58 protein-coding genes, 1 tRNA gene and 4 pseudogenes (1 of these 63 cut by a window edge) are annotated in these 53,668 nt (G+C 66.0%); 39 read left to right on the top strand and 24 right to left on the bottom strand.

Going from position 1 to position 53,668, the window contains the following annotated elements:
- The 3 genes from CLG96_RS17570 to CLG96_RS17560 all read left to right on the top strand — a co-directional run.
- Positions 1-35: the 3' portion of a tRNA (cytidine(34)-2'-O)-methyltransferase gene (locus CLG96_RS17570; protein ID WP_107970006.1), read on the top strand. It extends 415 nt beyond the left edge of the window; only the last 35 of its 450 coding nucleotides appear in the window; its start codon lies off the left edge, out of view; the stop codon is at positions 33-35.
- Positions 32-892, top strand: coding sequence for an oxygen-dependent coproporphyrinogen oxidase (gene hemF / locus CLG96_RS17565; protein WP_207796746.1), 861 nt, complete (start codon positions 32-34; stop codon positions 890-892). Before CLG96_RS17570 ends, hemF begins: the two co-directional genes overlap by 4 nt.
- 67 nt (positions 893-959) lie before the next feature.
- Positions 960-1,553: a GNAT family N-acetyltransferase gene (locus tag CLG96_RS17560; protein WP_107970004.1), complete on the top strand. Its 594-nt coding sequence runs from the start codon at positions 960-962 to the stop codon at positions 1,551-1,553.
- Here the strand turns inward: CLG96_RS17560 and CLG96_RS17555 are convergent.
- Positions 1,523-2,320: a hypothetical protein gene (locus tag CLG96_RS17555; protein WP_133175419.1), complete on the bottom strand. Its 798-nt coding sequence runs from the start codon at positions 2,318-2,320 to the stop codon at positions 1,523-1,525. The genes CLG96_RS17560 and CLG96_RS17555 overlap by 31 nt on opposite strands.
- 98 nt (positions 2,321-2,418) lie before the next feature.
- Between CLG96_RS17555 and lipB the strand changes: the two genes are divergently transcribed.
- From lipB to CLG96_RS17540, 3 genes are all read left to right on the top strand, one after another.
- Positions 2,419-3,072 carry a lipoyl(octanoyl) transferase LipB gene (gene lipB / locus CLG96_RS17550; protein WP_107970000.1) on the top strand — a complete coding sequence of 218 codons (654 nt, stop codon included), beginning with the start codon at positions 2,419-2,421 and terminating at the stop codon, positions 3,070-3,072.
- A 95-nt stretch (positions 3,073-3,167) separates the two neighbouring features.
- Positions 3,168-3,392: a hypothetical protein gene (locus tag CLG96_RS17545; protein ID WP_107969998.1), complete on the top strand. Its 225-nt coding sequence runs from the start codon at positions 3,168-3,170 to the stop codon at positions 3,390-3,392.
- Between the two features lie 215 nt (positions 3,393-3,607).
- Positions 3,608-4,273 carry a hypothetical protein gene (locus CLG96_RS17540; RefSeq protein WP_107969996.1) on the top strand — a complete coding sequence of 222 codons (666 nt, stop codon included), beginning with the start codon at positions 3,608-3,610 and terminating at the stop codon, positions 4,271-4,273.
- A 36-nt stretch (positions 4,274-4,309) separates the two neighbouring features.
- Here the strand turns inward: CLG96_RS17540 and queE are convergent, their stop codons facing one another.
- From queE to CLG96_RS17510, 6 genes are all read right to left on the bottom strand, one after another.
- Positions 4,310-4,957, bottom strand: a complete 648-nt coding sequence (queE, locus tag CLG96_RS17535) for a 7-carboxy-7-deazaguanine synthase (protein WP_107969994.1) — start codon at positions 4,955-4,957, stop codon at positions 4,310-4,312.
- Entirely contained in the window at positions 4,957-5,664 is a 708-nt protein-coding gene (queC, locus tag CLG96_RS17530; protein ID WP_107969992.1) for a 7-cyano-7-deazaguanine synthase QueC, read from the bottom strand. The genes queE and queC overlap by 1 nt, the downstream gene beginning before the upstream one ends.
- A gap of 232 nt (positions 5,665-5,896) precedes the next feature.
- Positions 5,897-6,811, bottom strand: a complete 915-nt coding sequence (gene hslO / locus CLG96_RS17525; RefSeq protein WP_107969990.1) for an Hsp33 family molecular chaperone HslO — start codon at positions 6,809-6,811, stop codon at positions 5,897-5,899.
- A 106-nt stretch (positions 6,812-6,917) separates the two neighbouring features.
- A complete protein-coding gene (argF, locus tag CLG96_RS17520) occupies positions 6,918-7,847 on the bottom strand; it encodes an ornithine carbamoyltransferase (protein ID WP_107970291.1) in 930 nt (309 codons plus the stop codon).
- Positions 7,847-9,034 (bottom strand): aspartate aminotransferase family protein, encoded by a 1,188-nt coding sequence (locus CLG96_RS17515; RefSeq protein WP_107969988.1) that lies wholly within the window; start codon positions 9,032-9,034, stop codon positions 7,847-7,849. The genes argF and CLG96_RS17515 overlap by 1 nt, the downstream gene beginning before the upstream one ends.
- Before the next feature lie 131 nt (positions 9,035-9,165).
- Positions 9,166-9,993, bottom strand: a complete 828-nt coding sequence (locus CLG96_RS17510; RefSeq protein ID WP_107969986.1) for an ABC transporter permease — start codon at positions 9,991-9,993, stop codon at positions 9,166-9,168.
- 71 nt (positions 9,994-10,064) lie between these two features.
- Here CLG96_RS17510 and CLG96_RS17505 point away from each other — a divergent pair, with 71 nt between their 5' ends.
- From CLG96_RS17505 to CLG96_RS18870, 11 genes are all read left to right on the top strand, one after another.
- Entirely contained in the window at positions 10,065-10,730 is a 666-nt protein-coding gene (locus tag CLG96_RS17505; RefSeq protein WP_107969984.1) for a GcrA family cell cycle regulator, read from the top strand.
- Between the two features lie 108 nt (positions 10,731-10,838).
- Positions 10,839-12,815 carry a DNA topoisomerase IV subunit B gene (parE, locus tag CLG96_RS17500; protein WP_107969982.1) on the top strand — a complete coding sequence of 659 codons (1,977 nt, stop codon included), beginning with the start codon at positions 10,839-10,841 and terminating at the stop codon, positions 12,813-12,815.
- A gap of 108 nt (positions 12,816-12,923) precedes the next feature.
- Complete coding sequence (locus tag CLG96_RS17495) at positions 12,924-13,865, top strand: GGDEF domain-containing protein (protein WP_165799696.1); 942 nt, start codon at positions 12,924-12,926, stop codon at positions 13,863-13,865.
- Positions 13,862-14,371, top strand: coding sequence for a GAF domain-containing protein (locus CLG96_RS17490; RefSeq protein WP_107969978.1), 510 nt, complete (start codon positions 13,862-13,864; stop codon positions 14,369-14,371). The genes CLG96_RS17495 and CLG96_RS17490 overlap by 4 nt, the downstream gene beginning before the upstream one ends.
- A gap of 55 nt (positions 14,372-14,426) precedes the next feature.
- Positions 14,427-15,068, top strand: coding sequence for a phosphoribosylanthranilate isomerase (locus CLG96_RS17485; RefSeq protein ID WP_107969976.1), 642 nt, complete (start codon positions 14,427-14,429; stop codon positions 15,066-15,068).
- Entirely contained in the window at positions 15,065-16,318 is a 1,254-nt protein-coding gene (trpB, locus tag CLG96_RS17480; protein WP_107969974.1) for a tryptophan synthase subunit beta, read from the top strand. The genes CLG96_RS17485 and trpB overlap by 4 nt, the downstream gene beginning before the upstream one ends.
- Entirely contained in the window at positions 16,315-17,139 is an 825-nt protein-coding gene (gene trpA / locus CLG96_RS17475; RefSeq protein ID WP_107969972.1) for a tryptophan synthase subunit alpha, read from the top strand. The genes trpB and trpA overlap by 4 nt, the downstream gene beginning before the upstream one ends.
- A complete protein-coding gene (gene accD, locus CLG96_RS17470) occupies positions 17,136-17,990 on the top strand; it encodes an acetyl-CoA carboxylase, carboxyltransferase subunit beta (protein WP_107969970.1) in 855 nt (284 codons plus the stop codon). Before trpA ends, accD begins: the two co-directional genes overlap by 4 nt.
- 70 nt (positions 17,991-18,060) lie before the next feature.
- On the top strand, positions 18,061-19,389 hold the full coding sequence (locus tag CLG96_RS17465) for a bifunctional folylpolyglutamate synthase/dihydrofolate synthase (RefSeq protein ID WP_107969968.1): 1,329 nt from the start codon (positions 18,061-18,063) through the stop codon (positions 19,387-19,389).
- Positions 19,390-19,457: 68 nt separating this feature from the next.
- Positions 19,458-19,853 (top strand): DUF6628 family protein, encoded by a 396-nt coding sequence (locus tag CLG96_RS17460; protein WP_107969966.1) that lies wholly within the window; start codon positions 19,458-19,460, stop codon positions 19,851-19,853.
- Positions 19,854-19,928: 75 nt separating this feature from the next.
- Entirely contained in the window at positions 19,929-20,069 is a 141-nt protein-coding gene (locus CLG96_RS18870) for a hypothetical protein (RefSeq protein WP_165799695.1), read from the top strand.
- A gap of 151 nt (positions 20,070-20,220) precedes the next feature.
- Here CLG96_RS18870 and dnaJ read toward each other — a convergent pair whose 3' ends face one another.
- The gene (dnaJ, locus tag CLG96_RS17455; protein WP_107969964.1) at positions 20,221-21,342 is read right to left on the bottom strand and encodes a molecular chaperone DnaJ; all 1,122 of its coding nucleotides are present in this window, start codon (positions 21,340-21,342) and stop codon (positions 20,221-20,223) included.
- Positions 21,343-21,507: 165 nt separating this feature from the next.
- Positions 21,508-23,406 carry a molecular chaperone DnaK gene (gene dnaK, locus CLG96_RS17450; protein WP_107969962.1) on the bottom strand — a complete coding sequence of 633 codons (1,899 nt, stop codon included), beginning with the start codon at positions 23,404-23,406 and terminating at the stop codon, positions 21,508-21,510.
- 165 nt (positions 23,407-23,571) lie between these two features.
- Between dnaK and CLG96_RS17445 the strand changes: the two genes are divergently transcribed.
- The 3 genes from CLG96_RS17445 (at position 23,572) to CLG96_RS17435 (ending at position 24,927) form a co-directional block, all read left to right on the top strand.
- Complete coding sequence (locus tag CLG96_RS17445; RefSeq protein ID WP_107969960.1) at positions 23,572-24,045, top strand: copper chaperone PCu(A)C; 474 nt, start codon at positions 23,572-23,574, stop codon at positions 24,043-24,045.
- Positions 24,032-24,502, top strand: coding sequence for a vgr related protein (locus tag CLG96_RS17440; protein WP_107969958.1), 471 nt, complete (start codon positions 24,032-24,034; stop codon positions 24,500-24,502). Before CLG96_RS17445 ends, CLG96_RS17440 begins: the two co-directional genes overlap by 14 nt.
- A 128-nt stretch (positions 24,503-24,630) precedes the next feature.
- On the top strand, positions 24,631-24,927 hold the full coding sequence (locus CLG96_RS17435) for a hypothetical protein (RefSeq protein ID WP_107969956.1): 297 nt from the start codon (positions 24,631-24,633) through the stop codon (positions 24,925-24,927).
- Between the two features lie 83 nt (positions 24,928-25,010).
- Here CLG96_RS17435 and grpE read toward each other — a convergent pair whose 3' ends face one another.
- Both grpE and hrcA read right to left on the bottom strand, forming a co-directional pair.
- Positions 25,011-25,580 carry a nucleotide exchange factor GrpE gene (gene grpE / locus CLG96_RS17430; protein ID WP_107969954.1) on the bottom strand — a complete coding sequence of 190 codons (570 nt, stop codon included), beginning with the start codon at positions 25,578-25,580 and terminating at the stop codon, positions 25,011-25,013.
- Positions 25,577-26,620, bottom strand: a complete 1,044-nt coding sequence (gene hrcA, locus CLG96_RS17425) for a heat-inducible transcriptional repressor HrcA (protein ID WP_107969952.1) — start codon at positions 26,618-26,620, stop codon at positions 25,577-25,579. The genes grpE and hrcA overlap by 4 nt, the downstream gene beginning before the upstream one ends.
- Before the next feature lie 230 nt (positions 26,621-26,850).
- On the opposite strand from hrcA, the gene rph reads away from it, so the two are divergent.
- Genes rph through hemW form a run of 3 tightly spaced genes read left to right on the top strand, consistent with a single transcriptional unit; the run spans position 26,851 to position 29,407 of the window.
- The gene (gene rph / locus CLG96_RS17420) at positions 26,851-27,567 is read left to right on the top strand and encodes a ribonuclease PH (RefSeq protein WP_107969950.1); all 717 of its coding nucleotides are present in this window, start codon (positions 26,851-26,853) and stop codon (positions 27,565-27,567) included.
- A gap of 2 nt (positions 27,568-27,569) precedes the next feature.
- Positions 27,570-28,202, top strand: coding sequence for an RdgB/HAM1 family non-canonical purine NTP pyrophosphatase (gene rdgB / locus CLG96_RS17415; protein WP_107970289.1), 633 nt, complete (start codon positions 27,570-27,572; stop codon positions 28,200-28,202).
- 23 nt (positions 28,203-28,225) lie between these two features.
- Complete coding sequence (gene hemW, locus CLG96_RS17410; protein ID WP_243395853.1) at positions 28,226-29,407, top strand: radical SAM family heme chaperone HemW; 1,182 nt, start codon at positions 28,226-28,228, stop codon at positions 29,405-29,407.
- A gap of 75 nt (positions 29,408-29,482) precedes the next feature.
- Here the strand turns inward: hemW and CLG96_RS17405 are convergent, their stop codons facing one another.
- On the bottom strand, positions 29,483-30,664 hold the full coding sequence (locus CLG96_RS17405; RefSeq protein WP_107969948.1) for a penicillin-binding protein activator: 1,182 nt from the start codon (positions 30,662-30,664) through the stop codon (positions 29,483-29,485).
- 12 nt (positions 30,665-30,676) lie between these two features.
- Here CLG96_RS17405 and rsmI point away from each other — a divergent pair, with 12 nt between their 5' ends.
- The 4 genes from rsmI to CLG96_RS17385 are packed head-to-tail and all read left to right on the top strand — an operon-like array spanning position 30,677 to position 33,510.
- Positions 30,677-31,540, top strand: coding sequence for a 16S rRNA (cytidine(1402)-2'-O)-methyltransferase (gene rsmI / locus CLG96_RS17400; protein ID WP_107969946.1), 864 nt, complete (start codon positions 30,677-30,679; stop codon positions 31,538-31,540).
- Complete coding sequence (locus tag CLG96_RS17395; protein ID WP_107969944.1) at positions 31,537-31,905, top strand: YraN family protein; 369 nt, start codon at positions 31,537-31,539, stop codon at positions 31,903-31,905. Before rsmI ends, CLG96_RS17395 begins: the two co-directional genes overlap by 4 nt.
- A gap of 59 nt (positions 31,906-31,964) precedes the next feature.
- Positions 31,965-32,918, top strand: a complete 954-nt coding sequence (gshB, locus tag CLG96_RS17390; RefSeq protein WP_107969942.1) for a glutathione synthase — start codon at positions 31,965-31,967, stop codon at positions 32,916-32,918.
- On the top strand, positions 32,911-33,510 hold the full coding sequence (locus CLG96_RS17385) for a DedA family protein (protein ID WP_107969940.1): 600 nt from the start codon (positions 32,911-32,913) through the stop codon (positions 33,508-33,510). Before gshB ends, CLG96_RS17385 begins: the two co-directional genes overlap by 8 nt.
- 158 nt (positions 33,511-33,668) lie before the next feature.
- Here CLG96_RS17385 and hisI read toward each other — a convergent pair whose 3' ends face one another.
- Positions 33,669-34,028 carry a phosphoribosyl-AMP cyclohydrolase gene (gene hisI / locus CLG96_RS17380; protein ID WP_107969938.1) on the bottom strand — a complete coding sequence of 120 codons (360 nt, stop codon included), beginning with the start codon at positions 34,026-34,028 and terminating at the stop codon, positions 33,669-33,671.
- A 103-nt stretch (positions 34,029-34,131) separates the two neighbouring features.
- Between hisI and CLG96_RS17375 the strand changes: the two genes are divergently transcribed.
- From CLG96_RS17375 to CLG96_RS17365, 3 genes are all read left to right on the top strand, one after another.
- Positions 34,132-34,761, top strand: coding sequence for a LysE family translocator (locus CLG96_RS17375; RefSeq protein ID WP_107969936.1), 630 nt, complete (start codon positions 34,132-34,134; stop codon positions 34,759-34,761).
- Positions 34,762-34,901: 140 nt separating this feature from the next.
- Positions 34,902-36,368 (top strand): amidophosphoribosyltransferase, encoded by a 1,467-nt coding sequence (purF, locus tag CLG96_RS17370; protein WP_107970285.1) that lies wholly within the window; start codon positions 34,902-34,904, stop codon positions 36,366-36,368.
- 23 nt (positions 36,369-36,391) lie between these two features.
- The gene (locus CLG96_RS17365; RefSeq protein ID WP_107969934.1) at positions 36,392-37,102 is read left to right on the top strand and encodes an SDR family NAD(P)-dependent oxidoreductase; all 711 of its coding nucleotides are present in this window, start codon (positions 36,392-36,394) and stop codon (positions 37,100-37,102) included.
- Between the two features lie 3 nt (positions 37,103-37,105).
- Here CLG96_RS17365 and CLG96_RS17360 read toward each other — a convergent pair whose 3' ends face one another.
- The 3 genes from CLG96_RS17360 to pgi all read right to left on the bottom strand — a co-directional run bounded on the left by CLG96_RS17360 (position 37,106) and on the right by pgi (position 41,428).
- Entirely contained in the window at positions 37,106-38,377 is a 1,272-nt protein-coding gene (locus tag CLG96_RS17360) for an SAM-dependent methyltransferase (RefSeq protein WP_107969932.1), read from the bottom strand.
- 66 nt (positions 38,378-38,443) lie between these two features.
- Positions 38,444-39,790, bottom strand: a complete 1,347-nt coding sequence (gorA, locus tag CLG96_RS17355; RefSeq protein ID WP_107969929.1) for a glutathione-disulfide reductase — start codon at positions 39,788-39,790, stop codon at positions 38,444-38,446.
- Between the two features lie 135 nt (positions 39,791-39,925).
- Positions 39,926-41,428 carry a glucose-6-phosphate isomerase gene (gene pgi, locus CLG96_RS17350; protein ID WP_107969927.1) on the bottom strand — a complete coding sequence of 501 codons (1,503 nt, stop codon included), beginning with the start codon at positions 41,426-41,428 and terminating at the stop codon, positions 39,926-39,928.
- 304 nt (positions 41,429-41,732) lie between these two features.
- Here pgi and lepB point away from each other — a divergent pair, with 304 nt between their 5' ends.
- The 3 genes from lepB (at position 41,733) to era (ending at position 44,311) form a co-directional block, all read left to right on the top strand.
- On the top strand, positions 41,733-42,467 hold the full coding sequence (gene lepB, locus CLG96_RS17345) for a signal peptidase I (protein ID WP_243395866.1): 735 nt from the start codon (positions 41,733-41,735) through the stop codon (positions 42,465-42,467).
- A 282-nt stretch (positions 42,468-42,749) separates the two neighbouring features.
- The gene (rnc, locus tag CLG96_RS17340) at positions 42,750-43,421 is read left to right on the top strand and encodes a ribonuclease III (protein ID WP_107969923.1); all 672 of its coding nucleotides are present in this window, start codon (positions 42,750-42,752) and stop codon (positions 43,419-43,421) included.
- On the top strand, positions 43,418-44,311 hold the full coding sequence (gene era / locus CLG96_RS17335) for a GTPase Era (RefSeq protein WP_107969921.1): 894 nt from the start codon (positions 43,418-43,420) through the stop codon (positions 44,309-44,311). The genes rnc and era overlap by 4 nt, the downstream gene beginning before the upstream one ends.
- On the opposite strand, the gene CLG96_RS17330 is transcribed toward era, so the two are convergent.
- Positions 44,278-45,009 (bottom strand): NAD-dependent deacylase, encoded by a 732-nt coding sequence (locus CLG96_RS17330; protein ID WP_107970283.1) that lies wholly within the window; start codon positions 45,007-45,009, stop codon positions 44,278-44,280. The two genes, era and CLG96_RS17330, sit on opposite strands and share 34 nt — an antisense overlap.
- 41 nt (positions 45,010-45,050) lie before the next feature.
- On the opposite strand from CLG96_RS17330, the gene dapB reads away from it, so the two are divergent.
- The 5 genes from dapB to CLG96_RS17305 all read left to right on the top strand — a co-directional run bounded on the left by dapB (position 45,051) and on the right by CLG96_RS17305 (position 47,993).
- Positions 45,051-45,782: a 4-hydroxy-tetrahydrodipicolinate reductase gene (gene dapB / locus CLG96_RS17325; protein ID WP_107969919.1), complete on the top strand. Its 732-nt coding sequence runs from the start codon at positions 45,051-45,053 to the stop codon at positions 45,780-45,782.
- Positions 45,779-46,459, top strand: a complete 681-nt coding sequence (gene nth, locus CLG96_RS17320) for an endonuclease III (protein ID WP_107969917.1) — start codon at positions 45,779-45,781, stop codon at positions 46,457-46,459. Before dapB ends, nth begins: the two co-directional genes overlap by 4 nt.
- 23 nt (positions 46,460-46,482) lie before the next feature.
- Positions 46,483-46,887, top strand: a complete 405-nt coding sequence (locus tag CLG96_RS17315; protein WP_107969914.1) for a hypothetical protein — start codon at positions 46,483-46,485, stop codon at positions 46,885-46,887.
- Positions 46,888-46,949: 62 nt separating this feature from the next.
- Positions 46,950-47,026: transfer RNA gene (locus tag CLG96_RS17310), tRNA-Arg, on the top strand.
- 463 nt (positions 47,027-47,489) lie between these two features.
- Positions 47,490-47,993, top strand: a complete 504-nt coding sequence (locus CLG96_RS17305) for a DUF4262 domain-containing protein (RefSeq protein WP_107969912.1) — start codon at positions 47,490-47,492, stop codon at positions 47,991-47,993.
- A gap of 27 nt (positions 47,994-48,020) precedes the next feature.
- Here CLG96_RS17305 and CLG96_RS17300 read toward each other — a convergent pair.
- Positions 48,021-48,227, bottom strand: a pseudogene (locus tag CLG96_RS17300) (transposase domain-containing protein); the annotation flags it as partial.
- A gap of 80 nt (positions 48,228-48,307) precedes the next feature.
- Between CLG96_RS17300 and CLG96_RS17295 the strand changes: the two are divergent.
- Positions 48,308-49,186 carry an IS110 family transposase gene (locus CLG96_RS17295; protein WP_107970281.1) on the top strand — a complete coding sequence of 293 codons (879 nt, stop codon included), beginning with the start codon at positions 48,308-48,310 and terminating at the stop codon, positions 49,184-49,186.
- Between the two features lie 7 nt (positions 49,187-49,193).
- Here the strand turns inward: CLG96_RS17295 and CLG96_RS19275 are convergent.
- From CLG96_RS19275 to CLG96_RS18530, 6 genes and pseudogenes are all read right to left on the bottom strand, one after another.
- Positions 49,194-49,523: pseudogene (locus CLG96_RS19275) on the bottom strand (IS110 family transposase); the annotation flags it as partial.
- 188 nt (positions 49,524-49,711) lie between these two features.
- Positions 49,712-49,831, bottom strand: a pseudogene (locus CLG96_RS17285) (IS5/IS1182 family transposase); the annotation flags it as partial.
- 70 nt (positions 49,832-49,901) lie between these two features.
- Positions 49,902-50,762, bottom strand: coding sequence for an IS21-like element helper ATPase IstB (gene istB / locus CLG96_RS17280; RefSeq protein ID WP_107969910.1), 861 nt, complete (start codon positions 50,760-50,762; stop codon positions 49,902-49,904).
- Complete coding sequence (istA, locus tag CLG96_RS17275; protein WP_107969908.1) at positions 50,759-52,018, bottom strand: IS21 family transposase; 1,260 nt, start codon at positions 52,016-52,018, stop codon at positions 50,759-50,761. The genes istB and istA overlap by 4 nt, the downstream gene beginning before the upstream one ends.
- A gap of 151 nt (positions 52,019-52,169) precedes the next feature.
- Positions 52,170-52,816, bottom strand: a pseudogene (locus CLG96_RS19270) (IS5 family transposase); the annotation flags it as partial.
- Between the two features lie 80 nt (positions 52,817-52,896).
- On the bottom strand, positions 52,897-53,445 hold the full coding sequence (locus CLG96_RS18530) for a hypothetical protein (RefSeq protein ID WP_133175418.1): 549 nt from the start codon (positions 53,443-53,445) through the stop codon (positions 52,897-52,899).
- Positions 53,446-53,668 lie beyond the last annotated feature (223 nt).

Below are 53,668 nucleotides of genomic sequence, written 5' to 3'. Positions count from 1 at the left end.
AAGCGACACGGCAGACGGAAGGATGGCCGACATGAGCTCGACCATATTTGAGCTGGACGAGGAACAGCAGGCGGCACGGACATGGTTCGAATCGCTGCGCACGCGCATCTGCGCCGCCTTCGAGGCGATCGAGCATGATGCCGGCAGCGATGCGCGGTTCGACTATGTCGCCTGGGACCGCGAGGACCATAATGGCGCGGCCGAAGGCGGCGGCGGGGGCGTGCGCGCCGTGATGAAGGGGCGCGTGTTCGAAAAAGTGGGCGTCAACGTCTCCACCGTCCATGGCGCCTTCTCGCCCGATTTCGCCCGCACCATCCATGGCGCGGAAAGCGATCCCAATTTCTTCGCGACCGGCATCAGCCTTGTCGCGCACATGGCCAATCCGCATGTTCCCGCCGTCCATATGAACACGCGCTTCCTGGTGACGACGAAGCGCTGGTTCGGCGGCGGGGCGGATCTCAACCCGCCCATTCCCGATGATCGCGACACGGCCGATTTCCATGCCGCGCTGAAGGCCGCCTGCGACGCGCACGATCCCGAACATTATCCGCGCTTCAAGGCCTGGGCGGACGATTATTTCTACATTCCCCACCGCAAGGTGCATCGCGGCGTGGGCGGCATATTCTACGATCATCTGGAGGGCGATTTCGCCGCCAATTTCGCCTTCACCCGCGCGGTCGGCGAGGCGTTCCTGGATATTTTCCCGAAGATCGTGCGCCGCCGGATGAACGATCATGCGACCGAGGCGGATCGGGCGCGGATGCTCGCCTGGCGCGGCCGCTATGCCGAATTCAACCTCGTCTATGATCGCGGCACGCTGTTCGGGCTCAAGACCGGCGGCAATGTCGATGCGATATTGATGAGCCTGCCTCCGGTGGCGACATGGGAATGAAAGCCCCGTCGCCAATCGCCGCACCGACCTTCACCCACTGCCTCGTTTGAACGGTAACAGCCAGATCATGCCCCTTCAGCCCGTAGCCGCCGGCGAGATCGCCACGATCGTCACTTCGCTCGAAATGACGAGCCCGCCGCGCCCGCGCGCCCTGCCCGCCTCGCCGCTCAGCCTCGTGCGCTGGCTCGCGCCGAAGCTCGATCGCTATCGCGCATTGTTCCGCCGGGTCGGCGCGCCCTGGCTGTGGTTTTCGCGGCTGGCGATGGATGACGCCACCCTGTCCGCCATTCTCGACGATCCGGCGGTCGAGCTTTCGGTGGTGGTAGACCGGCAGGGAATCGAGCTCGGCATGCTGGAGCTGGACTTTCGCCAGCCAGGCCTGTGCGAGCTTGCCTATTTCGGGCTGGTGCCGGAACTGGCCGGCCAGGGCCATGGCCGCTGGCTGATGGGCCATGCGCTGGCACAGGCCTGGCGCAAGGGCATAGAGCGCGTCTGGGTGCATACCTGCACGCTCGATCATCCGTCCGCGCTCAACTTCTATCGCGCGCAGGGCTTCACCCCTTATGATCGGGCGATCGAGACCTTCCCCGATCCGCGCCTGATCGGCCTGCTGCCGCGCGACACCGCGCCTCAGATCCCGCTGCTCGATCCGGCGAGCTGACGGTAGACCGCCGCGAGGATGATGTAGAAGGCCGCGCTGATCACGGCATTGAGCAGTGCGGACGAAAGGGCGACGATCGCCATGCCGAGTTGGCCGGCCCCGAGGCCCCGGCCAAGCAGGAAGGCGATCAGCCCCGTCACCGACTGCACCGCGAACAGCAGCAGGATGGCCACAATCATCATCAGCAGCAGCATTCCCAGCAGCCGCCAGAAATGCCCCTTGGCGAGCATGAAGCTTTCGCGCAGCGCCGCGAGCGGGCCCAGCGGCCGATCCACCACCAGCGGCGTGAGCAGCACCAGGCGCACCACGATATAGCTGAGCCCGCCGAACATCAGCAGCGTGACCAGCGGCGACAATGCCGTCGGGGCCGCACCGAAGATCAGCGCCAGAAAGGCCGCCAGCAGCGAGGCGAGGCTGATCGCCACGATCGCGACGAAGCCCGCCAGCAGCGTCGCCGCCAGCACCACCCATAGCCGCGCGGCGGCGATGCGCAGCGCCTCGGCCACGCTGATATTGGGAATCAGCGCCATCGCGCTGATCGCAAGGCCACCTATGATGTTGATCAGCATCACCGGCAGGATCCAGAGCATCCAGGGCCGGAATGCCATTGCGGCACCAGGCTGCATCGCCTCGGCCGGCATGCTGAGCTGGAAAACCATGGCGGGCAGGCCGATGAACGCCAGCGCGACGGGCAGCACCAGCCGCCATTCGCGCTTCGCGAACGCCTGCGACCATTGCATTGCGTCTCCGATCGAAAGCCTTACCACTCACCGTCTCCTGTCGAGGCGGCTTATTGCCCGTGGCGGCGCCGGGACGCAACGCCCCCATCTTGCAACCGCCTGCGCTCCGCCGCACATCGCGCTTCATGTCCGCAGACGAAATCGAATGGCGCGTCTCGCCCGCCCCCGTCCCCTATCCCGAAGCGCTGGCCGCGATGGAGGCGCGCGCGCTTGCCATCCGCGAGGAAGGCGCGCCGGAGCTGGTTTGGCTGCTCGAACATCCGCCGCTCTACACCGCCGGCACCAGCGCCGCGGCTGAGGAGCTGCTGCTGCCCGATCGTTTCCCGGTCTATCCCACGGGGCGCGGCGGGCGGTACACCTATCATGGCCCCGGCCAGCGCGTCGGCTATCTGCTGCTCGATCTCGATCGGCGGGGGCGCGACGTGCGCCGTTTCGTCGCCTCGCTGGAACAATGGCTGATCGATACGCTCGCCGATCTCGGCGTGTCCGCGCGCCAGGCACCGGGCCGGATCGGCATTTGGGTGGACGAGGCCGATGGCCGCGAGGCCAAGATCGGGGCGATCGGCGTGCGCGTGCGAAAATGGGTGACGCTCCACGGCTTCGCGCTCAACGTCGATCCCGATCTGAGCCATTTTTCGGGAATTATACCCTGTGGCCTTTCTCAATATCCGGTCACCAGCCTCGCCCGGCTCGGCCGGACGCAAGACATGGCCGCCGTGGATTCTGTTCTATATCAACATTTTAACGCGTTTCTGGACGCTCTTTGTGCAGTGCGGTGAACTCTTGAGGCATTGGAGCTTTCTGCTAAGTTCCATGGTGATTTGGGAAATAAGGGCCACAACCCGGTCCAAATCGATATCTAGGGAGTCTGGACATGCGTGACCTTTTCAAGAAGCTGACGGCTGTTTCTCTGGTCGCCGGCGCGGCGCTGATGGTTTCGGCGTGCGGCGGCACCCCCGAAACCGCGAACACCACGGACAATACGGCGATGACCGACATGAACGCGATGGCGCCGATGGAAGGCTCCATGAACGACATGACCGCCGTCGACATGGGCAATGACATGGACGAAATGGACAACGCCTCCAACGCCATGTGATTTTCCGCGGGGAAAAACACCCCACACAGGAAGGGCCGTCCGGGCGACCGGACGGCCCTTTTCCATTCCGTCGGAAGCCCTCCGCCCGATCCGCCGCTCCTTGCGGCGAATGTCCTGCCCGGGCCACCGCATCCTGCTAGGATATCAGGGTTTTTTCTCTTTGTCTTCGGCACGTCGGGAGACTATTCGGTAGGACAATATGGGGAGGTACGTTGATGGCGTTTCGATCGCATCGCCTGCTGGGTTTGATTGCGCTGGCCGGGGTTGCGACCGCTGGTTTCGCGGAGCAGGCGTCAGCCTATCTCTTCTGGTCCCGGCCCAATTTCGCCGGCGCGCCCGTACGGGGCGACGAGCCGGGAATAGCGCTCCCCATGCCGGGCGCGACGCCCAAGGAGGTGCAGGCGGGGCTGCTGTGGAATCTGCGCGCCGGGCTCAATGTCGCGGCGCTCCAATGCCAGTTCGCGCCCGCGCTGATGACGGTGCGCAATTATAATAATCTGCTCAGCCAGCATGCGCGCGAGCTGAACGACGCCTATGGGGCGATCACCGGCTATTTCAAGCGCACCACGCCCAAGGGCTGGCAGGTGGCGCTCGATCAATACACCACCAAGACCTATAACAGCTTCTCGACGCTCCATGCCCAGCGCGGCTTCTGCGAAGTGGCGGGCGAGCTCGGCCGCGACGGCCTGTCCCGGCCGAAGGGCAAGTTCCACGAGACGGCCATCACCCGCATGCGCGAGTTCCGCAACAGCCTGGTCCCCCGGCGCGACCTGTTCTTCGTCGATCGCGAGCTTGCCGCCCGGACCAACCTGCTGCCGCTCGACCCCACATGCTGGGACAAGAAGAACCGGCTGGTGAAGCGCTGCCGGCCGGCCGCCTGAGGCTCCGGCCCACAACCCCAAGGGCTGGGCCAGCCTTCAGCGCACGCCGATCAGCTTATGGCTCTGGATCGAGAGCCGCCAGCGCGGATGGCGCAGGACGAAATCGATGCACGCCTCCTGCGTGGCTTGAAGCGCAGGGCCGTCCATCGGCTGGACGAGGAAATGGTCGAAATTCCATGCTTCCATCGCCCTGAAATCGAGCCCCGGCTGCGGCCAGACCATCTTCAGCTCATTGCCGCTGCGCTGGACGATCTCCGTGCCCCTTTTGGGGCTGACGCAGATCCAGTCGATCCCCTCGGGCGCCGCGATGGTGCCGTTGGTCTCGATCGCGATGCGAAAGCCGCGCGCCTTCAGCGCATCGATCAGCGGCGCATCGAGCTGGAGCAGCGGCTCGCCCCCCGTCAGCACGATCAGCGCATGACCCGCCTCGTCCTCCAGCCGCTCGCCCCACAGCGCGGCGGCCTTCTTCGCCAGCGCAGCGGCGTCGGGATAGCGGCCGCCATTGTCGCCGTCCGTGCCGACGAAATCCGTGTCGCAGAAGGTGCATTGCGCCGTCGCCCGGTCCTGCTCGCGGCCGGACCAGAGATTGCAGCCGGCGAATCGCAGGAAGACGGCGCGCCGCCCGATCTGCAATCCTTCGCCCTGCAACGTCAGGAACATTTCCTTGACGGCATAGCCGGCCATCAGGCCGCCTCCTCCGGCCGCACCGCATAGCGCGTCGGATCGGGAAGCCCAGCCTCCTTATAGCCCCGCGAACGCAGCCGGCAGCTATCGCAGCGCCCGCAATGGAGCCCGTCCGCCGGATCATAGCAGGACCAGCTCATCCCCGCATCCAGCCCCAGCCGGTCCGCCTCGCGCGCGATATCCGCCTTGCTCATATATTGGAGCGGCGTGTGAACGGTGAAGCCATTGCCCTCCACCCCCGCCTTGGTGGCGAGATCGGCCATGGCCTGGAAAGCGGCGATGAATTCGGGCCGGCAATCGGGATAGCCCGAATAATCGAGCGCATTGACGCCGATGAACAGATCGCGCGCGCCGCTCGCCTCGGCGAAGCCCAAAGTGAGCGAGAGGAAGATGGTGTTGCGCGCAGGCACATAGGTGGTCGGGATGCCGGGGGTCAGGCCCTCCTTGGGGACCGCCATGTCGGACGTCAGCGCCGATCCGCCGAACAGAGTGAGGTCGAGCGGCAGCACGATGTGCCGCTCCACCCCCAGCGCCTCGGCAATGCGCGCGGCGGACGCCAGCTCGACGGCATGGCGCTGATTATAGTTGATCGTGAGCGCGAGCAGGCCATAGCCCGCCTCGCGCGCGAGGCCGGCCGCGACCATCGAATCGAGCCCGCCCGACAGCAGCACGACCGCCTTCCGGCCGTTGGTGACGATATGAGACATTGCGCCTGCGCGCCTATGCCATTTCGGCCCGAATTGAAAGCGGGAGGCGAAGAAGGCGCAGGCGAGCCCCTAAGAACGGGCCGCCCATAAGGCGGCAAGCCTCCTAAAAACGGGGCCGCCCATAAGGCGGCCCAGTGCGGCCGATACCGGCCCTGATCTAGGGAGGAAAGCGTGCCAAGCTGGGCACGCATACTGGCTAGCACAACCATGCTAAACCGGCGCTTAACAAAGATCAGGCGGCAAGCTCCGCAATCGCGATCGAGTAGCGCCGCGAGCAGAATTCGCAATCGACATGGATCAGCCCGTCCTCATCCGCCATCTCGGCCTGCTCCTCCGCCGGGAAGCGCGCGATCACGTTGCGGACATGCTCGGCATTGCAGCGGCAGCCCTTGGCGAGGCGCGATTTGGGCAGCACGCGCACCTCGCTCTCCTCGTTGAACAGCCGCCAGACGACCTGTTCCAGCGGCAGCTCCGGATCGGTGATCTCATCGAGCGTCAGCGTCTGGCCGAGTATCGCCACATGCTCCCATTCGGGATGGTCGAGCCTGGTATGCAGCCGCTCGCGCCCCTCCTCGCCCTCGGGCAGATGCTGGATCATGATCCCGCCAGCGACATGGCCGGCATCGCCATTGTCGACGACGGCGACACGCACCAGGCTGGGTATCTGCTCGGACTGCGCGAAATAGCTTTGCGCCGCCTCGGCGAGCGATGAGCCCTCCAACGGCACGATCCCCTGATAGCGCTCGCCCGACACTGCCTGGTCGAAGGTGATCGCCAGATAGCCCTTGCCGAACAGCGCGAAGAGCGAGGGATCGACCGGCGCCTCGGCCAGCCGCTCCGGATCGTGACGCACATAGCCGCGCATCTGCCCGCCCTTATAATCGCAGACCAGGAGGTCGATCACGCCGCCCTCGGTCTGCGCCTGGAGCGTCAGCTGACCGTTCGCATCCTTCAGCAGCGTGCCGAACAGCGCGGTCAGCACCAGCGCCTCGGCGAGCACCTTCTCGATCGCGGGCGGATAGCCATGCGAGGACAGGATCGCGTCCAGCGCCGGCCCCATACGTACCAGCCGGCCGCGCGCATGCCGGCCCGGAATGGTGAAGCCGAGCGCCACGTCCACGGCGTCATTATGTTCCAGATCGCTCATTCGATATCCTTCGGCAGTCCGGCGAGGGCCGGACTCTCCCCGCCCATGTCGGAACGACAGCGGGGAGAGTCCAGCCTTTACCGAAACGACCTGCCGCGCCCCGCCTTCAGCCGATCAGCCCGAAGCACCAGAGAAGCACGGATTTCTGGGCGTGAAGGCGGTTTTCCGCCTCATCCCAGATGGCGGATTGCGGCCCGTCGATCACGGCCTCCACCACTTCCTCGCCACGATGCGCGGGCAGGCAGTGGAGGAAGGTCGCGTCCGGCGCGGCGGCGGCCATGATCTCCGGCGTCACCTGATAGGGCATCATCGCCGCGAGCTTCTCCTCGGCATGCTCCTGCCCCATCGAGATCCAGGTGTCGGTGACGACCACGTCCGCGTCCGCCGCCGCATGCGCCGCGTCGCGCACGATCGTCACGCTCGCGCCGCGCTTCAGCGCCGCCTCCATCACCTCCATCGAGGGATCATAGCCCGCAGGACAGCCGATCGCGACCTCGAAGCCGAGCAGGCTGCCCGCCTCGATGATCGAATGGAGCACATTATTGCCGTCGCCGAGCCATGCCCAGCGCGATCCGGGCAGCGCCTTGCCCCGCTCGATCACGGTCAGCAGATCCGCCATGATCTGGCAGGGATGGCTGCGGTCGGTCAGCCCGTTGATCACCGGCACGGTCGCATGGCGCGCCATTTCGATGATCTTCGCATGATCGTCGGTGCGGATCATGATCGCATCGACGAAGCGGGACAGGACGCGCGCCGTATCGGCCACCGTCTCGCCGCGGCCGAGCTGCATCGATCCCGCATCCATCACGATGGTGGTGCCGCCGAGCTGGCGCATCGCCATGTCGAAGGAGACGCGGGTGCGCGTCGAATTCTTCTCGAAGATCATCGCCAGCGTGCGGCCGGCGAGCGGCGCGTCCGCATCCGCCCGGCCCTTCGGCCAATCCTTCCGCGCCGCCTTGCGGTCGAGCGCGTCGTTCAGCATCGCCGCCATCGCATCCCCGCCGGCATCGGCGAGGTCCAGGAAATGCCGCACCATCATGCCGCCGCCGGGCTATAGTCCCGGGCCCCTGCGGAAAGCTTCTCGATAAATTCGGCGATATGGCTCTCTTCGATGTTGAGCGGCGGCAGGACGCGCACGACATTGTCGCCCGCCGCCACCGTCAGCAGGCCATGCTTGTCGCGCAGATGCGCCACGAAGGCGCGGCTGTCGCTCTTGAGCTTGACGCCGAGCATCAGGCCCATGCCCCGCACGCTTTCGAACAGATGGTCATGATTGGGGAGGAGCTGTTCGAGCGCCTGGCGCAGCCGTTCGCCCGTCTGCCGGACATTGGCGAGGAATTCGTCGTTCGCCACCACGTCCAGCACCGCATTGGCCGCCGCCATGGCGAGCGGATTGCCGCCATAGGTGGAGCCATGCGTGCCGATCACCATGCCCTTGGCCGCTTCCTCGGTGGCGAGGCAGGCGCCGAGCGGGAAGCCGCCGCCAATGCCCTTGGCCACCGCCATGATATCCGGCGTGATGCCATATTGCTCATAGGCGAAGAAGGTGCCGGTGCGCGCATAGCCGCACTGCACCTCGTCGAGGATCAGCAGCATGCCATGCTCGTCCGCCAGCTTGCGCAGGCCCGTCAGAAACTCCGGCGTCGCGGGCAGGATGCCGCCCTCGCCCTGGATCGGCTCGATCAGGAAGCCCGCCGCGTCCGGCCCGATCGCCGCTTCCGCCGCCGCCAGATCGTTGAACGGCACCACGTCGAAACCCGGCAACAGCGGCTCGAAGCCGTCGCGCATCTTGGGCTGGTTGGTGGCCGAGATGGTGCCCAGCGTCCGCCCGTGGAAGGCGTTGGCGAAGCTGATGATCCGGTGCCGCTCGGGCTGACCGTTGACATAATGGTAGCGCCGCGCGGTCTTGATCGCGCATTCCACCGCTTCCGCGCCCGAATTGGTGAAGAAGACGGTATCGGCGAAGGTCAGGTCGACCAGCCGCTTCGCCACCTTCTCGCCCTGCGGGCTGCCATAAAGGTTGGAAACATGCATCAAGGTCGCGGCCTGCTCCGCGATCGCCTTCACCAGCACGGGATGGCCGTGGCCGAGCAGATTGACCGCGATGCCGCTGGCGAAATCGAGATAGCGTTCCCCGCGCTCGCCGATCAGATAGGCCCCCTCGCCTCGCACCGGACGCACGTCACACCGCGGGTAGACGGGCATGAGCGGCGTTATGGTCATCGAAACGGCTCCCTTCTCGAACGCTAGGTAGAAACAACTCCGGAAACGCAAAAAGGCGGCCATCCCGGCCGCCTGTCGGAGCGCGCATATAGGGGGTCCGGCCGGACCGCGTCAATCAGGCGCGACGCCTGTCAGTTCTTGAGCTTCCAGCCCTTGGCCAGCAGCTGATAGCAAGCCGTGCCGAGCAGGATGTTCACCACCAGCAGCGCGACGGCGCCCACGCCAAGCGGCGAGTCGCTCGTGCCGAGAAAGCCGTAGCGAAAGCCCGATATGACGTAGAAGAAGGGGTTCAGATGGCTGAGATCGCGGAACACGCCGTGCAGGCTCTCGATCGAATAGAAGGTGCCGGAGAGCAATGACAGCGGCTGCACCACGAAATTGGTGACGGCGGCGGCATGATCGAACTTGTCCGCCCAGATCGAGGTGAGCAGCCCCAGAAAGGAGAGCATCGCCGCCCCCATCAAGCCGAACCAGAGGACCGCCCAGAAATGGCGCGGCAGCACGTCCACGCCCGGCCAGAAGCTCATCGCCACCCACAGCGCCAGCCCCACCAGAACGGCGCGCGTCATCGCGGCCCCCACCAGCCCCACCAGCAGCTCGCCGGTCGACAGCGGCGGCATCAGATAATCGACGATCGTGCCCTGCATCTTGCCGACCAGCAGCGAGAAGCTCGCATTGGCGAAGGCATTCTGCATCATGCCCATCACGATCAGGCCCGGCGCCACGAAATTGGCGAACTGATGGCCCATGATCGTCCGCCCGCCGCCGCCCAGCGCCACCGAAAAGATCAGCAGGAACAGCAATGTCGTCAGCGCCGGCGCCCATATGGTCTGCAGTTGCACCTTGAAGAAACGGCGCACCTCCTTCACATAGAGGGCTCGCATCCCCCCCCAGTTGACGAACGGGATCACCGGCTCGCCGGGGGCGGTACGCACGAATTGATGTGGCTGGTCGGTCATGGGTTGTCGCCTATCGGCTGCCGCCCCGGCCCGCAAGCCGCAACGACGAGAAGGCAAGGACTGAGACAGGAATGGCCTGGACGGACGAACGGATCGAGCAACTGAAGAAGCTCTGGGAGGCGGGCAATACCGCGAGCCAGATCGCCGAGGAACTGGGCGGGGTGAGCCGCAACGCCGTGATCGGCAAGGCGCACCGGCTGGGCCTGCAGTCGCGCCCCTCCCCGGTGCGCTCGGGCGAGGCGGCGCCGGCCGCTCCCGCCGAGCCGGCCGCGCCGCCACCCCCTGCGCCCACGCCTGCGCCCGTTCAGGCGGAACGGCCTGCCCCGCCAGCGCCCAGGCCCGCGCCGGAGCCTGCTCCGCGCCCCGTGCCCGTCGCGGCGGCACCCGCCGAACCAGCGCAACCCGCAGTCCGCTCGATCGGTCCGGGCGGCTTCCAGCGCCAGAATCCGGGCGAGCAGCAGCTCCCCATCCCGCCCGCGCCGCCGCGCCGCCTCGTCCCCGCCAAGCCGTCCGCCGACATGGCCGGCAAGACGACGCTGCTCGAACTTTCGGACCGCATCTGCAAATGGCCGATCGGCCATCCGGGCGAGCCCGATTTCCATTTCTGCGGCGATCCGATCAATCCCGGCTTCCCTTATTGCCTGGAACATTGCTCGGTCGCCTATCAGGCGCAGCTTCCCCGGCGCGATCGCCGTCCGCCGCCGCCGCTGCCCTTCGGCGGCCCGCGCGTCCGCTGATCCGCTCCGCCTCATGAGCCTGCCGGCCGGGCGCGTCTCCGCACGCGTCCGGCCTTGTTGCATCTCCGCCCCTCCCCTTTCCCGTCCGCGCCGTTATAACCGATCGTCATGAGCGATCTTTTTTCCGCGCCCACGCCCGACAGCAGCAATTACGACGCCTCCTCGATCGAGGTGCTCGAAGGGCTCGAGCCGGTTCGCCGCCGGCCGGGCATGTATATTGGCGGCACGGACGAGCGCGCCTTCCACCATCTCGCCGCCGAAGTGCTGGACAATGCGATGGACGAGGCGGTGGCCGGCCATGCCAGCCGGATCGAGGTCGCGCTCGGGCCGGGCAACCGCCTGACCATCACCGACAATGGCCGCGGCATCCCGATCGACGCCCATCCCAAATTTCCGGGCAAGTCCGCGCTGGAGGTGATCCTCACCACGCTCCATTCGGGCGGCAAGTTCAGCGACAAGGCCTATGCCACCTCGGGCGGCCTCCATGGCGTCGGCATCAGCGTGGTCAATGCGCTCTCCTCCGACACGATCGTGGAAGTGGCGCGTAACCGCGAGCTATATCGACAGACTTTTGCCAAAGGCCATCCCACCTCGAAGCTTGAAAAGCTGGGTGCCGCACCCAATCGGCGTGGCACCAGCGTTGCCTTCACCCCCGATCCGGAGATTTTCGGCGAGGCGATGCGCTTCCGCCCGGCACGGCTCCACCGCCTCGCCCGGTCCAAGGCCTATCTCTATGCCGGCGTCGAAATCCGCTGGCGCTGCGACCCCGCGCTCATCAGCGACGACACGCCCGCCGAGGCGAGCTTCCAGTTTCCCGGCGGCCTATCCGATCATCTGCGCGAGCAGCTTGCCGCGCGCGAGTGCGCCACCGCCGAATTCTTCTCCGGCCGGCAGGAATTTCCCGGCACCGCGGGCTCGGTCGAATGGGCGGTCGCCTGGCCGCTCTGGTCGGAAGGGTCTTACAGCTATTATTGCAACACCATCCCCACGCCCGATGGCGGCACGCATGAACAGGGCCTGCGCGCCGCGCTGGTGAAGGGCATCCGCGCCTTCGCCGATCTGGTCGGGCAAAAGAAGGCGAAGGACATAGCGCCCGAGGATGTGATGACGGGATCCGAGCTGATGCTCTCCCTCTTCATCCGCGATCCGCAGTTTCAGAGCCAGACCAAGGATCGGCTGACCAGCCCCGAGGCCGCGCGCCTCGTCGAAAATGCGGTGCGCGACCATTTCGATCATTTCCTGTCGGACAATATGGATCGCGGCCGCGCGCTGCTCGGTTTCGTGCTCGACCGGATGGACGAGCGGCTGCGCCGCAAGGCCGAGCGCGATGTCAAGCGCAAGACCGCGACCAGCGCGCGCAAGCTGCGCCTGCCCGGCAAGCTCACCGACTGCGCGAACGACGATGCGGCCGGCACCGAGCTTTTCATCGTCGAAGGCGACAGCGCCGGCGGATCGGCCAAGCAGGCGCGCGACCGCAAGACGCAGGCGATCCTCCCGATCCGCGGCAAGATCCTCAACGTCGCCTCAGCGAACAGCGCCAAGATATTGGCGAACCAGGAAATCGCCGATCTGATCCAGGCACTCGGCTGCGGCACGCGCGAACGCTGCGACGCCTCCCAGCTCCGCTATGACCGTATCGTCATCATGACCGATGCGGACGTCGACGGCGCGCATATCGCGACGCTGCTGATGACCTTCTTCTTCCAGGAGATGCCCGATATCGTCCGGCGCGGGCATCTCTATCTCGCCCAGCCGCCGCTCTACCGGCTGACCGCGAACAACAAGAGCGTCTATGCGCGCGACGACGCGCATCGCGCCGAGATCGAGCGTACCATCCTCAAGGGCAAGAAGGTCGAGGTCGCCCGCTTCAAGGGGCTCGGCGAGATGAACCCGCAGCAATTGCGCGAGACCACCATGGATCCCAACACGCGCACGATGATCCGCATCACGCTTCCCACCGAATATGAGGAACGCGCGCTGACCCGCGATCTGGTCGAGCGGCTGATGGGCAAGCATCCCGAGCATCGCTTCGCCTTCATCCAGGCCAATGCCGCCCAGCTCGACGAGGAGGCGATCGACGCCTGACGCGCTGCCCGCCGCCGCGCTTCGCCCCGTGGCGCGGGAATCGTTTCATCCATTAGACTTTGTGCCATTTCGTTCTATCATGATCGACCAGCCATGGCAGACGGCCGCATGAACAGCAGTTCCTCGATCTTCCCGCATCATGCCTACGTCCCGCAGGCGCTGATCGACTGGGCGAGCGGCCTCTCCTCCCGGCAGAGCAAGCTTTATATCGCCGTCAGCTTCGGCCTGATCGCACTGCTCGACTGGGCTTCGGGCCCCGCCTACACGATGGTGGCGCTCTATTTCCTGCCCATTTCGATTGCCGCCTGGTCGTTCGGCTTCCGCGTCGGGCTCGCGACCGGCATGGTCTGCGCGCTGATCCAGAGCGCGATCAACGGCATGGGCGACCCCTGGTCGCCCGCCGCCGCGGTTTCCGTCTCCGCCGCGGGCTGGAACTTCCTGATGCGGCTATTGGGCCTGATGCTGCTCGTCATGCTCGTCGCGGGCTTCCGCCGCTCCTACGAGACCGAGCGCCGCCGCGCGCGCACCGACGATCTGACGGGCGCGCTCACCAAGCAGGCGCTGCACGATCAGCTCCGGCGCATGCTCGGCGCCGAGCGTCGGGCGCTTCCCGTGCTGGTGTTCCTCTACAGCGATCTGGACGGGTTCAAGCAGGTCAACGACCAGCATGGCCATGATGCGGGCGACATCGTGCTGATCGATTTCGCCGATGCCGCGATGCGGACGATGCGCCCGCGCGACGTGCTGGCGCGGGTCGGCGGCGACGAATTCGTCATGCTGCTGCCGGTGCCGAGCGTCGCCGACGGCTACAGCGCCGCGCAGCGAATGCACCGCGATATCAGCCAATCCCTCGAAACCTGCCCTTATCCGGTTACGTGCAGCATGGGCGCGCTCGTCGTCGAACATGGCAATGCGGATCGCGAGGCGACCTTCCTCAAAATGGCCGACAATCTGATGTATGAGGTCAAGCGTGCCGGCAAGAATGCGCTGCGCGTCGCCCATGTCGATCTGGACAAGGGCGATCCGGCGGGCACGCGAGTCTCTGCATGAACCGGATCCAATTCTTCTCGCCCGCGCCCTGGCCCGCGAACGAAGCCGCTCGACAGGCGGCGGTCGAGACTTATCGGCTGGCGGAAGCCGGGAAGGACCCCGACCTCCAGGCGATCGTCGAAAGCGCGGCCTTGTTGTTCGATACGCCCAACGCCGCCATGTCGATCCTGGACGGCGATATTCAGCGGCTGTTCGTCCGCCTGGGTTTCGATGTCGAGCAGACGCCGCGCGCCACATCCTTTTGCGGCCATGTGATTCTCGCGCCCGACCGGGTGACGGTGGTGGACGATCCCACCCGCGATCCGCGCTTCAGCGGCAATCCCGTGGTGCAGGACGAGCCCTATATCCGATTCTATGTAGGCGCGCCGCTCGTCACGACGCAGGGCGTGCTCGGTGCGCTCTGTGTATTTGATAGCCGGCCGCATTGCGTTGATGAAGCGCAGCGGGCGTGGCTGATGGAGCTTGCCGGGCACGCCGTGGCGCTTCTGGACAGCCGCTATCGCTGATCGGGCGGCGCATATGCCTCCCGTCCGGGGGACGCGGCCTGTATAGGACTGGCCCATGCCCCGACTCACCGCCAAGATTTGCGGCCTTTCCACGGCCGATACGCTCGCTGCCGCGATAAAAGGAGGGGCAAGCCATGTCGGCTTCGTCTTCTTCCCCAAAAGCCCGCGCAACCTCCATCCCGAGCAGGCGGCGGCGCTGATCGCGGGCGCCCCCGATCCTGTGATGAAGGTAGGCGTATTCGTCGATCCGGACGATGCGCTGCTCGACCGGGCGGTCGCCACGGGACTCGACGCGATCCAGCTCCATGGGGCTGAACCGCCCGAGCGCGTCGCGGCGATCCGCGCGCGGCACGGGCTGGAGCTCTGGAAGGCGGTGCCCGTACGCACCCGCGCCGATCTTGCCGCAGCCGCCTCCTATCGCGGGGCTGCGGACCGCATCCTTTATGACGCCAAGACGCCCAAGGGCGCCGATCTGCCCGGCGGCATGGGCCTGCGCTTCGACTGGAAGCTGCTCGACGGCTTTCGCCATCCCTTGCCCTGGGCGCTGTCCGGCGGGCTCGATGCCGGGAATGTGGCGGAGGCGGCGGGCATCACCGGCGCCCGCCTGGTCGACGTCTCCTCGGGCGTCGAAAACGCACCCGGCGTCAAGGATGTGGACAAGATCGCCGCCTTCCTGCAATCGGTCGCCCGTATATGAACCAGCCTTCCTCCCTCCCCGGGGGCGCGAACTCCTTCCGCTCGCAGCCCGATGCGCGGGGCCATTTCGGCCAGTTCGGCGGCCGCTACGTCGCCGAGACGCTGATGCCGCTGATCCTCGATCTCGAGCGCGAATATCGCGCGGCCAAGGCGGATCCCGCTTTCGCGCGCGAATTCGAATATCTGCTGCGCCAATATGTCGGCCGGCCCAACCCGCTATATTATGCGGAGCGGCTGACCGAGACGGTGCGTGCCGATGCGCCCCCGGGCATGGGCGCCAAAATCTATCTGACGCGCGAGGATCTGAACCATACCGGCGCGCACAAGATCAACAATTGCATCGGCCAGATCCTGCTCGCCCGCCGCATGGGCAAGACGCGGATCATCGCGGAGACGGGCGCGGGCCAGCATGGCGTCGCCACCGCCACCGTCGCCGCGCGCTTCGGCCTGCCCTGCGTCATCTATATGGGCGCGCGCGATATCGAGCGGCAGCAACCCAATGTCTTCCGCATGAAGCTGCTGGGCGCGGAGGTGCGCAGCGTCGAATCGGGCGCGAAGACGCTCAAGGATGCGATGAACGAGGCGCTGCGCGACTGGGTCGCCAACGTCCATGACACTTTCTACATCATCGGCACCGCCGCGGGCCCGCATCCCTATCCGGAGCTGGTGCGCGATTTCCAGTCGGTGATCGGGCGCGAGGTGCGCGCGAACATCCTCGCCGCCGAAGGCCGCCTGCCCGATCTGCTGATTGCCGCGATCGGCGGCGGATCGAACGCGATCGGCCTGTTCCATCCCTTCCTCGACGATCCGGACGTGGCAATGCTCGGCATCGAGGCCGCCGGCAAGGGGCTCGACACGACCGAGCATGCCGCCTCGCTCACCGGGGGCCAGCCGGGCGTGCTCCATGGCAACCGTACCTTCCTGCTCCAGGACGAGGACGGCCAGATCGCCGAAGCCCATTCCATCTCGGCGGGGCTCGATTATCCCGGCATCGGCCCGGAACATAGCTGGCTGCACGATATCGGCCGCGTCACCTATGAGTCCGCGACGGACGCGGAGGCGCTCGACGCCTTCCAGCTGCTGTGCCGCACCGAAGGCATCATCCCCGCGCTGGAGCCTTCGCACGCATTGGCAGCCGTCGGTCGCAAGGCACGGGAAATGCGACAGGATCAGATCATCATCGTCAATCTGAGCGGACGCGGCGACAAGGATATCTTCACGGTCGCGCAGGCGCTGGGGGTGGCGATATGAGCCGCCTCGCCACCACTTTCGCGCACTTGGCCGATGCGAACCGCGCGGCGCTCGTCGCCTTCGTCACGGGCGGCGATCCCGATCCCGCCGCCACGCCCGCCATCCTCGACGCCTTGGTCGAAGGCGGCGCGGACGTGATCGAGCTCGGCATGCCCTTCACCGATCCGATGGCGGACGGCCCGGCGATCCAGCTCGCCAACATCCGTTCGCTTGGCGCAGGAACGACGACGGCCAAGCTGCTGGAAATCGTGGCGGATTTCCGGACGCGTCATCCCGATTTCCCGATCGTGCTGATGGGCTATGCCAATCCGATGGTGCGTCGCGGCCCCGCATGGTTCGCCGATGCCGCGGCCCGCGCCGGCGTCGACGGCGTGATCTGCGTCGACATACCGAGCGAGGAGGATGAGGCGCTCGGGCCCGCGCTGCGTGCGGCGGGAATCGATTTCGTTCGCCTCGCCACGCCCACCACCGACGCCGCCCGCCTGCCCGCCGTGCTGGAAGGCGCAGGCGGCTTCCTTTATTATGTCTCGGTGGCGGGCATTACCGGCAAGCAGCAGGCGGCGCAGACCAGCATCGAGGCCGCCGTCGCCAAGCTGAAGGCGGCAACCGACCTGCCCGTGGCGGTCGGCTTCGGCGTGCGCACGCCCGACCAGGCCGCCGCGATCGCCCGTGTCGCGGATGGCGTGGTCGTCGGCTCCGCGATCGTCGACGAGATCGCCCGCGCGGCCGCGTCCGGCAACGATCCGGCCGCCGCGGTTCGCAATATCGTCAAGGATTTGGCCGCCGCCATTCGTACGGCGCGGCAGGAGAAAGCAGCATGAGCTGGCTCAACCGGGTGCGTCAGAGCATCCCCTTCATCGCCAAGCGCGAAACCCCCGACAATCTCTGGCACAAATGCCCGGCCTGTGGGGCGATGGTCTTCACCAAGGAATATGAGGACAATCAGTCGGTCTGCCCGAAATGCCAGCATCATGGGCGGATCGGGCCAGACGCGCGCTTCAACGACCTGTTCGACAATGGCGTCCATGTGCTGCTGCCCACGCCGCAAGTGCGCGAGGACCCGCTCAAATTCCGCGACTCCAAAAAATATGCCGATCGGATCAAGGCCGCACGCGCCAAGACGGGCGAGAATGACGCGCTGATTAATGCACGCGGCACGATCGAGGGCTTCAAGGCCGTTATCGGCGTGCAGGATTTCGCCTTCATGGGTGGATCGATGGGCCTGGGCGTGGGTGCCGCCTTCGTCGCCGGCATCGAGGCCGCGATCGCCGACCGCTGCCCTTACATCATCTTCACCGCGGCTGGTGGCGCGCGGATGCAGGAGGGCATATTGTCCCTCATGCAGATGCCCCGCACGACCGTCGCCATCGCCAAGCTGCGCGAGGCGGGCCTGCCCTATATCGTGGTGATGACCGATCCCACCACCGGCGGCGTCACCGCATCCTATGCGATGCTGGGCGATGTGCAGATTGCCGAGCCGGGCGCGCTGATCGGCTTTGCGGGCCAGCGCGTGATCGAATCGACCATCCGCGAGAAGCTGCCCGAAGGCTTTCAGCGCGCCGAATATCTGCTGGAACATGGCATGCTCGACATGGTCGTCCATCGCCATGATCTGCGCCGCGAGCTGGCCAGGCTGATCTCCTATCTCTGCCCCGGCAGGCAGGCGGCCTGATCGCGCCTCTTCGGCCTCTCCCCATGCGGGAGAGGCTTGGGAGAAGAGTTTCTTCTTCCTATAAAGGGGCATGCCCGATCATGCCGTATCCGCCGATCCCGCCGTCCAGCGCCAGCTCGATCGGCTGGCCACGCTCTCGCCGGGCGCGGACATATTGGGGCTGGACCGGATCGCGCGTCTGCTCGACCGGCTGGGCAATCCGCAAAATGATCTGCCGCCCGTCTTCCATGTCGCGGGCACCAATGGGAAGGGATCGACCTGCGCCTATCTGCGCGCCGCGATGGAGGCGGCGGGGCTGCACGTCCATGTCTATACCAGCCCGCATCTCGTCCGCTTCAACGAGCGTATCCGCCTCGCCGGCCGGCTGATCGAGGATGAGATGCTCGCCCAACTGCTCGAGGAGGTGCTCGATGCGGGCGCGGATATCGGCGCCAGCTTCTTCGAAGTGACGACCGCCGCCGCCTTCCTCGCCTTCACACGCGTGCCCGCCAATGCCTGCGTGATCGAGGTGGGCCTGGGCGGCCGGCTGGATGCGACCAACATCATCCCCGCCCCGGTTGTTTGCGGCATCGCCCAGCTCGGGCTCGACCATCAGGCCTTTCTCGGCGATCGGCTCGAGGATATCGCCGCCGAAAAGGCCGGCATCGCCAAGCCGGGCGTGCCGCTCGTCACGCAACATTATCCCGCCGCCGTGGCGCAGCGCATCGGCCAGCTGGTATCGCAGGTCGGCGCCCCCTGGCTCGCCAAGGGCGGCGCCTGGGATGTCGCAGCCTATCGCCAGCGGCTTCATTATCGCGATGCCGAGGACAAGCTCGATCTGCCGCTGCCGCGCCTCGCCGGCGTGCATCAGGCGGCCAATGCCGGCCTCGCCATCGCGATGCTGCGGCATCAGCGCGCGGTCACCGTACCCGTCTCCGCCATCCGCGCAGGGCTCGGCTGGGCGGAATGGCCCGCCCGGCTCCAGCATCTGACGAGCGGCGCGCTGGTCGATCTGTTGCCGGCGGGGGCGGAACTGTGGCTCGATGGCGGCCATAATCCCGCCGCCGCGCGTGCCATCGCCGATTTCTTTCGCGGGCATGTCCCCGCCGGCCGGCCCTTCCACATCATCGCCGGCCTGTTGGAGAACAAGGATCCGGTGGGCCTGTTCAAGCCCTTTGCCGGGCGCAGCGCCACGGTCCATGCCGTGCCGGTGCCCGGCCATGCGCATCATCGTCCGGCGATGCTCGCCGTGACGGCGCGCGCCACCGGTCTTTCCGCCACGGTGGCAGCCAATCCGGCCGAAGCGCTGACCATGATCGCGCGCCATGCCGATCGCGCCGAGCCACCCGTCGTGCTGATCCTCGGCTCGCTCTATCTGGCCGGCACGGTGCTGGCGGACAATGGGACCCCACCCGACTAATATTGAGATTGACTCGCAATAGCGAAACATGATCTGATCCCTCCAGCCGATGAGAGGGAGATGATCTTATGTCCTCGAACGCCAGCGATGTTCTGCGCCTGCTGCCCCGCCCCGTGCCCCGCGACGATGATCGCCGCCTGCTGCTGTTCGCCATTCGCCGCATCGCCGCCTTCGGGCTGGGCTTTCGCCGGCCGCTCATACTCGTCCGCGCGCTGATGGCGGAGCTTTCGCGCATTGCAGCCCATCGGATCCTCGTCGCGCCCTGCTGCTGCCCACGCATGACCTTGGCGGAAGCGGCGCTGATCGATGCGGTGGCGATGGCGGACCGGGATGCGCGGGCGGCGCATCGTCGCCTTTCGGCGATGCTCGGCGTTGGCAATTGCCTCGGTGCACTCGCCAGCGCGCAAGCGCTGGGACAAGCCTTTGCCGATCTCGGCAGGCCGCTTTTCGGCGACGGCGACTGACCTGCCCCCTCAGCGTGCAAAAAACGCATTTAAACGCTCAAGTTTTTTAATTGCGAAACCGCGTAAGAATATTACATGCGCTTCGTCGCACAAATGGTGCGGTCCGGCGCAGCCGGTTTTCGGAGAATGAAGATGAAGACGTTTGAAACCGCGACCAGCATGGTGCTGGCGATCGCGGCCCAGGCGCTTGCGGTCGGCGTAATCCTCGCCATCTGACGCATGCGTGTCCGGCGCCCCGCTCCGGCATTGCCGGGCGGGGACCGCCCTTCACTCCGCCGATATTTCGATATTTTTCAGCGCGATGCGGCCCGCGCTTAATCGAGCGATCAAGCCGTCATCCCTGCGCAGGCAGGGATGACGGAATAAGTTACTCCGCGCTCCACATCGCCTTCAGCCGCGAGAAGAAGCCGCTCGATTGCGGGCTTTCCTCGCCCGTCTCGGTCGCGCGGAACTCCTCCAGAAGCTCCTTCTGCCGCGCCGAAAGCCGGGTCGGCGTCTCGACCTCGATCTGCACCACCATGTCGCCCGCGCCGCGTCCGTTGAGCACGGGCATGCCCGCGCCGCGCTGGCGCAATTGCTTGCCCGACTGGATGCCCGCCGGAATGCGGATCTCGTGCCGGCTCTTGTCGAGCCCGGGCACCTCGATCGTACCGCCCAGCGCCGCGGTGGTGAAGCTGATCGGCGTGCGCGCGAACAAGGTCGTGCCCTCGCGCTGGAAGATCGAGTGCGCCGCGACATGGATGAAGATATAGAGGTCGCCCGAAGGCGCGCCGCGCGCGCCCGCTTCGCCCTCGCCGGACAGGCGGATGCGCGTGCCCTCGTCCACGCCGGCAGGGATGTTCACCTCCAGCGTCTTGGCCTTTTCGACCCGGCCCTCGCCATGGCAGGCGCCGCACGGATCGGAGATTACCTGGCCGCGCCCATGGCAGGTCGGGCACATCCGCTCGACCACGAAAAAGCCCTGCTGCGCGCGGACCTTGCCATGGCCGGCGCAGGTGCCGCAGCTGCGCGCACCCGTCCCCGCCTTGGCGCCCGATCCGTGGCAGGTGTCGCACGCCGCCGCGACATCGACGCGAATCGATGCCATCTTGCCGTGGAACGCATCTTCCAGCGTGATTTCCAGATCGTAGCGCAGGTCCGCGCCGCGCTGCACGCCGCCGCGCTGGCCCCGGCCGCCACCCATGAACTCGCCGAAGATATTGTCGAAAATATCGGAAAAGCCTTCGAAGCCGCCGCCACCGCGGCCGCCGCCCATCCCGCCATTTTCGAATGCAGCCTTGCCGAAACGGTCATAGGCGGCGCGCTTCTGCGGGTCCTTCAGGCAGTCATAGGCTTCGCTGATCGCCTTGAACCGGGCTTCCGAATCCTTGCAGCCGGGATTGCGGTCCGGATGGCATATCATCGCGAGCCGGCGATAGGACGATTTGATCGTCTTCTCGTCCGCGTCGCGCTCGACCTCGAGCAGCTCGTAATAATCAGCGTCCAGCATTCAGCCCCCCGGCTCGGCTATTTCCCTGCATAGTCCCCATCGTCCTTCCCGCGAAGGCGGAAATCCCTATGCGGCGACAACTGGTTCCTGGAACCCGATGACGCGCATATGGCCCCCCGCGCAAGCGGGGGGAACGATGGGGCGAGTGCAAGCCTGTGCCCTCCGTTACGCCTTCTTCTCGTCGTCTACCTCGGAGAATTCGGCGTCGACCACATCCTCCTGCGCAGGCGCCTCGGCGCCCGGCGAGGCGGCCGCGGCCTGCTCCTTCTCGTAGATCGCCTGGCCGAGCTTCATCGCGACCTGGGCGAGCGCCTGGCTCTTCTCGGTCATGCGATCGGCGTCACCGCTCTCGACGGCCGACTTGGCGTCCGCGATGGCGCTTTCGATCTCGGACTTCAGCGCGGCATCGATCTTGTCGCCATGCTCCTTGATCTGGCCCTCGGTGGTGTGGATCAGGCTTTCGGCATTATTCTTCGCCTCGGCCGCGGCGCGACGCTTCTTGTCCTCCTCGGCGAACTGCTCGGCATCGCGCACCATCTGATCGATATCCGCGTCGGAAAGGCCACCGGACGCCTGGATCTTGATCTGCTGCTCCTTGCCGGTGCCCTTGTCCTTGGCGGAAACATTGACCAGGCCGTTGGCGTCGATGTCGAACGTCACCTCGATCTGCGGCACGCCGCGCGGCGCCGGCGGAATGCCGATCAGGTCGAACTGGCCGAGCAGCTTGTTGTCCGCCGCCATTTCGCGCTCGCCCTGGAAGACGCGGATCGTCACCGCATTCTGATTGTCGTCGGCGGTCGAATAGGTCTGCGACTTCTTGGTCGGGATCGTCGTGTTGCGGTCGATCATGCGGGTGAAGACGCCGCCCAGCGTCTCGATGCCCAGCGACAGCGGGGTCACGTCGAGCAGCAGCACGTCCTTGACTTCGCCCTGGAGCACGCCCGCCTGGATGGCGGCGCCCATCGCGACCACCTCGTCCGGGTTGACGCCGGTGTGCGGCTCCTTGCCGAAGAAGCTCTTAACCGCGTCGCGCACCTTGGGCATGCGGGTCATGCCGCCGACGAGCACCACCTCGTCGACCTGATCGGCCTTGAGGCCGGCATCGGCCAGCGCCTTGCGGGTCGGCTCCATCGTCCGCTTGATGAGGTCGTCGACCAGCCGCTCCAGATCGGCGCGCGAGATCGACTTCACCAGATGCTTCGGTCCGGTCGCGTCGGCAGTGATGAAGGGCAGGTTCACTTCGGTGGTCTGCGTCGAGGAAAGCTCGATCTTCGCCTTTTCGGCGGCTTCCTTCAGGCGCTGGAGCGCGAGGCGATCCTTGGTGAGGTCGATGCCCTCGGCCTTCTTGAACTCGGCCGCGAGATATTCGACCAGCTTGGCGTCGAAATCCTCGCCGCCGAGGAAGGTGTCGCCGTTGGTGGCCTTCACCTCGAACACGCCGTCGCCAATCTCGAGGATCGAGATGTCGAACGTGCCGCCGCCAAGGTCATAGACGGCGATCGTCTTGTTATGCTCCTTGTCGAGGCCATAAGCGAGCGCGGCCGCGGTCGGCTCGTTGATGATGCGCAGCACCTCGAGACCGGCGATCTTGCCGGCATCCTTGGTCGCCTGGCGCTGGGCGTCGTTGAAATAGGCCGGAACGGTGATCACCGCCTGGGTGACCGTCTCGCCGAGATAGGATTCGGCGGTTTCCTTCATCTTCTGCAGGATGAAGGCGGAAATCTGCGAGGGCGAATAATCCTCGCCGCCGGCCTTCACCCAGGCGTCGCCATTGGAGCCGCGCACGATGTGATAGGGCACCAGCTCGGTGTCGCGCTTCGTCACCGGATCGTCGAAGCGGCGGCCGATCAGGCGCTTCACCGCGAAGATGGTGTTGTCCGGATTGGTCACCGCCTGGCGCTTGGCCGGCTGGCCGATCAGGCGTTCGCCATCCTTGGCGAAGGCGACGATGGACGGCGTGGTCCGCGCCCCTTCCGCATTTTCGATCACCTTGGGTTTGCCGCCTTCCATCACCGCAACGCAGCTATTGGTGGTGCCCAGATCGATCCCGATGACCTTCGCCATGATATTCCTTCCAATTCCCCACGTTAGAACCGCTCGTCGATATCCCCCGGAAGAATGAGGCAGATATCAGCCACAAGCGGCGAATTGCTGGGGGCGATATAAGGGCCATGTACGCGACCGCAAGAACCCCTGACGAATCCGAAATGACAGGCTAGGATTCCTGGAATGAAATATGTTGCCCATCGGCTCGCCCTCGCCGCCACGCTCTCGGCTCTGGCGCTGGGCGCATGCGGCCGCCAGGATGCGGGCCAGCTCGCCGTCCGCGACGCCTGGGTGCGCCTGCCCGCGGTGGCGGGGCGGCCGGCAGCAGCCTATTTCACGCTGAAAGGCGGTTCCGCCGCCGACCGGCTGACCGGAATCCAGAGCGCGGTCGTCGAGCGGATCGAGCTGCATGCGGGCGGAGCGAAGGATGGCATGACGACGATGCGGCCGATCGAAGGCGTGGACATAGCCGCCGGCGGGACGGTCGAATTCGCGCCGGGCGGCAATCATGCGATGCTGTTCGGCATCGACAAGGCGATCAGGCCCGGCACGGCGATCCCGATGAATTTCCGCTTCGCCAGCGGCAAGGCGGTCGAGGTCGAAGCGAGGACGGTTGCCGCGGGCGACGAGGCGCCCGTCGGACATGAAGGCCACTGACGCCACCCGCCCGCTGACGGAGGCCGAGCGGCGCTTGGCCGCATCGATGTTCGGCGCGGCGATCGATTATGATCCGGTGCGCGTCAACCGCCGCAAATGGTGGCCCTTCCAGTCCAGGGGCGTCGCCATGTCGCCCGACGGCCATCTTTGGTTCCATCCGCTGGGCCATCTCTGGTGCGAGGATTTCGCTGCCGCCAACCGCGATATGCAGGGCCTGTTCATCCATGAGATGACGCATGTCTGGCAGCATCAGAAAGGCATCTATCTGCCCGTCGCGCGGCATCCCTTCTGCCGATACAGCTATGCCCTCAAGCCTGGCTGGAGGCTGGAGCGCTACGGCATCGAGCAGCAGGCGGAAATCGTGCGCCACGCCTTCCTGCTGAGGCGAGGCGTAAGAGTGCCCGGCGCGCCGGCGCTGGCGCAATATGAGAGTATCCTGCCGTTCAGGGCAGCGTGAATGTCCAATGCGCGTGGAAAGCAAAGGGACGGGGCCGATATGTCCGCCCACTCATGATCGGCCATCGCTCTCCACTCTCCAGGAGCCAAGCCGTCCATCAATCGTTGGTCTCGCGAAGGAGAACGACCATGATCCAGCAGGCGAAGGCAGCGGCGCTGAGTGCTATTTTGACGCTCGGCCTGATATCGACCGCCAGCGATGCCCAGCCCCCTCGGCAGGCCCCGAACGCCGAACAACAAATTCCGGGTCAGATGGGCCCGATGATGGGACAGAGCCCAATGATGGGTCAGAGCCCGATGATGGGTCAGAGCCCGATGATGAACAATCCGGAAATGCTCCGCCAGATGTCGGAGATGGCTCGCGGATGCGAGCAGATGATGTCCAGAATGGCTGAAATGCGGGTGATGCGGCAAGATCGTCGCTAGCCGCTACATGCGCCCGACCGGATCAGCAACGCCGTCACCTTCCGAACGCGCCCCCTCCCACCATCGGAAGGGGGCCTCGCTCCTCACGCCTCGACGTCGACCTTCGGCGCCGCCTTGGCCACGCCCACCAGCGCGGGGCGCAGCAGGCGATCCTTGATCATATAGCCGGGCTGCATTTCCTGCACGACCGTGCCGGGCTCCTGGTCGCTCGGCAGCTCGATCATCGCCTGATGCCTGTTCGGGTCGAGCTTGGCGCCGACCGATTCGATCCGGGTGATGCCGTTGCGCTGGAACACCGTCTCCAGCTCCTTGGCCGTCATCTCCAGCCCCGTGATGAGCGGCTTCAGCGCCTCATCCTCGCGCACGGCGGCCGGAATGGCGGAGAGCGCACGGCCGAGATTGTCCGCGACGGAGAGGATGTCGCGCGCGAAATTGGTCGCGGCATAGGCCTTGGCGTCGGCCGCGTCCTTTTCCAGCCTGCGGCGGACATTCTGCGTCTCCGCCTGGGCGTAGAGCGCCTTGTTCCTGAGCTCGGCTATCTCCGCCTCCAGCTCCGCCACCCGGTCCTGCTCAGCCACTTCGGGCGCGGCCTCGGCGGTTTCCGCGCGAAGATTCTCGTCGGACTGCTCGGTCTTGTTCGTGTCGTCGTTCATGCCATCAACCTGGTAAGTGCCTGTGCGGTGAAATCCACCATGGGGACCACGCGCGCATAGTTCAACCGGGTCGGGCCGATTACGCCGACTACCCCCACAACGCGCCCGTCGCTGCCATGATAGGGCGCGGCGATAACCGAGGAACCGGACAAGGAGAACAGCTTGTTTTCCGATCCGATGAATATCTTCATGCCGCGGCCCGCGCGCGCGCTGTCGAGCAGGCGGGCAATTTCCTCCTTGCCCTCTATCTCGTCGAGCAGCTGGCGCACCCGTTCGAGATCGGCGGCGGCCGACTGGTCGATCAGATTGGCCGCCCCGCGCACGATCAGCACCGGGCGCTGCGCCCCGTCCTGCGACCATATGGCGAGGCCGCGCGCGATCAGATCCTGCGCGGCGGCATCCAGCGCCGCCCTGCCCCGCCCGATCTCGTCGCGCAGCCTGATCTGCGCCTGGGCGAGCGTCAGGCCCGAAAGCCGCTCATTCATGAAATTGGTCGCCTCGATCAGCGCGGATACGGGCATTTCGGGCGGCAGGTCGACCACCCGATTCTCCACCGTGCCGTCGCTCCCGACGAGCACCGCCACCGCCTGATGCTGCGACAGCGGCACGAAGGAAAATTGGCGCAGCACCGGCTCACGCCGCGGCACCAGCACGATCCCCGCACAGGCCGAAAGGCCGGACAGCGCCGCCGAAGTCGCCGCCAGCGCCTCCTCCACCGGCCCGCCGCGCCGCGCGCGCGCCTCGATCTGCGCACGTTCCTCGGGCGAAGGCTCGGCCGCCTGCATCATCCCGTCGACGAACAGGCGCAGCCCCGTCTCGGTCGGCATCCGCCCGGCCGAGGTATGCGGCGCTTCCAATAGGCCCAGCTCCTCCAGATCCTGCATCACGTTGCGGATCGATGCGGGCGAGAGGTTCAGCCCCGCAAGCTTCGATATGGTGCGCGATCCCACCGGCGCGCCCGTGCCGAGATAGCTTTCGACGACGACGCGGAACACGTCGCGCGCGCGGGTGGATAGCTCGGTGATGGGCGGCGTCGTCATGGGTGGAATGTAGTGAAGCCCCAAGCCCGCCTCAATCGCAAGCCCCTAGCGTCTTTCACCCGACAGAACGCACCCCGCCCCGCCCGAGCCTGAGCGCGGCGTTGTCGACGAGCATGGTGATTCATCGGCACGATGCCGCAATCCGGACGGAAGTCGGTCCAGGGGGCTGGCACGGCGCCGTCCCGCCCGCTAAACGGCGCTCCTGCCAAACACCCCCGAAAGGAAGATGAATGCGCCCGTCCGGCCGCGCCCCCGATCAGATGCGGGCGATCACCCTGGAAACCGGCTATACCCGCCATGCCGAAGGCTCCTGCCTGATCGGCTTCGGCGACACCAAGGTGCTCGTCACCGCCTCGGTCGAGGAGCGCGTTCCCCCCTTCCTGCGCGGCAAGGGCCAGGGCTGGATCACCGCCGAATATGGCATGCTGCCGCGTGCCACCCATACGCGCGGCAGCCGCGAGGCCGCCAAGGGCAAGCAATCCGGCCGCACGCAGGAAATCCAGCGGCTGATCGGCCGTTCGTTGCGCGCCGTGGTCGATCTCGAAAAGCTTGGCGAGCGGCAGATCACGCTCGATTGCGACGTGATCCAGGCCGATGGCGGCACGCGCACCGCCTCCATCTCGGGCGCCTGGGTGGCGCTCCGCCTCGCGATCGATGGGCTCATCAGCCAGGGCCTGCTGACGGAAGATCCCATCACCGCGCAGGTCGCGGCGGTCTCCTGCGGCATCCATGAAGGCACGCCCGTGCTCGACCTCGATTATATCGAGGATTCGAATGCCCATGCCGACGCCAATTTCGTGCTGCTCGACAATGGCAATATCGCCGAGGCGCAGGCGACCGCCGAAGGCGCCACCTATGATGAGGAAGCGCTGCTCCGCCTGCTCCGCCTCGCGCGGATGGGCTGTAGCGAGATCTTCGCCGCGCAGCGTCGGGCGACCGGCCGATGAGCATGGTGATCGACGACGAGCCGCCCGCCATCCCGCATCGCAAGCTCGCACCGGGAAAGCTGGTCATCGCCAGCCATAATGAGGGCAAGGTGCGCGAGATACGCGCGCTGCTCGCGCCTTATGGCATAGAGCCCGTCTCGGCCGGCTCGCTCGGCCTGCCCGAGCCGGAGGAGACCGGCACCAGCTTCACCGCCAATGCCGAGCTCAAGGCGCGCGCCGCGGCCGATCTTTCGGGCTTCGTCGCGCTCGCCGACGATAGCGGCCTGTGCGTCGATGCGCTGAGGGGCGATCCCGGCATCTATTCCGCGCGCTGGGCGGGCGAAGCCAAGGATTTCGCCTTCGCCATGCGCCTCGTCAATCAGCATGTGGAGGAGGCCGGCCCCGATGCGGGGCGCGACGCGCATTTCGTCTGCGCGCTCTCGCTCTGCTGGCCCGACGGCCATGTCGAGACGTTCGAGGGCCGGGTGGACGGCACGCTCGTCTGGCCGCCGCGCGGGGACAAGGGCTTCGGCTATGATCCGATGTTCCAGCCACTCGGTCATCAGCAGACCTTCGGCGAGATGGAAGCGGACGCCAAGCATGGCATGAGCCACCGTGCGGACGCCTTCCGCAAGCTCGTCGCGGCGGTCTTCTGAGCGGAGCCCCCTGGAGACGTCCGGTGACGCTGAAACGGGATTTCGATGATGCGGTGGATGTAGAGGGCCTTGCCCTCTACATCCACTGGCCCTTCTGCGTCTCCAAATGCCCTTATTGCGATTTCAACAGCCATGTCCGCGACAGCGTCGACCAGCATCGCTGGCGTGTGGCGCTGCTCGCCGATCTCGCACATGAAGCCGCGCTCACGCCCGGCCGCCCGCTAAGCTCGATCTTCTTCGGCGGCGGCACGCCCTCGCTGATGCCGCCCGAAACGGTCGCCGCGCTGCTCGACGCCGCCGAGCGCCATTGGGGCTTCGCACCCGGCATCGAGATCACGCTGGAGGCGAACCCCTCCTCGGTCGAGGCGGCGCGCTTCGCCGATCTCGCGGCCGCGGGCGTCAACCGCGTCTCGCTCGGCCTCCAGGCGCTGGACGACGAGGCGCTCCACTTCCTCGGCCGCGCGCATGACGTCGCCGAAGGGCTCGCCGCGCTCGATACGGCGCAGCGCAGCTTCGATCGCGTCAGCTTCGACCTGATCTATGCCCGCCCCGGCCAGTCGGACGCGGCGTGGGAAGCGGAGCTCGCCCGCGCACTTTCCTTCGGCACGGGCCACCTCTCGCTTTACCAGCTCACCATCGAGCCCGGCACGCGCTTCGCCACGCTCGCCGCACAAGGCAAGCTGCCGCCGGTCGATCCGGACGATGCCGCGCGCCTGTTCGAGGCGACCCGCGCGATCACCGCCGCCGCGGGCCTCCCCGCTTATGAAATCTCCAACCATGCCCGCCCCGGCGAGGAGAGCCGCCACAATCTCGCTTACTGGCGCTATCGCGACTATCTCGGCATCGGCCCCGGCGCGCATGGCCGTCGCGGCGGCACGGCGACGGTCCGCCGCAAGAAGCCCGAAAACTGGCTCGCCCGCGTCGATGCCACCGGCCATGGGCTCGAAAGCGAGGAGGATCTCGCCCCCGCCACGCGCGCGATCGAGGCGCTGCTGATGGGCCTCCGGCTCGAGGAAGGCGTCGATCTCGCGCGCATCGCGCGGCGCACCGGCATGGCGCCGGATCGGCTGGTGGACGAGGCCGCCATCACCCGCCTCGCGAAGATGGGGCTGGTCGCACGCGAAGGATCGCAACTCCGCATCCTCGCCCCCGGCATGCTCCTCCTCGACGCCATCCTCGGCGACGTGGTGGCGGCGAGCGACTAAGGTTCCACCCGACCACGCCTACCCCGAGCGCGGTGGTTCAATGCAGGCCGGTGCCGGTCCAGCGCCGTCCCGCGCTCATCCCCCAAACCCCCGGGGCGCGGGCGAGACGACCGTCCCTCCGCCCGGCCCGAGCTGATGCACTTCGAGCGTGCGCTGGGCGATCCCGTCGGGGCCGAAGCGGAAGGCACCGTCCACCCCCGCGAACCCGTCCGGATCGGACAGTCGCGTTATGGGGAAAGAATCGCCCACCCTCCAGTTGCCGGCGATGCGAACCGCCAGCAGCACCGAATCATAGCCCAGGCTCGCCAGCCGGAAGGGCGCCTTGCCGAAACGCGCGCGATATTTGGTGGCGAGCTGGTCGAACATCCCGTCCGGCACGCTCGCGAACCAGGCGCCCGAAAGCACCGCCGCATTGTTGAGCGCGGGCTCGGCATTCCACAATTCGGTGCCGAGGATCCTCGCCTGCGGATTGCCGCCCTTGCGGATCAGCGGCGCCGCCTGGATCGCGATCCGCCCGCTGTCGGCGATCATGATCGCATCATAGCCCTGCTCTTTGCCCAGCGCCGCCACGGCCGCGGTCAGGGATTGGGCGCTGCGATCATAATTTTTCATCGAAACGACGCTGCCGCCCGCCGCCTCCGCCGCCTTGATCAGCATGTTCGAGGCATTGCGCCCGTAAAGCCCCGAGGGCATCAGCCCGGCGAAACGCGTCATGCCCTGCGAATGGGCATAGCGCACCACCCGATCGATCGACTGGGCAGGCGAGAAGCCGAGCAGATAGGTGCCGTTCCCCGCCACGCTCGCATCGTTGGAAAAGGAGATGACGGGCACCCCCGCCGCGCGCGCCACGCCGGAGACGGCACGCACATCGGCGGCGAGCAGCGGGCCGAGGAACAGTCGGTTGCCCTCCGCGATCGCCTTCTGCGCGGCGGCGGCGGCGCCGGCCGCGGTGTCATAGGTGGTGATGCGGATGCGCCGCCCGCCCGTGTCCGTCAGCGCCAGATTGGCGGCATTGGCGATCGACTGCCCCACATTCGCATTGGCCCCGCTCAAGGGCACGAGCAAGGCGACGCGATGGCGCTGCTGATCCTCGGGCAGCGCGCCGGGCTCGGTAGGCCTGGTGACCGGCGGCGGCGTGACGGGCGGCGCGGGGCGCGGCACGATCCCGGCGCAGGCCGACAGCGTCGCGGCAAATGCCAGCGCTGCGAGCCGCGCGAACCAGCGGCCAGGTTGCGGGGGACTATAAGCCTCTGCCATTACGCACATCCTATGAACGAGCCCGCAACCGAGCCTTCCGACGAACCCCTGTCGCCCGGCCTGTACATCGTCGCGACGCCGATCGGCAACTTGTCCGATCTTTCCCCTCGCGCGGCCGCCATCCTCGCGCGCGCGGATGCGATCGCGGTGGAGGACAGCCGGGTGACGGCGCGGCTGCTCCACCATATCGGCGTGAAGCGGCCGATGCTGCCCTATCACGATCATAATGCCGATCGCGTCCGCCCCGGCCTCGTCGCGCGCATGGGGAGCGAGGCGATCGCGCTCGTTTCGGATGCCGGCACCCCACTCGTCTCCGATCCCGGCTTCAAGCTGGTGCGCGACGCACGCGCCGCCGGCCATATGGTAACGACGATACCCGGCCCCTGCGCCGCCATCGCCGCGCTGACGCTCGCGGGCCTGCCCACCGACCGCTTCTTCTTCCTCGGCTTCCTGCCCGCGAAGGAGAAGGCCCGCGCCGATACGATCGCCGAGATCGCCTCCGTCCGCGCGACCTTGATCCTCTACGAATCCGGTCCGCGCCTCGCCGCCACCCTCTCAGCGCTGACGGCCGGCCTGGGCGACCGCGACGCCGCCGTCGCGCGCGAGATCAGCAAGACGTTCGAGGAAACCATCACCGCCCCCCTCTCCACGCTCGCCGCGCGCTATGCCGATGCCCCGCCCAAGGGCGAGATCGTAATCGTCGTGGCGCCCCCCGGCGAGGCCCCTCCGCCCGAAGCCGATGCGGTGGACGCGGCGCTGCGCGATGCGCTCGCCCGCCTCCCCGCCGCCAAGGCCGCAGGCGAAGTCGCCAAGGCCACCGGCCTCAACAAGCGCGATCTCTATGCCCGCGCGCTGGCGATGAAGGAGGAGGAGTGACGCCCCATGGCAAGGCGCGACGCCATCGCGCCGAGCGCCGTGGCCGCGCCGCCGAGACGCTCGCCGCATGGTGGCTCCGCCTCCATGGCTGGCGCATCCTGGCCACACGCATCCGCACGCCCGTCGGCGAGGTCGATCTCGTCGCCCGGCGTGGGCGAACGCTCGCCTTTATCGAGGTGAAGGCCCGCGCGACCGAAGCCGATCTCGCGCTCGCCATCGACCGCCATCGCCTCGCCCGCGTCGCCGCCGCCGCGAACCTGCTCGCGCCCCGCTATGCCCGCGCGGCCGACACGATCCGCATCGACGTCATCCTCCTCGCCCCCCGCCGCCTGCCCCATCATCTCCCGAACGTGTGGCACGGGTGACAAGCGCCCGGCGCTGCTCTACGCAGCTTCCACTTTCGGAAAATGAGGACCGAACGCGAATGACGCTCAAGGTCGCGGTCCAGATGGATCCGCTGGAAACGATCAACATTGCGGGGGATTCGACCTTCGCGATCATGCTCGCCGCCCAGGCGCGCGGCCATCGGCTATGGCATTATGCGGCAGGCGACCTGAGCTATCGCGACGGCCGCCTCACCGCGCCCGCCCGCCCTGTCACCGTCCGCCGCGTCGCGGGCGATCATGTGACGTTCGGCGAGTGGACGACGCTCGATCTCGCGGCGGATGCGGATGTGGTGCTGATGCGCCAGGATCCGCCCTTCGACCTCGCCTACATCACCGCCACCCATCTGCTCGAACGCATTCAGGGCGAGACTTTGGTGGTGAACGATCCGGCCTCCGTCCGCAACGCGCCCGAAAAGCTGTTCGTGCTCGATTATGCGCGCTTCATGCCGCCCACGCTCGTCACCCGCCGGCTGGAGGATGCCCGCGCCTTCCACGCCGAACATGGCGAGGTGGTCGTCAAGCCGCTCTATGGCAATGCCGGCTCGGCCGTCTTCCATGTCGGCCGCAACGACGCCAATCTGGCGGCCTTGACCGAACTGTTCGGCCAGGTCTGGCGCGAGCCCTTCATGGTCCAGGCCTTCCTGCCCGACGTGTCGAAGGGCGACAAGCGCATCGTGCTGATCGACGGCAAGCCCGCCGGCGCGATCAACCGCCTGCCCAAGGATGGCGAGATCCGCTCCAACCTCGCCGCCGGCGGCCGCGCCGATGCGACCGAGCTTACGGCCCGCGAGGAAGAAATTTGCGCCGCATTGGGGCCGGAACTCGCCAAACGCGGCCTGCTCTTCGTCGGCATCGATGTGATCGCGGGCTATCTTACCGAAATCAACGTGACATCGCCCACGGGCATCGTCGCGATCGACCGCTTCAACGGCACGGATACCCCCGCGCTGATCTGGGACGCCATCGAAGGGAAAGTGAAAAGCCATGGGTGATTGGGTCCGCCAGCTCATCGAACAATCCGGCTATCTCGGCGTCGCCTTCCTGATGCTCGCCGAAACCGTCTTTCCGCCGATCCCGTCCGAAATCATCATGTCGCTGTCGGGCCTGCAGGCGGCGCGCGGCACGATGACATTGTGGGGCGCGATCCTCGCCGGCACCGCGGGCGCGATGCTCGGCAACATCTTCTGGTATTATGTGGCACGCCTGCTCGGCCTCGATCTGTTCAAGCCGCTGGTGATGAAATTCGGCCGCATTCTGACGCTCGACTGGAAGGAAGTGGAGCGCGCCGATCATTTCTTCGATCGGTGGGACAAATGGTTCGTGTTCATCGGCCGCATGGTGCCCACCATCCGCTCGCTCGTCTCGATCCCGGCAGGGCTGTTCGGCATGACGTTCCTCCCCTTCCTGATCTGGTCGACGCTCGGCACGCTGGGCTGGACGACACTGCTCGCCACCGCCGGCTATCTGCTCGGCCAGAATTATGCCGAGGTGGATCATTATCTGGGCCCGGTCTCGACCGGCGTGATCGTGCTGCTGATCCTCTGGTATCTCTTCCGCGTCGTCACCTGGAAGCCCAAGGCCTGAGCAGAGGGGCATTTGCGCAAAGCACATCGTCATGCCGAACTTGTTTCGGCATCCACTCCTCATCGGCACCGTCGCGCGGGTTTCACGGTAGCCCCTGAAACAAGTTCAAGGGGACGCCGGTCTTACGTAAAGACATTGAGGAGAATGGCGGCGGGCGCTCAGTCCCGCTCCAGCCGCCCGTCCACCACGCGCCGATAGAAGCAGCTCCGCTCGCCCGTGTGACAGGCGGGCCCCACCGGCTCGGCGCGCAGCCAGATCGCGTCCTGATCGCAATCGACGCGCATCTCGACGACGTTCAGGACATTTCCCGAAGTCTCGCCCTTCATCCAGAGCTTGCCGCGCGACCGCGACCAGAAATGGGCGATCCCCGTCTCGATCGTCTTCGCCAGCGCCTCTTCGTTCATATGGGCGAGCATCAGCACCTCGCCGCTCGCATTGTCGGTGACGACGGCGGTCACGAGCCCCGCGGCGTCATAACGGGGCTTCAGCTCGGTTCCGGTTTCGCGATCCTGATCCATGGTCCGCCGCTAAGCCGAAGCTATGGCTCGCGCAACCACAGCTTTGTTGCGGCGTAGGAACAAGCACGGCAGAAGGACGCCGCATATTTGGGGGAGTGGGGACATGCCGGAGACCACGAAGCTCATGACCTTCGCGCTGATCGCGCTCGGCATGGCGCTCACGCCCGGTCCCAACATGATCTATCTGATCTCGCGCTCCATCTGCCAGGGCCGCACGGCCGGCCTGATCTCGCTCGGCGGCGTGGCGCTCGGCTTCCTCTTCTACATGCTCGCCGCCTCGCTCGGCATCACCGCGCTGCTCTTCGCCGTGCCCTTCGCCTATGATGCGCTCAGGCTCGGCGGTGCCGCCTACCTCCTCTGGCTCGCCTGGAACGCGGTCCGGCCCGGCGGCCGCTCGCCCTTCGAGCTCCGCACGCTCGCGCCGGACAGCCCGCGCAAGCTGTTCCTGATGGGCCTCGTCACCAATTTGCTGAACCCGAAGGCGGCCTTGCTCTATCTCTCGCTGCTGCCCCAGTTCATCAGCCCCGAAAAGGGCCATGTGCTCAGCCAGTCGATCATCCTCGGCCTGGCCCAGATCGCGATGAGCCTTTCGGTCAATGCGCTCGTCGCCTGCGCGGCGGGCAGCATATCGGCCTTTCTCGGCGATCGGCCGTCCTGGCTCGCCATGCAGCGCTGGCTGATGGGAACCGTGCTGGGCGGGCTTGCCGTCCACATGGCCGCCCAATCGCGCTGACAGGCCCTGCCCTTCGAATCCCGGAGCCGAGAAAGAGGCTTTAGGATCGGCAATAGGATAAACTGCGTTACAAAGAGGCGACAAATCCGATCGCCCTGCCTATATGCGCGCCCATGACGGCCACGGCGAGGGCAGACGCCATGCTCACCACCAATCCTTTTGACGACGATAAACTCCGTGAGGAGTGCGGCATTTTCGGCATTTGGGGGGCGGAAACCGCGTCCGCCGTGGTGGCATTGGGCCTCCATGCCCTCCAGCATCGCGGCCAGGAGGCGGCGGGAATCACCAGCTGGGACGGGCATCAGTTCCACACCCACCGGGCGATGGGCCATGTCGCCGGCAATTTCGATCGCGACGACGTGATTCGTAGCCTGCCCGGCAAGGTCGCCTGCGGCCATGTGCGCTATTCCACCACGGGCGAGACGGCGCTGCGCAACGTCCAGCCGCTCTTCGCGGAACTATCCTCGGGCGGCTTCTCCATTGCGCATAACGGCAATATCTCCAATGCGATGAAGCTCCGCCGCGATCTCGTCCGCCGCGGCTCGATCTTCCAGTCCACGTCGGACACGGAAACGATCATCCATCTCGTCGCGACCTCCGCCTATCGGTCGCTGCTCGACAAGTTCATCGACGCGCTGAAGCAGGTCGAAGGCGCCTATTCGCTGATCTGCATGACACCGGAGGGCATGATCGTCTGCCGCGATCCGCTCGGCATCCGTCCCCTCGTCATGGGCCGCGTCGGCGATGCCTATATCTTCGCCTCGGAAACGGTCGCGCTCGACGTGGTCGGCGCCACCTTCATCCGCCAGGTGGAGCCGGGCGAACTCATCATCGTGTCGGACAAAGGGCTGCGCTCGATCCGGCCCTTCGCCAATGTCCGCCCGCGCCCCTGCGTGTTCGAACATGTCTATTTCTCGCGGCCCGATTCGATCGTGGACGGATCGTCGGTCTATTCGGTCCGGAAAGCGATCGGCGCGCAGCTCGCGATCGAAAGCCCGGCCGATGCTGATCTCGTCATCCCCGTGCCCGATTCGGGCGTGCCGGCGGCGATCGGCTATGCCCAGCAGTCGGGAATTCCCTTCGAGCTCGGCATCATCCGCTCGCATTATGTGGGCCGCACCTTCATCCAGCCCGGCGATCAGGTCCGCCATCTCGGTGTGAAGCTCAAGCATAATGCCAACAAGGCGCTGATCGACGGCAGGCGCATCATCCTGATCGACGATTCGATCGTGCGCGGCACGACCAGCCTGAAGATCGTCCAGATGATGCGCGATGCCGGCGCGCGCGAAGTGCATATGCGCATCGCCAGCCCGCCGACGCGGCATAGCTGCTTCTACGGCGTCGATACGCCCGAGCGCGCCAAGCTGCTCGCTGCCCAGATGACGATCGGTCAGATGTCGGACTATATCAATGCCGACAGCCTCGCCTTCGTCTCGGTCGACGGCATGTACAAGGCACTGGGCGAGGATTTCCGCGACGAGGCCAATCCGCAATATTGCGACGCCTGCTTCACCGGCGACTATCCCACCCACCTCACCGATCAGGAGGAGGTCGCGCCCGCCGACCAGCTCTCCCTGCTCGGCGAGCGCGAACGAGCCTCGCTCTAAGCCATCGCCCGACGCGACGATCGATGCCCCTCCCCCTCGCAAATCGCCTCGCGCTCGTCACGGGCGCCAGCCGCGGCATCGGCGCTGCGACCGCGCTCGCGCTCGGCAGAGCCGGCGCGCATGTGATCCTGACCGCGCGCACCTCGGGCGGGCTGGAGGAGGTGGAGGAGCAGATCCATCAGGCCGGCGGCAGCGCCACCATCGCGCCATTGGACCTGACGGACGGCGATTCGATCGGCCGGCTCGCCGCCGCCGTCGCGGGCCGGTGGGACGCGCTCGACATCATGGTGCTCAATGCCGCGATGCTCGGCACGCTGGCGCCCGTGCCCGCGATCGACGCCAAGGAATTTTCGAAGCTGCTGACGCTCAATGTCGGCGCGCAGCAGGCGTTGATCGCCGCCTTCGATCCGATGCTGCGGCAGAGCAAGGCGGGCCGCCTCGTCGCGCTCACCTCCAGCGTCGCCGCGCGTCCCCGCGCTTATTGGGGCGCTTATGGCGCGTCGAAGGCCGCGCTCGAGACGCTGCTGCTCGCTTATGCGGAGGAGATGCACGCGATCAGTTCGCTGCGCGTCGCCATCGTCGATCCCGGCGCCACCGCCACCGCCATGCGCGCCCGCGCCTTCCCCGGCGAGGATCCGACGACGCTCAAATCGCCCGAGGCCGTCGGCAATGCGATCGCCGCCCTCGTCCAGACCGATTATGAGACCGGCCATCGGCTGCGCGTCGAAGGCTGAGGCTCAGCGCTTCACCAGCGTCACCTGCGCGACATCGATCCCGCCGCCGCGAAAGCCGCCCTCGCAATACATCAGATAATATCGCCACAGCTTCACGAAGCGCTCGTCGAATCCGGCGGGCAGCCGCTCCTCCGCCACCGCCGCATCGAAGCGTGCGCGCCAGCGCCGCAGCGTCTCGGCATAATGAAGCCCGAAGCCCCGCCGGTCGCGCCAATGCAGGCCTGCCTTCTCCGCCGCCGCGCGGAAGCGGCTTTCGGAAATCAGCATCCCGCCCGGAAAGATATAGGTCTGGATGAAGTCCGCATTGGCGGCATAGCCGGCGAATATCGCGTCATCGATCGTGATATATTGGATCGCCGCCCGCCCGCCGGGCTTCAGCACGCGCGCGATCGCGGCCATATAGTCCGGCCAAAATTCCGCGCCCACCGCCTCGACCATCTCGACGCTCGCCACGCCGTCGAACATGCCCGTCACATCGCGATAGTCGGTCAGCAGGATCCGCGCCCGCTCGCTTAAGCCCGCCGCCGCGATCCGCGCATCGGCAAATTGCTTCTGCTCAGCCGATAGCGTGATGCCCGTCACGTCCAGCCGGCGTTGCGCGGCGCGCTCGGCCAGCCCGCCCCAGCCGCAGCCAATCTCCAGCAGCCGCTCGCCCGGCCCGAGCGCCAGCCGATCGAGCAGCGCGTCGATCTTGCGCGCCTGCGCCGCCTCCAGCGGCTCCGCCCGATCCCTGGAATCGGTGAAGAGCGCGCTCGAATAGGTCATCGTGCGGTCGAGCCAAGCGGCGTAGAAATCATTGCCCAGATCATAATGGAAGGCGATGTTCCGCCGCGCGCCCCGCCGGTCGTTGCGCCGCAGCAAATGGCCGAGATGATTGACGAGCCGCCCGATCCCGCGCGCGCGTCCCGCATTGCCCAGCCCATGGCGGTTGCGCATGAACAGGTCGAACAGCGGCACCGGATCGGGGCTCGCCCATTCCCCTTCCGCCCAGCCGCGATACCAGCCGACCGAGCCCGAGCGCATCAGCCGCACGAGCGGCCGCCAGCTCCGCAGTATCACCTCCGCCACCGGCCCGGCGCCGCGCCCGCCCAATATGCGCCGCACCCCGTCCGGCAGGGTAAGCGCGATCATGCCCTCCGCCAGCCCCGCATCGATCCGGTCGAGCAGCTTCCGGAAGCCCGGCGCCATCATCCGTGCGAACAGCCCCGCACCCGTCGCGAATCCGCGATCGGCGGTGACGAGATGCTGTCCCCGGTTCGGCGTCTCGGCGTCCATCGGCGCTACTTCTGCCTGAGCGACGCGAATGGCAAGATGGTGCCTTTTGCGGTCGGCCCGTGCGCCTCAGCGCATCAGCACCAGCTCTTCGGCCATGGACGGATGCAGCGCCACCGTGTCGTCGAACGCCTGCTTGGTGAGCCCTGCCTTCACCGCGACCGCGGCGGCCTGGAGGATCTCCGGCGCATCCGGCCCGATCATGTGGATGCCCAGCACCACCTCCGTCTCGGAATGCACCACCAGCTTGTAGAGCGCGCGCTCATGCCGGTCCGCCAGCACATTCTTCATCGCGCGGAAGTCGGAGGTATAGACCTTGCACGACCCATATTTTTCCCGCGCCTGCGATTCGGTCATGCCCACGCCCGCGAGCGGCGGATGGCTGAACACGGCGGACGGGATGCAGTCATAATCCACCCGGCGCGGCTTGTTGCCGAACAGCGTATCGGCAAAGGCATGGCCCTCGCGGATCGCGACGGGGGTGAGCTGCACCCGGTTGGTCACGTCGCCCACCGCATAGATGCTGTCGCAGGTCGACTTATTGTCCGCATCGACCACCACCGCGCCCTTGTCGTCGAGTGCGACGCCGGCATTCTCCAACCCGAGGCCCGCCGTGTTGGGTCGCCGCCCGGTGGCGAAGAGCAGGAGGTCCGCCGGGATCGGATCATGGTTGGTGACATGCACCATCAGCGATCCGTCCTCCAATTTCTCTACTTTCTCGAACGCGGCATGGAATTTGAAGTCGATGCCCTTCACGGTCGAGATCTGGAGCAGCCTGTCCCGGATCTGCTCGTCATAGCCGCGCAGGATCACGTCGGTGCGGTTGACCAGCGTCACATGGCTGCCGAACTGGTGGAAGATGCCGGCAAACTCATTGGCGATATAGCCCGCGCCTGCGATCACGATGCGCTTCGGCAACGCCTCCAGATGGAACACCTCGTTTGAGGTGATGCCATGCTCGCTGCCCGGGCAATCGGGCACGTCGGGCCAGGCGCCGGTCGCGATCAGGATGATACCCGCCGTCACGGTGCGGCCGCCGGCGAGCTTCACCTCATGCGGCCCCGTCACGGTCGCGCGCTCGGGGATCAGCTCCACTTTGTTGTTCACGAGCGTGGAGTTGTAGATCCCCTCCAGCCGCTCGACCTCGCTCAGCACATTGTCGCGCAGCGCCGGCCAGTCGAACAGGCAATCCGGCACCTGCCAGCCGAAGCGCTTCGCATCCTGCAGATCCTCGGCGAAATGCGCGCCATAGACGAGCAGCTTCTTTGGCACGCAGCCGCGGATGACGCAGGTGCCGCCCACCCTATGTTCTTCGGCCACGGCCACTTTCGCGCCATGCGCGGCGGCGACGCGCGATGCGCGCACGCCCCCCGATCCCGCGCCGATGACGAAAAGATCGTAGTCGTAGCTCGGCATTCGGGCACTCCGTTCCGCAAAAAATCAGCCGTCATGCCGGGGCGGATCCGGCATGACGGCTCTTATCTAGGATCGGCCGGATAAGGAAACCAACGGCTTCTGCCGATCAGCCCGATCGATTCCGTCGAACGCGCGTCAGCCGAATGCGCGTTCGATCAGCACCTGAGTGGAAGGATCGAAGCCGCCCGTCCCCTCGCTTTCGATCGACCTGGCGATCGCCTTGCCCAGCTCCACGCCGAACTGGTCGAACGGATTGATGCCGAGCAGCGCCGCATTGGCGAAGGTGCGATGCTCATAATAAGCGATGAGCGCGCCCAGCCGCGCCGGATCGACGCGATCGAGCAGGATGGTGGTCGAAGGCCGGTCGCCCGGATAGGCGCGCGCCGGATCCTCATTGGCCTTGCCCGCCATCAGCGCCGCGCCCTGCGCGAAGCAGTTGATGAGGAGCGCGCGATGATGCGCCTCGTCCAGCGTGTCGCCCGCCTCGACGGCCGCGATGAACTCCACCGGCACGAGATGCGTGCCCTGGTGGAGCAGCTGGAACACGGCATGCTGCGCATCGGTGCCCACCCCGCCCCAGGTGATCGGCGCGGACGGGATTTCGAGCGGCTGGCCATCCGCCGTCACGCGTTTGCCGTTCGATTCCATCTCGAGCTGCTGGAGATAGAAGGGCAGCAGCCGCAGCCGCTCGTCATAGGCGAAGACGGCGCGCGTCTCCGCGCCCTTCACCACCGCATAATGAAGATCGACGAAGGCGCCGAGCAGCGGCAGATTCCTGGCCGGCTCGGTCAGCCGGAAATGGCGGTCCATCGCGGCCGCGCCCTCCAGCATCGTCTCGAACGCTTCCCAGCCTAAGCCCAGCGCCGCCGGAAAGCCGATCGACGACCAGAGCGAATAGCGCCCGCCGACCGATTCCGCGAAGGGAAGGACACGCGTCTCGTCCACGCCCCATTCGATCGCCTTTTCGGGTGCGGCGGTCAGCGCTACCACCTGCGCATAGGGATCCTCGACGCCATTTTCGGTCATCCAGGCGATCGCGCTGCGCGCGTTCAGCATCGTCTCGGTGGTGGTGAAGGTCTTGGACGCGATCACCAGCAGCGTCGCCGCCGGATCGAAGCGCAGGAACACCTGCTCCAGCGCCTCGCCATCGACATTGGAGACGATCGCCACCTCATAACGGTCCACATCGCGGCCCAGCGCGTCCATCAGCAGGTCCGGCCCCAGCGCGGATCCGCCGATGCCGATATGCAGCACATGGCGGATCGGCCCCAGCGCCTCCGCCTCGATCGCGTCGATCAGCGCGCGCATCCGGGCGTGGAAGCCCTTGGCCCGGGCGACGCTTTCCGGCGCTCCCTGCCCACGCTCGGCCGGATGCTCGGCGGCGCGGCCTTCCGTATTGTTGACGAGCTTGCCGGCAAACAGCGCCTCGCGCTTGCCCGCAAAATCCTGCGCCTCGGCCAGCGCCACATAGGCGTCGATCAACTCGGCGGAGAGATGCGTCTTCGAATAGTCGAAGCGGATGCCGGCCTCGTCGAAAGCGAGCCGGGACAGCCGATCCGGTTCCTGGTCGAACAACGTGACAAGCGGCGTCGCCGCCACCGCCCTGATCTTCGCCCAAGCCGCTGCGCTGTCGCCCATGAACCGAATCTCCCCTAATTGATCCTCGGCCCGACTTTTAGGCCGCCCGGCACAAGGCCACCAGAAGCTAAATTTCCCCTGCCGGAGCAGCACCTCCTCCCCTTCCACCTCCGCCCTCCCTTCCACCTCCGCAGGGGCGACGATTGAGGGCCCAACCACCTCCCCTTGACTCCGCCGCCCCACAGCAGGGACCATCCCGCAAATGGCCCAGCCCCGCTCCCGCCCGGCCCGCCGCCGCTCCGCCGCCAGCGAAGGGCCCTGGGCGACGCTGCGTTTCCTCGTCGGGCTCGCGATCCTCGCCTTCATGCTGCGCAGCTTCGTCATCGCCACTTTCGTCATCCCGTCGGAATCGATGCTGCCCCGGCTGCTGGTCGGCGATTATCTGTTCGTCGCCAAATGGCCCTATGGCTATTCGCGCTACAGCCTCGTCCATGGCGTCCTGCCCTTCCATGGCCGCATCTTCGGCAGGCTGCCCGAACGCGGCGACGTGGTGGTGTTCAAGGCGCCGCCTGCCGCGCGGGAGGATTATATCAAACGGGTGATCGGCCTTCCGGGGGACAGCGTGCGCATGGCGGGCGGGCGGCTGGTGCTGAATGGCGAGCGCGTGCCCAGGCTGCGCGTCGCCGATCTGCTCGTCCCCGTCAGCCCCAACAGCCCCTGCGATCCTCTCCCCGGCGCCGCGATGGAGGCGGAGCGCCAGCCCGACGGCAGCCTCGCCTGCCGCTATCCGCGCTATCGCGAGACATTGCCGGGCAGCCGCAGCTATGATGTGCTCGATCTGGCGGATGTGGCGGTGGACGACACGCGCGAGTTCGTCGTGCCGCCGGGCCATCTTTTCCTGATGGGCGACAATCGCGATCGTTCGGCCGACAGCCGTTTCCCCGCCGAGGAAAGCGGCGGCATCGGTTTCGTGCCGGTCGAAAATCTGGTCGGCCGGGCAAGCGTCACCATCTTCTCCACCGACGGCTCGGCCCGCCTGCTCGATCCGATGAGCTGGCTCCGCGCCACGCGCTGGGACCGGATCGGAGAGCGTTTCTGATCCTCCCGGAGCGTTTTCCGCTCGACCGCACTCAGCCCGAGCGCGGCGATGCGATGCGGGACCTTTGCACAACCCCTTCCGTCATGCCGAACCTGTCTCGGCATCCACGCATCATCCGCACCGTCATAGGGGCTTCGGGCTGGCCCCTGAAACAAGTTCAGGATGACGATGAACCTATATAGATGAACCTATACAGGGGTCCCGCAATGCAGACACCGTTCCCCAACAAAAGCCGGAACGACATGGTTCACGTTTTCCGGCCGACGCGCTAGGGGCTGGCCGATGACATCTCCCAATTCCCTCGCCTCATGGGTCGCGACCGCGCTCGGCCATAGTCCTGCCGATCCTGCGCTCTTCTCGCGCGCGCTCACCCATGCCAGCCATGGCGCGGCCGATTATGAACGGCTCGAATTTCTCGGCGATCGCGTGCTGGGCGTGATCGCGGCCGCCTGGCTCTACCGCCTCTTTCCGGACGAGCCCGAGGGCAAGCTGTCGCGCCGCTACAATGCGATTGTCAGCCGCGAAAGCTGCGCCGAGGTCGGCCGCCAGATCGGCGTGCCGCAGCAGCTCCGCCTCGGCAAGCAGGCGCGCGACGATGGCGCGGTCCATTCGGGCAATGTCGTCGGCGACGCGGTCGAGGCGCTGATCGGCGCGCTATTCCTCGAAGGCGGGCTGCCCGCGGCCGAGGCCTTCGTCCATCGTGCCTGGGCCGATCTCGTCACCCGCCAGGCGAACGCGCCCAAGCATCCCAAATCCGCGCTGCAGGAATGGGCCGCCGCGCATCAGGCGCGCCCGCCCGTCTATACGCTCATCGGCCGGGCCGGGCCCCACCATGCGCCGCGCTTCACCGTCACCGTCTCGATCCCCGGCCGGGCCGAGGCGCAGGCGGAGGGCGCATCGAAGCAGGAAGCCGAAACCGCCGCCGCCCAGGCGCTTCTGGAGAAGATCAAATGACCGAACGCTGTGGCCTCGTGGCGATCGTCGGCGCGCCCAATGCGGGCAAGTCCACCCTCGTCAACGCGCTCGTCGGCCAGAAGGTCGCGATCGTCAGCCCCAAGGCGCAGACGACCCGCGTCCGCCTGATGGGCATCGCGCTCGAAGGCGAAAGCCAGATCCTGCTCGTCGATACGCCCGGCATATTCGAGGCGAAGCGCCGTCTCGACCGCGCCATGGTCGCCGCCGCCTGGGGCGGCACGACGGACGCCGATCTGATCGCACTGGTGATCGATGCCAAGACGGGTCTCACCGGCCGTGTGGAGGCTCTGGTCGAGACGCTGACTGCCCGTAAAGAAGGCAAGATCGTCGTCCTCAACAAGGTCGATGTCACGCCCAAGGAAAAGCTGCTGGAACTCGCCACACGGCTTAACGCGCTGCTCAGCCCCGAAGCCATCTTCATGATTTCCGCCGCCACCGGCGACGGCCTCGCCGATCTCAAGCAGGCGCTCGCCCAGCGCATGCCCGAAGGCCCCTGGCACTTCCCCGAGGATCAGGTCTCCGACGCTACCGATCGCATGCTCGCCGCCGAAGTGACCCGCGAGCAGCTCTATCTCCAGCTCCACGCCGAGCTCCCCTATGCCTCCGCGGTCGAGACGGAAAAATATGAGGAGCGGCGCGACGGATCGGTCGCCATCCACCAGCAGATCCTCGTCGCCCGCGATACGCAGAAGGCCATCGTCCTCGGCAAGCGCGGCGCCCGCCTCAAGGAGATCGGCTCGAAGGCGCGCGAGGAACTGGCCGAGCTGCTCGGCCGCAAGGTCCACCTCTTCCTTCACGTCAAGGTCAAGCCCGACTGGGAGGAGGATCGCGGCCTCTATCGCGAGATCGGCCTCGACTGGGTGGATTGAGCGAGCAGCTCCTCCACCCAGTCCGGCACCAGCTTCGATGCCGGCCCCAGCCGCGTCTCGTCGAAGAAGATGCTGCCCGCCGAAGGATCGAGATTGAGCTCCAGCGTCTCCGCGCCATAATGGCGCGCGCTCTGCACGAAACCCGCCGCCGGATAGACCGCGCCGGACGTGCCGATCGAGACGAACAGATCCGCCTCCGCCACCGCCTCCTCGATCCGCTCCATCCCATAGGGCATCTCGCCGAACCAGACGATGTCGGGCCGGAGCAGCCCCGGCTGCCCGCAGGCCGGGCATGCCGGCCAGTCGCCCAGCGCCCTCTCCCACCGCCGCCGCGCGCCGCAGCCGGTGCACCAGGCGGATTTGAGCTCGCCATGCATATGGAGCAGCCGCCTGGCACCCGCCCGCTCATGCAGGTCGTCGACATTCTGGGTGACGATCAGCAATTCGCCCGGCCAGGCCGCATCGAGCTTCGCCAGCGCGCGATGCGCCGCATTGGGCTCCGCCGTCGCCAGCGCCGCGCGCCGCGCATCATAGAAACGCTGCACCAACGCCGCATCGCGCTCGAACGCTTCCGGCGTGCAGACATCCTCGACGCGATGCCCCTCCCATAGCCCGTCCGGTCCGCGAAAGGTGGCGAGCCCGCTTTCGGCGGAAATGCCCGCGCCGGTCAGCACGACGATGTTGCGGATGTCCTTCACCTCGCCCATGAAGCAGCGCGACGAAGGGACGGCAAGCATATATGACGAAGATCGGGATATTCGGCGCGGATGGACGGATGGGCCGTGCCATCGCGGAAGCAATCATTGACAGCGGTGCAAAGCTGGCCGGCGGCGTCGACCGCGGGGACGATGCGGGCGCGCTCGCCGGCGAGAGTGATGTGCTGGTCGATTTCTCCTCGCCCGAAGCGCTCGTCGGTCATCTGGCGGCGGCGCGATCGGCGGGCGTGCCGATCGTGATCGGCACCACCGGCCTCGCGCCCGAGCATCATGCCATGATCGACGAGGCCGCCACCGCCATTCCGATACTCCAGGCCGCGAATACCTCGCTCGGCGTCAACCTCCTCGCCCATCTCGTCCGCGAGACGGCGGCGCGGCTCGGCGCCGACTGGGATATCGAGATCGTCGAGATGCATCATCGCCACAAGGCGGACGCACCCTCCGGCACGGCGCTGCTCCTCGGCACGGCAGCCGCCGAGGGGCGCGGCGTGGCGCTCGAGGATGTCGCCGATCGCGGCCGCGACGGCATCACCGGGCCGCGCACCGAAGGCGATATCGGCTTTGCGGTGCTGCGCGGCGGATCGGTGGCGGGCGACCATCAGGTCGTCTTCGCGGGCGAAGGCGAACGGCTGGAGCTCGGCCATCGCGCCGAAAGCCGCGCCATCTTCGCCCAGGGCGCGGTCAAGGCCGCGCTATGGCTCGCAGGCCAGCCCGCCGGGCGCTATTCCATGGCGGACGTGCTGGGCCTGAAATGAAGAAAGCCGACATCTTCGAATTCTATCGCCGGCTGGCCGAGCGCAACCCTGCGCCCGAGACCGAACTCGAATATGTGAATGCCTATACGCTGCTCGTCGCGGTCGTGCTTTCGGCGCAGGCGACCGATGTCGGCGTCAACAAGGCAACCCGCGCGCTCTTCCGCGAAGTGCAGACGCCGGAGGCGATGGTCGCGCTCGGCGAGGAGGGATTGAAGGAGCATATCAAGACGATCGGCCTGTTCAACAGCAAGGCGAAGAATGTCATCGCCCTGTCGCAGATGCTGATCGCCGAACATGGCAGCGAAGTGCCGCGCGACCGGGCGGCGCTGGAAAGGCTGCCCGGCGTCGGCCGCAAGACCGCGAATGTCGTGCTCAACGTCGCCTTCGGCGAGGAGACGATCGCCGTCGACACGCATATCTTCCGCGTCGCTAATCGCACGGGGCTCGCGCCGGGCAAGGATGTGGTAAAGGTCGAGGAAAAGCTCGAAAAGGTGACGCCCAAGCCCTTCCGCAGCCATGCGCATCACTGGTTAATCCTGCATGGCCGCTATATATGCAAGGCGCGCCGCCCCGAATGCTGGCGCTGCTTCGAGGCGGATCTTTGCGCCTACCGGCCCAAGACCCCGCCGCCGGGCGGCTCCATCCCGACCCAGGACGGCCGCGCGTCCATCGCCTGACGGGCGATAGCGGAGAGAAGCCGATGCCTGTCCTTCACGCCAAGACATTGATGGTCGCGGGCCTCGCCCTCGCCGCCCTTGCGACCGGCGGCGAGGGCGAGGCCCGGAAGGCCAAGGAGCCGCCGCCGATCGTCGCCACCGGCAAACCGGTGGACTGCATCCCGACCAACCAGATTCGCGAGACGCGCGTGCGCGACGATCGCACGATCGACTTCTATATGCGGGGCGGCCGGACCAAGCTCTACCGCAACGTGCTGCCCTATGCATGTTCGGGCCTGGGGTTCGAGGAGCGCTTCCTCTACAAGACCAGCATCAACCAGCTCTGTTCGGTCGACACGATCACCGTGCTGCGGACGCCGCCCGGCGCGGTCCAGGGCCCCACCTGCGGCCTGGGCAAATTCCAGCCGGCGACCGAAGCGAAACGTTGAACGGAAAAGACTGCGCATTTGCCCTAGCCCATCGCGCTTCGCTTTGCTAAGCGCACGGCCAGGCACCCGTAGCTCAGCTGGATAGAGCGCTGCCCTCCGAAGGCAGAGGCCAGGGGTTCGAATCCCTTCGGGTGCGCCACTCAGTCATAACTCATTGATATTCAAGGATACTTCTGCGGGTTGAAAATTCTCCCCGCAGATCCGGGGCTTTGCACCTGCCAGCAATGGCATGGGTAGCCAGAGACACTTCTGGCGGCAGGGATCTCGCCGAATTTGCCGTCTGTCTCAGCTCCCCCAAAAAGTGGCCACCGCATAGTCTGAGCTCGATCGCGATCGAGAAAGTTCGCGACGCGCCCGGCTCCAGTTCAGCCTCCATGTTCCGTCCGTAGTCGGAAGCGAACCCGTCTCCGTCTACGCTGTAAGCGCGTAAGCACGCCTGCTCCCAAGATGAAAACAGCGCCAGGATCTGGCGCTGCACTCAGATATCGAAGCCAATGGCTATGTTAGACGTAAGCGTCCGCTCATCACCGTTGCAGTCGGCCAACTGGCGAGTACGTTCGGTTCTCATTGAGAACAGGTGGCTGTTGGGGCAATGAGGGAGCATGAGAACAGCGCTACAATTTCCGGCTGACACCTTCGATAAGGCCGAGCATGATTTTCTGTCTGTCGTCAGAGACCATGGATGGTTTCACACACGGGTATTCGATGAGAAAGGCGAGAGCCCGGATTTTTCGTATTCGACAGGTTTTACCGTCAACCATGGCTACCCCGAGATAATCCTCTTTTCACTATCGAAGGATGTGTCTCATTCCATTCTGTGGGATTTTTGGCGAGAGATCGAAGCGGGCCATCGACCGCCTGTCGGCAGCAAAGTAGGTGGTATCTTTGGCAACGCAGATGCCGTCCTGCTCCCCGTAGCCAAATCAGCTTATCATGAACACTTGGGCTGGAACCGTTGGTTTTATGGGGGAGACGATTTTGACTGTCTTCAACTGATCTGGCCTGACCGAGGAGGAAAATTCCCTTGGGAAGAAGGTTTTGACAGCAAGTTTGCGGATAGTCAGCCCGATCTTACTGAGGGTGGATGGAAGTTGCATCCGGCTTGAGGAGTCGACCTCTCCGCGATCGTCCGTTTACACGGGTGACGGCACCGACCATTTCCATGGCAGAAGGTCGTCGATCCGGTTGATGGAATGGCCCTTGCCGATGCGGTCGAGCACATCAGCCAGCCAGGCCTGCGGGTTCACATCGTTGAGCTTGGCCGTCTCCAGCAGGGAGTAGATCGCGGCAGCGCGCTCCCCGCCGCAGTCAGCACCCGCGAAGAGCCAGATGAGATGACCATTGCCGGTTGGCAGGTATGCCGGTCGGCGTAGCCTGCCATCTCACGGTCAGTCCCGGCCGTGCAGAATCGGAGGTCGACATGGCAGGCGATTACAACGCATTCGTCGGGCTCGACGTGCATAAGGATACGATCTCGGCGGCGGTCGCGGACGCTGGCCGGGATGGCGAGGTTCGCCTGATCGGCGTCATCCAGAACCAGCCGGAGGCGATCGGCAAACTCGCACGCAAGCTGGCCACCCGGCATGGCCGCGTGGAGTTCGTCTACGAGGCCGGCCCTTGCGGGTATGGTGTCTACCGCCAACTGGTCGGGCTTGGGTTCGACTGCCGCATTGTGGCTCCCAGCCACACGCCGGTTCGGCCCGGTAACCGGCAGAAGAACGACACGCGTGACGCGATGATGCTGGCCCGACTGCTCCGGGCAGGCGAGTTGACCTATGTCTGGGTTCCCGACCCGGTGCATGAGGCCATGCGCGATCTTGTTCGTGCCCGCCACGTTGCCTCGCATGACGTCCGCAAGGCGCGCGTCCTCATCCAGATGTTCCTGCTGAAGCATGGACTGCGCTACGTGGGCAAGTCTTGGTCCTATCGGCACCGGGTCTGGCTAACAGATCGACGGTTCGAGCACCGGGGCCAGCAGATCGCCTTCCAAAGCTACCTCAACCGTCTCGCCCAGGCCGGCAACACCGATATGCGCTCACTCCTGTTCGAGGCAGCGTGGTGCTATCGAACCACGCCGAAGGTCGGTCAGTTCATGACGATGCGCAAAGCCGACGTGCCGCAAGACGCGAAGGATATCGCCTGGAAGGCGCAGCTGCGCCTTAACGGCCGGTATCGCAAGCTGGTCGGGCGCGGTAAGAAGAGCAACGTTGCTGTCACCGCGGTTGCGCGCGAGCTGGTCGGCTTCATGTGGGATCTCGGTCGCCGGTACGAGCCGGCGCCGGGAGCGGCGCCCGCCTGAGCGCGGGGAACCAGCCGGTGCGCATGATGTGGGCGATGCCGAGCGCATCCTTTGCGTCGGTCTTGTTGCGCTGCGCCGACATCGCCGCGCACACATGGCGCGTCTCCAGGCAGACCGCCGGGATGCCGATCTCGAGCAGCCCGGCATGCAGCTATGGCGCCAGCGAACCAGCCTCGTGCCCGGCACGCCTCATGCGTCCGGCATAGGGTGCCAGCGCCTTCGCGATCGCCGCCGGATCGGTCGTCACCGACCGTCCCAGCACCACCTTGCCCTTGTTATCCACCACGCAGATGGCGGTCTCGTCGATCGATACATCAAGGCCTGCGAAGTACTCCATGGCTCGGCTCCTGCACTTCCGTTTCGGAAGCGGGAGCGTCGCGCTGGCGGCAGGCGCGCTGCAACCGTCATGCGGGTCAAGAGCAGCAGGCGTGCTCATCACCGCACCACACAAGTGCCCGCCAAATACCGCGGCACTCCCTCACTCTCCTGCGCTATTCAGAGCGGAATATTAGGGTCGAGACTCGTTCATAACCGGAAGGCTACGGCGGCGGCGAGAGCGACGGCCGACAGGAAGTTGCGGGCGAGCTTGTCGTAACGGGTGGCGACACGGCGGAAGTCTTTGAGGCGGCAGAACATGGTGTCAACGGGCACCGAAGTTTCCGCATTTGTGGGCGCCTAAAATTCCCTTGTCGGCGGATACGGTTGAGTTCGGTGATCAGCCGGCGGATAGATCGGCGACAGCTTTCAGCGGCGGCCGTCCGCGCCGTTTGGGTGCGGGCGGCGGATTGATGTTGGCGATGGTTCGGACGTTTTCGGGTACCAGCGCGGCATGCTCTCGCATGCGATAGCTGGAGCCCTCGATCTGGACGACGACGGCATGGTGAAGCAGCCGATCGAGAAGTGCGGTGGCGACCACGGGATCGCCGAACACGTCACCCCACTCGGCGAAGCCGCGGTTGGAGGTGAGGATCATGGCACCCTTTTCGTAGCGGGCGTTGACGAGCTGGAAGAACAGGTTGCCGCCGCCGGGTGTGACCGGGAGGTATCCGATCTCGTCGACGACGAGCAGCGAGGATCGGCACAGGAACCGGATCTTCTCGCGCAGCGTGCCTTCCCGTTCAGCCTTGGCGAGGATCGCTATGAGATCGGCAAGCGGGATGAAGTAGACGCTCCGACCGGCGCGCACTGCCTCGACCGCGAGCGCCGTGGCGAGATGGCTCTTGCCGGTGCCAGGCGGCCCGAGCAGGTGTACGACCTCGGCGCGGTTGATGAAGTCGAGGCCGGCGAGCGCCATGATGCGGTTGCGATCAAGTGAAGGCTGGAACGAGAAGTCGAAGCCCGCCAGCGTCTTGATGATCGGCAGCCTGGCCATGCGGAGCGCGGCCTTGATGCGGCGGTTCTCGCGCAGCGACAGCTCTTCCGCGAGCAGATCGTCGATCGCCTCGATACCGTCGATCTGACCCTGTTCGATGCGGCGGAGGGTTGCATCGAGCATCTCGAGCGCGCGGGGCATCTTGAGGCTGACGAGGCTGCGACGGATATTGTCGACCCGCGACGATGCGGCTGTCAGCGTCATGGCCGGTCTCCGATCGCGAGCCGCGCGCCGATCGTCTGATAGATCGCAAGCGACCTGTGCGGCACATGGTCACCGATCCGGCCGATGGTGATCCCGCTCGTCGTCGTCGCCTTTCGCTTGGGGTTGCCGCCGGTGCGGTGATTACGATCGATGCGATATTGTTTTCGCCCCTCGAGCACGGGGTGCTCGGCGACGATCGTGCCGCGCTCGAGGATACGGATCAGATCGGGGAGCTGCTGGACCTCGACGATTCGGCGAGTGCGGTCGGGCACGCTGTAGAAGTTGCCGCCGATCGCAACGAAGCCATCATGGCTGACACGCCGCTCGAGCTTCAGCACCGCATCGAAGCGGTGCTCGGGGAGACTCTGCAGCTCGGGCTGCTCGGCCACGAACGCCTCGGCGACGATCCGCTGAGTGGTACCGTGGAGCCGGACATTGGCAACGCTATCGAGCCATTCGACCAACTGAGCATTGAGATCGTCCAGATTGCGGAAGCGGCGGCCGAGGAAGAAGTCCTGGCGGACATAGCTGAACGGCCGCTCGACCTTTCCCTTCGTTTTGGCCCGGTACGGTCGGCAAGCCCTGGGCTGGAAGCGATAATGCTTCGCCAGTGCCAACAGCGAACGGTTGTAAACGATGTGCCCCTGATCGTCCTCGCCGGTCACCGCGGTCTTCATGCGGTCGTAGAGGATTTCGATCGGAACCCCGCCGATCGCGTCGAACGCCTGTATATGGCAGCGCAGCAGTGTCTGCAGATCCTGGTGCAGGACGTAGCGTGCGAACAGGAAGCGCGAGTGGCCGAGGACGAGGCTGAACAGCCAGACGATCCGGCTGGCGCCGGGATCGTCCGTAAAATCGACGACGAAGCGAGCGAAGTCGACCTGCGCCTGCACGCCCGGCGGCGTTTCGAAACGCACCTCGTACGGCTTCGGTCCGGCCTCGGGACGGATCGCCGCGAGATAGCGCTTCACCGCGGTATAGGCGCCGACATAGCCGAGCTCGCGGATCTCGCGGGTCAGCCGCACGGCGCTGAGTTCGGGGAACGCAGTCATGCGCTCGCGCAGGAAGCCGAAGAAGGGCGTCAGCTTGCTCGGCCGCCCGACACTGCGCGGCCCGTAGGCGGGCGCCTCAACGCCGCGCTCGATATATTTGCGCACGGTCTTGGGATCACGCCCCGTACGGCGCGCGATCGCGGTGATCGACATCCCCTGTCGATGCAGCTCCAGAATCATCATCAGTTCTCCAAGTCGGACCATCGATGCCGCCTCCCCGCGAGGAGACCATGGCGTCGATTTCAGCGAAGCCCATTTTGCCGGGGTTAACCCCGGCAAAATGGGCTGGCGGACACGCCAACCAGGGAATTTTCAAAGCCCACAATCAGGGAATTTTGCACGCCCGATGACACATGGCCTCGACACGCCAGCGATCCTTGTATCGGCGCTCGTCATACTGGATGGGACGCTTTCGGTTGCGGCGACCGGGGATCACCGGGATCGTGCCTTGCTCGCGCAGCGCGTCCCGGATGCGATTGGCGTCGTAGCCACGATCGGCGATCAGGCGCTTCATGCCCGCTGCGTCGCCGATCAGCAGGTCGGCACCCTTCACATCGGACGTGTTGCCGGGCGTCAGGACAAGGCGAAGCGGCCGGCCGAGGACATCGACAAGGGCATGGACCTTCGTCGTCCGCCCGCCGCGCGAGATGCCAATGGCATGGGCCCGCGCCCCCCTTTTGCGCCTCCGGCGCAGCGGTGGGCCTTAATGTAACTGCTGTCGATCTGCGCGGTCTCGGCAATCCAGCCTTCCTCGGTCAATGCGGCCAGGATGCGCGTCCAGATGCCCCGCCGGCTCCACCGGTTCCAGCGATTGTAGATCGTCGTTGCGGGACCATAGTCGGAAGGGCAGTCCGCCCAGCGGCCACCGCACTTCAGCATATGGATGATGCCCGAGATCACCCGCCGATCATCGACACGCCGCGCGCCGGGCTAATTATGCGGCAGGTGGGGTTCGATCGCCGCCCAAGCTTCATCCGACAACCAGAACAACGAACGCGACATCGATCAAACCTCCAGTCCCTGCGCAGGTCCGCTGAATCAATGCCAGAGCATGTTTTCAAGACCCTGATTGGGTTTGAACCCTAATGCACCTGATAATCATTGGGAGCCCAGACATTCCAATAAGACATGTCCACTGCCTCAATGACAACTGTGACGGCTGCATAATCCCCTGCCACAATTTTTGTTCTGTCTATGTCCGATTCCTTTTCAGCGCCAACTATCAAGCAATCGTATGTTTGATGGATATGAGCGGAAAAACTTACTAACTCTTGCCATCTCAGCAGAATCCCGTTGGGCTGCGATCGCGCCATGGCAGTGAATTCATCCATACGCATATTGTTTGGTGCGATGCCTACCCCATCAAAATCCAGGATCGACCATACAAAATCAGCCCCACTCAATGGCTCGAGAAAGTTCGACAATTCCCGAATTGAACCATCGGCTCGCAGTGCATCAAACCTAAATTGCCTCATCAGGATATTCCAATGTTTCGGTGGGGCTCCATCTCGGCGTTCCACCCGTGGGATTTGGGAGCGTTCGATGCTGATGCGGACTAGGATGCGTTCCAGGTCGTCCGTGATCAGTGAAATCGATTCTCCTCTTGGGCACGAGATTGCCTGCGTTATCATGGCCCCACTCTAACGCCTGAGTATAGGTCTCCTTTCTGGAACGGGTAAGGAGACGGGGCCATTGCTCAACTTCCCGAAATTCCCCTGAATGAATCGAGCTGCCGCTTGATTATCGAGAAATTGCCCCTGAGGCATACCCGAACTGACCTGCCCCTGAGATTTTCCTCCATTTGGAGCTGGAGTCCGGCCCTTCAGAAGGACGGACGAATGAAGCGTTCACGGT

The organism is Sphingomonas oleivorans, from assembly GCF_003050615.1.
Taxonomy (GTDB): domain Bacteria; phylum Pseudomonadota; class Alphaproteobacteria; order Sphingomonadales; family Sphingomonadaceae; genus Sphingomonas_H; species Sphingomonas_H oleivorans.
Note: the sequence above shows the minus strand (reverse complement) of the source record. Positions and strands in the feature narration are given on the sequence as shown.

Excerpts from the sequence above, each read along its gene's own strand:
- hemF (WP_207796746.1), top strand. The coding sequence starts at position 32 with ATGAGCTCGACCATATTTGAGCTGGACGAGGAACAGCAGGCGGCACGG.
- CLG96_RS17560 (WP_107970004.1), top strand. The coding sequence starts at position 960 with ATGCCCCTTCAGCCCGTAGCCGCCGGCGAGATCGCCACGATCGTCACT.
- lipB (WP_107970000.1), top strand. The coding sequence starts at position 2,419 with ATGTCCGCAGACGAAATCGAATGGCGCGTCTCGCCCGCCCCCGTCCCC.
- CLG96_RS17545 (WP_107969998.1), top strand. The coding sequence starts at position 3,168 with ATGCGTGACCTTTTCAAGAAGCTGACGGCTGTTTCTCTGGTCGCCGGC.
- CLG96_RS17540 (WP_107969996.1), top strand. The coding sequence starts at position 3,608 with ATGGCGTTTCGATCGCATCGCCTGCTGGGTTTGATTGCGCTGGCCGGG.
- queE (WP_107969994.1), bottom strand. The coding sequence starts at position 4,957 with ATGGCCGGCTATGCCGTCAAGGAAATGTTCCTGACGTTGCAGGGCGAA.
- queC (WP_107969992.1), bottom strand. The coding sequence starts at position 5,664 with ATGTCTCATATCGTCACCAACGGCCGGAAGGCGGTCGTGCTGCTGTCG.
- hslO (WP_107969990.1), bottom strand. The coding sequence starts at position 6,811 with ATGAGCGATCTGGAACATAATGACGCCGTGGACGTGGCGCTCGGCTTC.
- argF (WP_107970291.1), bottom strand. The coding sequence starts at position 7,847 with ATGGTGCGGCATTTCCTGGACCTCGCCGATGCCGGCGGGGATGCGATG.
- CLG96_RS17515 (WP_107969988.1), bottom strand. The coding sequence starts at position 9,034 with ATGACCATAACGCCGCTCATGCCCGTCTACCCGCGGTGTGACGTGCGT.
- CLG96_RS17510 (WP_107969986.1), bottom strand. The coding sequence starts at position 9,993 with ATGACCGACCAGCCACATCAATTCGTGCGTACCGCCCCCGGCGAGCCG.
- CLG96_RS17505 (WP_107969984.1), top strand. The coding sequence starts at position 10,065 with ATGGCCTGGACGGACGAACGGATCGAGCAACTGAAGAAGCTCTGGGAG.
- parE (WP_107969982.1), top strand. The coding sequence starts at position 10,839 with ATGAGCGATCTTTTTTCCGCGCCCACGCCCGACAGCAGCAATTACGAC.
- CLG96_RS17495 (WP_165799696.1), top strand. The coding sequence starts at position 12,924 with ATGAACAGCAGTTCCTCGATCTTCCCGCATCATGCCTACGTCCCGCAG.
- CLG96_RS17490 (WP_107969978.1), top strand. The coding sequence starts at position 13,862 with ATGAACCGGATCCAATTCTTCTCGCCCGCGCCCTGGCCCGCGAACGAA.
- CLG96_RS17485 (WP_107969976.1), top strand. The coding sequence starts at position 14,427 with ATGCCCCGACTCACCGCCAAGATTTGCGGCCTTTCCACGGCCGATACG.
- trpB (WP_107969974.1), top strand. The coding sequence starts at position 15,065 with ATGAACCAGCCTTCCTCCCTCCCCGGGGGCGCGAACTCCTTCCGCTCG.
- trpA (WP_107969972.1), top strand. The coding sequence starts at position 16,315 with ATGAGCCGCCTCGCCACCACTTTCGCGCACTTGGCCGATGCGAACCGC.
- accD (WP_107969970.1), top strand. The coding sequence starts at position 17,136 with ATGAGCTGGCTCAACCGGGTGCGTCAGAGCATCCCCTTCATCGCCAAG.
- CLG96_RS17465 (WP_107969968.1), top strand. The coding sequence starts at position 18,061 with ATGCCCGATCATGCCGTATCCGCCGATCCCGCCGTCCAGCGCCAGCTC.
- CLG96_RS17460 (WP_107969966.1), top strand. The coding sequence starts at position 19,458 with ATGTCCTCGAACGCCAGCGATGTTCTGCGCCTGCTGCCCCGCCCCGTG.
- CLG96_RS18870 (WP_165799695.1), top strand. The coding sequence starts at position 19,929 with ATGCGCTTCGTCGCACAAATGGTGCGGTCCGGCGCAGCCGGTTTTCGG.
- dnaJ (WP_107969964.1), bottom strand. The coding sequence starts at position 21,342 with ATGCTGGACGCTGATTATTACGAGCTGCTCGAGGTCGAGCGCGACGCG.
- dnaK (WP_107969962.1), bottom strand. The coding sequence starts at position 23,406 with ATGGCGAAGGTCATCGGGATCGATCTGGGCACCACCAATAGCTGCGTT.
- CLG96_RS17445 (WP_107969960.1), top strand. The coding sequence starts at position 23,572 with ATGAAATATGTTGCCCATCGGCTCGCCCTCGCCGCCACGCTCTCGGCT.
- CLG96_RS17440 (WP_107969958.1), top strand. The coding sequence starts at position 24,032 with ATGAAGGCCACTGACGCCACCCGCCCGCTGACGGAGGCCGAGCGGCGC.
- CLG96_RS17435 (WP_107969956.1), top strand. The coding sequence starts at position 24,631 with ATGATCCAGCAGGCGAAGGCAGCGGCGCTGAGTGCTATTTTGACGCTC.
- grpE (WP_107969954.1), bottom strand. The coding sequence starts at position 25,580 with ATGAACGACGACACGAACAAGACCGAGCAGTCCGACGAGAATCTTCGC.
- hrcA (WP_107969952.1), bottom strand. The coding sequence starts at position 26,620 with ATGACGACGCCGCCCATCACCGAGCTATCCACCCGCGCGCGCGACGTG.
- rph (WP_107969950.1), top strand. The coding sequence starts at position 26,851 with ATGCGCCCGTCCGGCCGCGCCCCCGATCAGATGCGGGCGATCACCCTG.
- rdgB (WP_107970289.1), top strand. The coding sequence starts at position 27,570 with ATGGTGATCGACGACGAGCCGCCCGCCATCCCGCATCGCAAGCTCGCA.
- CLG96_RS17405 (WP_107969948.1), bottom strand. The coding sequence starts at position 30,664 with ATGGCAGAGGCTTATAGTCCCCCGCAACCTGGCCGCTGGTTCGCGCGG.
- rsmI (WP_107969946.1), top strand. The coding sequence starts at position 30,677 with ATGAACGAGCCCGCAACCGAGCCTTCCGACGAACCCCTGTCGCCCGGC.
- gshB (WP_107969942.1), top strand. The coding sequence starts at position 31,965 with ATGACGCTCAAGGTCGCGGTCCAGATGGATCCGCTGGAAACGATCAAC.
- CLG96_RS17385 (WP_107969940.1), top strand. The coding sequence starts at position 32,911 with ATGGGTGATTGGGTCCGCCAGCTCATCGAACAATCCGGCTATCTCGGC.
- hisI (WP_107969938.1), bottom strand. The coding sequence starts at position 34,028 with ATGGATCAGGATCGCGAAACCGGAACCGAGCTGAAGCCCCGTTATGAC.
- CLG96_RS17375 (WP_107969936.1), top strand. The coding sequence starts at position 34,132 with ATGCCGGAGACCACGAAGCTCATGACCTTCGCGCTGATCGCGCTCGGC.
- purF (WP_107970285.1), top strand. The coding sequence starts at position 34,902 with ATGCTCACCACCAATCCTTTTGACGACGATAAACTCCGTGAGGAGTGC.
- CLG96_RS17365 (WP_107969934.1), top strand. The coding sequence starts at position 36,392 with ATGCCCCTCCCCCTCGCAAATCGCCTCGCGCTCGTCACGGGCGCCAGC.
- CLG96_RS17360 (WP_107969932.1), bottom strand. The coding sequence starts at position 38,377 with ATGGACGCCGAGACGCCGAACCGGGGACAGCATCTCGTCACCGCCGAT.
- gorA (WP_107969929.1), bottom strand. The coding sequence starts at position 39,790 with ATGCCGAGCTACGACTACGATCTTTTCGTCATCGGCGCGGGATCGGGG.
- pgi (WP_107969927.1), bottom strand. The coding sequence starts at position 41,428 with ATGGGCGACAGCGCAGCGGCTTGGGCGAAGATCAGGGCGGTGGCGGCG.
- lepB (WP_243395866.1), top strand. The coding sequence starts at position 41,733 with ATGCTGCGCAGCTTCGTCATCGCCACTTTCGTCATCCCGTCGGAATCG.
- rnc (WP_107969923.1), top strand. The coding sequence starts at position 42,750 with ATGACATCTCCCAATTCCCTCGCCTCATGGGTCGCGACCGCGCTCGGC.
- era (WP_107969921.1), top strand. The coding sequence starts at position 43,418 with ATGACCGAACGCTGTGGCCTCGTGGCGATCGTCGGCGCGCCCAATGCG.
- dapB (WP_107969919.1), top strand. The coding sequence starts at position 45,051 with ATGACGAAGATCGGGATATTCGGCGCGGATGGACGGATGGGCCGTGCC.
- nth (WP_107969917.1), top strand. The coding sequence starts at position 45,779 with ATGAAGAAAGCCGACATCTTCGAATTCTATCGCCGGCTGGCCGAGCGC.
- CLG96_RS17315 (WP_107969914.1), top strand. The coding sequence starts at position 46,483 with ATGCCTGTCCTTCACGCCAAGACATTGATGGTCGCGGGCCTCGCCCTC.
- CLG96_RS17305 (WP_107969912.1), top strand. The coding sequence starts at position 47,490 with ATGAGAACAGCGCTACAATTTCCGGCTGACACCTTCGATAAGGCCGAG.
- CLG96_RS17295 (WP_107970281.1), top strand. The coding sequence starts at position 48,308 with ATGGCAGGCGATTACAACGCATTCGTCGGGCTCGACGTGCATAAGGAT.
- istB (WP_107969910.1), bottom strand. The coding sequence starts at position 50,762 with ATGACGCTGACAGCCGCATCGTCGCGGGTCGACAATATCCGTCGCAGC.
- istA (WP_107969908.1), bottom strand. The coding sequence starts at position 52,018 with ATGGTCCGACTTGGAGAACTGATGATGATTCTGGAGCTGCATCGACAG.
- CLG96_RS18530 (WP_133175418.1), bottom strand. The coding sequence starts at position 53,445 with ATGATAACGCAGGCAATCTCGTGCCCAAGAGGAGAATCGATTTCACTG.